The sequence below is a fragment of the Streptomyces sp. TBY4 genome (genome assembly GCF_024213195.1).
In the GTDB taxonomy this organism is placed as follows: Bacteria; Actinomycetota; Actinomycetes; order Streptomycetales; family Streptomycetaceae; genus Streptomyces.
The window spans coordinates 172,187-228,443 of the sequence record NZ_JANAVF010000012.1; the positions used below are offsets into that span (position 1 = coordinate 172,187).

53 protein-coding genes and 1 pseudogene (2 of these 54 cut by a window edge) are annotated in these 56,257 nt (G+C 72.0%); 31 read left to right on the plus strand and 23 right to left on the minus strand.

Features of this window, described 5'->3' with window-relative positions:
• On the plus strand, window positions 1–431 hold the 3' portion of the coding sequence (locus tag NLX94_RS26540; protein ID WP_254385616.1) for a MerR family transcriptional regulator. 322 nt of this gene lie to the left of the window's left edge; 431 of the gene's 753 nt are visible here — the last part of the coding sequence; its start codon lies off the left edge, out of view; the stop codon is at window positions 429–431.
• 85 nt (window positions 432–516) lie between these two features.
• Window positions 517–1,167 (plus strand): annotated as a pseudogene (locus tag NLX94_RS26545) (DedA family protein); the annotation flags it as partial.
• 164 nt (window positions 1,168–1,331) lie between these two features.
• Here NLX94_RS26545 and NLX94_RS26550 read toward each other — a convergent pair.
• Entirely contained in the window at window positions 1,332–2,993 is a 1,662-nt protein-coding gene (locus NLX94_RS26550; protein WP_254385617.1) for a threonine/serine exporter ThrE family protein, read from the minus strand.
• Window positions 2,994–3,203: 210 nt separating this feature from the next.
• The gene (locus tag NLX94_RS26555) at window positions 3,204–3,698 is read right to left on the minus strand and encodes an inorganic diphosphatase (RefSeq protein ID WP_030756147.1); all 495 of its coding nucleotides are present in this window, start codon (window positions 3,696–3,698) and stop codon (window positions 3,204–3,206) included.
• A 152-nt stretch (window positions 3,699–3,850) separates the two neighbouring features.
• Here NLX94_RS26555 and dacB point away from each other — a divergent pair, with 152 nt between their 5' ends.
• The 7 genes from dacB (at window position 3,851) to NLX94_RS26590 (ending at window position 12,508) form a co-directional block, all read left to right on the plus strand.
• Entirely contained in the window at window positions 3,851–5,341 is a 1,491-nt protein-coding gene (gene dacB, locus NLX94_RS26560) for a D-alanyl-D-alanine carboxypeptidase/D-alanyl-D-alanine-endopeptidase (RefSeq protein ID WP_254385618.1), read from the plus strand.
• A gap of 58 nt (window positions 5,342–5,399) precedes the next feature.
• Entirely contained in the window at window positions 5,400–6,551 is a 1,152-nt protein-coding gene (locus NLX94_RS26565) for a zinc-dependent metalloprotease (RefSeq protein ID WP_254385619.1), read from the plus strand.
• Window positions 6,552–6,781: 230 nt separating this feature from the next.
• Entirely contained in the window at window positions 6,782–7,906 is a 1,125-nt protein-coding gene (gene tilS / locus NLX94_RS26570; RefSeq protein WP_254385620.1) for a tRNA lysidine(34) synthetase TilS, read from the plus strand.
• A 66-nt stretch (window positions 7,907–7,972) separates the two neighbouring features.
• On the plus strand, window positions 7,973–8,533 hold the full coding sequence (gene hpt / locus NLX94_RS26575) for a hypoxanthine phosphoribosyltransferase (protein ID WP_254385621.1): 561 nt from the start codon (window positions 7,973–7,975) through the stop codon (window positions 8,531–8,533).
• Between the two features lie 182 nt (window positions 8,534–8,715).
• Complete coding sequence (gene ftsH / locus NLX94_RS26580; protein ID WP_254385622.1) at window positions 8,716–10,749, plus strand: ATP-dependent zinc metalloprotease FtsH; 2,034 nt, start codon at window positions 8,716–8,718, stop codon at window positions 10,747–10,749.
• Window positions 10,750–10,845: 96 nt separating this feature from the next.
• Complete coding sequence (gene folE / locus NLX94_RS26585; RefSeq protein WP_254385623.1) at window positions 10,846–11,454, plus strand: GTP cyclohydrolase I FolE; 609 nt, start codon at window positions 10,846–10,848, stop codon at window positions 11,452–11,454.
• Between the two features lie 223 nt (window positions 11,455–11,677).
• The gene (locus NLX94_RS26590; RefSeq protein ID WP_254385624.1) at window positions 11,678–12,508 is read left to right on the plus strand and encodes a hypothetical protein; all 831 of its coding nucleotides are present in this window, start codon (window positions 11,678–11,680) and stop codon (window positions 12,506–12,508) included.
• Here the strand turns inward: NLX94_RS26590 and NLX94_RS26595 are convergent.
• From NLX94_RS26595 to NLX94_RS26620, 6 genes are all read right to left on the minus strand, one after another.
• Window positions 12,505–12,990 carry a DUF3180 domain-containing protein gene (locus NLX94_RS26595; protein WP_254385625.1) on the minus strand — a complete coding sequence of 162 codons (486 nt, stop codon included), beginning with the start codon at window positions 12,988–12,990 and terminating at the stop codon, window positions 12,505–12,507. The genes NLX94_RS26590 and NLX94_RS26595 overlap by 4 nt on opposite strands.
• Window positions 12,991–13,068: 78 nt before the next feature.
• Window positions 13,069–13,665 carry a 2-amino-4-hydroxy-6-hydroxymethyldihydropteridine diphosphokinase gene (gene folK / locus NLX94_RS26600; RefSeq protein ID WP_254385686.1) on the minus strand — a complete coding sequence of 199 codons (597 nt, stop codon included), beginning with the start codon at window positions 13,663–13,665 and terminating at the stop codon, window positions 13,069–13,071.
• A gap of 8 nt (window positions 13,666–13,673) precedes the next feature.
• Window positions 13,674–14,033: a dihydroneopterin aldolase gene (gene folB, locus NLX94_RS26605; RefSeq protein WP_030010912.1), complete on the minus strand. Its 360-nt coding sequence runs from the start codon at window positions 14,031–14,033 to the stop codon at window positions 13,674–13,676.
• Window positions 14,034–14,186: 153 nt separating this feature from the next.
• Entirely contained in the window at window positions 14,187–14,630 is a 444-nt protein-coding gene (locus tag NLX94_RS26610; RefSeq protein ID WP_308402538.1) for a nuclear transport factor 2 family protein, read from the minus strand.
• Window positions 14,627–15,532 (minus strand): dihydropteroate synthase, encoded by a 906-nt coding sequence (folP, locus tag NLX94_RS26615; protein ID WP_254385626.1) that lies wholly within the window; start codon window positions 15,530–15,532, stop codon window positions 14,627–14,629. The genes NLX94_RS26610 and folP overlap by 4 nt, the downstream gene beginning before the upstream one ends.
• Before the next feature lie 65 nt (window positions 15,533–15,597).
• A complete protein-coding gene (locus NLX94_RS26620) occupies window positions 15,598–17,460 on the minus strand; it encodes a phosphatidylglycerol lysyltransferase domain-containing protein (RefSeq protein ID WP_254385627.1) in 1,863 nt (620 codons plus the stop codon).
• Between the two features lie 151 nt (window positions 17,461–17,611).
• Here NLX94_RS26620 and NLX94_RS26625 point away from each other — a divergent pair, with 151 nt between their 5' ends.
• Window positions 17,612–18,718, plus strand: a complete 1,107-nt coding sequence (locus NLX94_RS26625; protein WP_254385628.1) for an esterase family protein — start codon at window positions 17,612–17,614, stop codon at window positions 18,716–18,718.
• A 10-nt stretch (window positions 18,719–18,728) separates the two neighbouring features.
• Here NLX94_RS26625 and NLX94_RS26630 read toward each other — a convergent pair whose 3' ends face one another.
• A complete protein-coding gene (locus tag NLX94_RS26630) occupies window positions 18,729–19,691 on the minus strand; it encodes an ABC transporter ATP-binding protein (protein WP_254385629.1) in 963 nt (320 codons plus the stop codon).
• A 133-nt stretch (window positions 19,692–19,824) separates the two neighbouring features.
• Here NLX94_RS26630 and NLX94_RS26635 point away from each other — a divergent pair, with 133 nt between their 5' ends.
• The 4 genes from NLX94_RS26635 to NLX94_RS26650 all read left to right on the plus strand — a co-directional run bounded on the left by NLX94_RS26635 (window position 19,825) and on the right by NLX94_RS26650 (window position 23,382).
• Entirely contained in the window at window positions 19,825–20,520 is a 696-nt protein-coding gene (locus NLX94_RS26635; RefSeq protein WP_254385630.1) for an ABC transporter permease, read from the plus strand.
• On the plus strand, window positions 20,520–21,185 hold the full coding sequence (locus tag NLX94_RS26640) for an ABC transporter permease (RefSeq protein ID WP_254385631.1): 666 nt from the start codon (window positions 20,520–20,522) through the stop codon (window positions 21,183–21,185). Before NLX94_RS26635 ends, NLX94_RS26640 begins: the two co-directional genes overlap by 1 nt.
• Window positions 21,186–21,230: 45 nt before the next feature.
• Entirely contained in the window at window positions 21,231–22,223 is a 993-nt protein-coding gene (locus tag NLX94_RS26645) for an ABC transporter substrate-binding protein (RefSeq protein ID WP_254385632.1), read from the plus strand.
• A 97-nt stretch (window positions 22,224–22,320) separates the two neighbouring features.
• Window positions 22,321–23,382 (plus strand): hypothetical protein, encoded by a 1,062-nt coding sequence (locus NLX94_RS26650; RefSeq protein WP_254385633.1) that lies wholly within the window; start codon window positions 22,321–22,323, stop codon window positions 23,380–23,382.
• A gap of 4 nt (window positions 23,383–23,386) precedes the next feature.
• Here NLX94_RS26650 and NLX94_RS26655 read toward each other — a convergent pair whose 3' ends face one another.
• Genes NLX94_RS26655 through NLX94_RS26665 form a run of 3 tightly spaced genes read right to left on the minus strand, consistent with a single transcriptional unit; the run spans window position 23,387 to window position 25,649 of the window.
• A complete protein-coding gene (locus NLX94_RS26655) occupies window positions 23,387–23,602 on the minus strand; it encodes a hypothetical protein (protein WP_254385634.1) in 216 nt (71 codons plus the stop codon).
• A gap of 44 nt (window positions 23,603–23,646) precedes the next feature.
• A complete protein-coding gene (locus NLX94_RS26660) occupies window positions 23,647–24,510 on the minus strand; it encodes an arylamine N-acetyltransferase (RefSeq protein WP_254385635.1) in 864 nt (287 codons plus the stop codon).
• Window positions 24,507–25,649 (minus strand): NADH-quinone oxidoreductase subunit D, encoded by a 1,143-nt coding sequence (locus NLX94_RS26665; RefSeq protein ID WP_254385636.1) that lies wholly within the window; start codon window positions 25,647–25,649, stop codon window positions 24,507–24,509. Before NLX94_RS26665 ends, NLX94_RS26660 begins: the two co-directional genes overlap by 4 nt.
• A 124-nt stretch (window positions 25,650–25,773) precedes the next feature.
• On the opposite strand from NLX94_RS26665, the gene NLX94_RS26670 reads away from it, so the two are divergent.
• Together NLX94_RS26670 and NLX94_RS26675 are read left to right on the plus strand one after the other, a co-directional pair.
• A complete protein-coding gene (locus tag NLX94_RS26670) occupies window positions 25,774–26,271 on the plus strand; it encodes a PH domain-containing protein (RefSeq protein ID WP_254385637.1) in 498 nt (165 codons plus the stop codon).
• Entirely contained in the window at window positions 26,268–27,626 is a 1,359-nt protein-coding gene (locus NLX94_RS26675) for a PH domain-containing protein (RefSeq protein WP_374684027.1), read from the plus strand. Before NLX94_RS26670 ends, NLX94_RS26675 begins: the two co-directional genes overlap by 4 nt.
• Window positions 27,627–27,646: 20 nt before the next feature.
• Here NLX94_RS26675 and NLX94_RS26680 read toward each other — a convergent pair whose 3' ends face one another.
• From NLX94_RS26680 to NLX94_RS26690, 3 genes are all read right to left on the minus strand, one after another.
• Window positions 27,647–28,717, minus strand: coding sequence for an endonuclease/exonuclease/phosphatase family protein (locus tag NLX94_RS26680; RefSeq protein WP_254385638.1), 1,071 nt, complete (start codon window positions 28,715–28,717; stop codon window positions 27,647–27,649).
• Window positions 28,718–28,801: 84 nt separating this feature from the next.
• Window positions 28,802–29,506 carry a response regulator transcription factor gene (locus tag NLX94_RS26685; protein ID WP_254385639.1) on the minus strand — a complete coding sequence of 235 codons (705 nt, stop codon included), beginning with the start codon at window positions 29,504–29,506 and terminating at the stop codon, window positions 28,802–28,804.
• A gap of 2 nt (window positions 29,507–29,508) precedes the next feature.
• A complete protein-coding gene (locus NLX94_RS26690) occupies window positions 29,509–30,708 on the minus strand; it encodes a sensor histidine kinase (protein WP_254385640.1) in 1,200 nt (399 codons plus the stop codon).
• 106 nt (window positions 30,709–30,814) lie between these two features.
• Between NLX94_RS26690 and NLX94_RS26695 the strand changes: the two genes are divergently transcribed.
• Window positions 30,815–31,828 carry an SAM-dependent methyltransferase gene (locus NLX94_RS26695; protein ID WP_254385641.1) on the plus strand — a complete coding sequence of 338 codons (1,014 nt, stop codon included), beginning with the start codon at window positions 30,815–30,817 and terminating at the stop codon, window positions 31,826–31,828.
• A 100-nt stretch (window positions 31,829–31,928) separates the two neighbouring features.
• Here the strand turns inward: NLX94_RS26695 and NLX94_RS26700 are convergent, their stop codons facing one another.
• Together NLX94_RS26700 and NLX94_RS26705 are read right to left on the minus strand one after the other, a co-directional pair.
• Window positions 31,929–33,482: a M28 family metallopeptidase gene (locus NLX94_RS26700; RefSeq protein ID WP_254385642.1), complete on the minus strand. Its 1,554-nt coding sequence runs from the start codon at window positions 33,480–33,482 to the stop codon at window positions 31,929–31,931.
• 304 nt (window positions 33,483–33,786) lie between these two features.
• A complete protein-coding gene (locus tag NLX94_RS26705; protein WP_254385643.1) occupies window positions 33,787–34,911 on the minus strand; it encodes a DUF5937 family protein in 1,125 nt (374 codons plus the stop codon).
• 615 nt (window positions 34,912–35,526) lie between these two features.
• On the opposite strand from NLX94_RS26705, the gene NLX94_RS26710 reads away from it, so the two are divergent.
• A complete protein-coding gene (locus NLX94_RS26710) occupies window positions 35,527–35,736 on the plus strand; it encodes a hypothetical protein (protein ID WP_254385644.1) in 210 nt (69 codons plus the stop codon).
• Between the two features lie 14 nt (window positions 35,737–35,750).
• Here NLX94_RS26710 and NLX94_RS26715 read toward each other — a convergent pair whose 3' ends face one another.
• Entirely contained in the window at window positions 35,751–36,845 is a 1,095-nt protein-coding gene (locus tag NLX94_RS26715; protein WP_254385689.1) for a low specificity L-threonine aldolase, read from the minus strand.
• Window positions 36,846–37,135: 290 nt separating this feature from the next.
• Between NLX94_RS26715 and NLX94_RS26720 the strand changes: the two genes are divergently transcribed.
• From NLX94_RS26720 to NLX94_RS26770, 11 genes are all read left to right on the plus strand, one after another.
• Complete coding sequence (locus tag NLX94_RS26720; RefSeq protein WP_254385645.1) at window positions 37,136–38,146, plus strand: Rossmann-like and DUF2520 domain-containing protein; 1,011 nt, start codon at window positions 37,136–37,138, stop codon at window positions 38,144–38,146.
• On the plus strand, window positions 38,146–39,147 hold the full coding sequence (gene panC / locus NLX94_RS26725; RefSeq protein ID WP_254385690.1) for a pantoate--beta-alanine ligase: 1,002 nt from the start codon (window positions 38,146–38,148) through the stop codon (window positions 39,145–39,147). The genes NLX94_RS26720 and panC overlap by 1 nt, the downstream gene beginning before the upstream one ends.
• On the plus strand, window positions 39,144–40,919 hold the full coding sequence (locus NLX94_RS26730; RefSeq protein ID WP_254385646.1) for an L-aspartate oxidase: 1,776 nt from the start codon (window positions 39,144–39,146) through the stop codon (window positions 40,917–40,919). The genes panC and NLX94_RS26730 overlap by 4 nt, the downstream gene beginning before the upstream one ends.
• A gap of 50 nt (window positions 40,920–40,969) precedes the next feature.
• Window positions 40,970–41,920 carry a carboxylating nicotinate-nucleotide diphosphorylase gene (gene nadC, locus NLX94_RS26735; protein WP_254385691.1) on the plus strand — a complete coding sequence of 317 codons (951 nt, stop codon included), beginning with the start codon at window positions 40,970–40,972 and terminating at the stop codon, window positions 41,918–41,920.
• Between the two features lie 3 nt (window positions 41,921–41,923).
• A complete protein-coding gene (locus tag NLX94_RS26740) occupies window positions 41,924–42,733 on the plus strand; it encodes a type III pantothenate kinase (RefSeq protein ID WP_254385647.1) in 810 nt (269 codons plus the stop codon).
• Window positions 42,734–42,953: 220 nt separating this feature from the next.
• On the plus strand, window positions 42,954–43,139 hold the full coding sequence (locus NLX94_RS26745) for a DUF397 domain-containing protein (protein ID WP_254385648.1): 186 nt from the start codon (window positions 42,954–42,956) through the stop codon (window positions 43,137–43,139).
• 136 nt (window positions 43,140–43,275) lie between these two features.
• The gene (locus NLX94_RS26750) at window positions 43,276–43,839 is read left to right on the plus strand and encodes a hypothetical protein (RefSeq protein ID WP_254385692.1); all 564 of its coding nucleotides are present in this window, start codon (window positions 43,276–43,278) and stop codon (window positions 43,837–43,839) included.
• A 13-nt stretch (window positions 43,840–43,852) separates the two neighbouring features.
• Entirely contained in the window at window positions 43,853–44,038 is a 186-nt protein-coding gene (locus NLX94_RS26755) for a hypothetical protein (protein WP_254385649.1), read from the plus strand.
• A 135-nt stretch (window positions 44,039–44,173) separates the two neighbouring features.
• Complete coding sequence (locus NLX94_RS26760; RefSeq protein ID WP_254385650.1) at window positions 44,174–44,629, plus strand: BlaI/MecI/CopY family transcriptional regulator; 456 nt, start codon at window positions 44,174–44,176, stop codon at window positions 44,627–44,629.
• 9 nt (window positions 44,630–44,638) lie between these two features.
• The gene (locus tag NLX94_RS26765; RefSeq protein ID WP_254385651.1) at window positions 44,639–45,169 is read left to right on the plus strand and encodes an amino-acid N-acetyltransferase; all 531 of its coding nucleotides are present in this window, start codon (window positions 44,639–44,641) and stop codon (window positions 45,167–45,169) included.
• Between the two features lie 164 nt (window positions 45,170–45,333).
• Window positions 45,334–45,672 carry an Lsr2 family protein gene (locus NLX94_RS26770; RefSeq protein WP_254385652.1) on the plus strand — a complete coding sequence of 113 codons (339 nt, stop codon included), beginning with the start codon at window positions 45,334–45,336 and terminating at the stop codon, window positions 45,670–45,672.
• On the opposite strand, the gene NLX94_RS26775 is transcribed toward NLX94_RS26770, so the two are convergent.
• A complete protein-coding gene (locus tag NLX94_RS26775; RefSeq protein ID WP_374684030.1) occupies window positions 45,654–46,196 on the minus strand; it encodes an SCO3374 family protein in 543 nt (180 codons plus the stop codon). The two genes, NLX94_RS26770 and NLX94_RS26775, sit on opposite strands and share 19 nt — an antisense overlap.
• 596 nt (window positions 46,197–46,792) lie before the next feature.
• On the opposite strand from NLX94_RS26775, the gene NLX94_RS26780 reads away from it, so the two are divergent.
• Window positions 46,793–49,318 (plus strand): ATP-dependent Clp protease ATP-binding subunit, encoded by a 2,526-nt coding sequence (locus NLX94_RS26780; RefSeq protein WP_254385654.1) that lies wholly within the window; start codon window positions 46,793–46,795, stop codon window positions 49,316–49,318.
• A 98-nt stretch (window positions 49,319–49,416) separates the two neighbouring features.
• Here the strand turns inward: NLX94_RS26780 and NLX94_RS39090 are convergent, their stop codons facing one another.
• Window positions 49,417–52,392 (minus strand): NACHT domain-containing protein, encoded by a 2,976-nt coding sequence (locus tag NLX94_RS39090; protein ID WP_308402540.1) that lies wholly within the window; start codon window positions 52,390–52,392, stop codon window positions 49,417–49,419.
• Between the two features lie 398 nt (window positions 52,393–52,790).
• Between NLX94_RS39090 and NLX94_RS26795 the strand changes: the two genes are divergently transcribed.
• The gene (locus tag NLX94_RS26795; RefSeq protein WP_254385655.1) at window positions 52,791–53,405 is read left to right on the plus strand and encodes a M23 family metallopeptidase; all 615 of its coding nucleotides are present in this window, start codon (window positions 52,791–52,793) and stop codon (window positions 53,403–53,405) included.
• Between the two features lie 8 nt (window positions 53,406–53,413).
• Here the strand turns inward: NLX94_RS26795 and NLX94_RS26800 are convergent, their stop codons facing one another.
• From NLX94_RS26800 to cseB, 3 genes are all read right to left on the minus strand, one after another.
• A complete protein-coding gene (locus tag NLX94_RS26800) occupies window positions 53,414–54,718 on the minus strand; it encodes a LamG domain-containing protein (protein WP_254385656.1) in 1,305 nt (434 codons plus the stop codon).
• Between the two features lie 104 nt (window positions 54,719–54,822).
• On the minus strand, window positions 54,823–56,136 hold the full coding sequence (gene cseC, locus NLX94_RS26805) for a two-component system sensor histidine kinase CseC (protein WP_254385657.1): 1,314 nt from the start codon (window positions 56,134–56,136) through the stop codon (window positions 54,823–54,825).
• A gap of 73 nt (window positions 56,137–56,209) precedes the next feature.
• Window positions 56,210–56,257 carry the 3' end of a two-component system response regulator CseB gene (gene cseB, locus NLX94_RS26810; protein WP_254385658.1) on the minus strand. 657 nt of this gene lie beyond the right edge of the window, so 48 of the gene's 705 nt are visible here — the last part of the coding sequence; its start codon lies off the right edge, out of view; the stop codon is at window positions 56,210–56,212.

The window sequence follows — 56,257 nt, forward strand, 5'->3', positions numbered from 1 at the left end:
AGAAGATGGGCATCAACCTCACCCCCGAGGAGAAGTTCGAGGTGTTCGGGGAGTTCGACCCGGAGGAGCACGCCGAGGAGGCGGAGCGCCGCTGGGGCGACACCTACCGGGAGTCCGCCCGCCGGACCGCCTCGTACACCAAGGAGGACTGGCTGCGGATCCAGGCCGTGGCCGAGGGCATCAACCGCCGGTTCGCCGCCCTGCTGGACGCCGGGACGTCCGCGGAGTCCGAGGAGGCCATGGACCTGGCCGAGGAGCACCGCGGCTGGATCAACAGCAGCTACTACTTCTGCACGTACGAGATCCACACCGGCCTCGGTGAGATGTACGTCGCGGACGAGCGGTTCACGGCGTACTACGAGGCCGTGCGGCCCGGGCTCGCGGTGTTCGTGCGGGACGCGATCCTGGCCAACGCCCTGCGCAAGGTCTAGCCGCCGTTCCCTGGAACCGGGCGGGGGTGGTGTGCGTTCATAATTGGACGGACACCCCCACCTGATCCTGGAGAGCCCGGAACCCGTGAACACGCTTGCGCTCGGTCCTGAGTGGATCTCCCCGGAATACTTGATCGGCGAATTCGGCCTGGTCGGCACCCTGATCATCGTCTTCGCGGAATCCGGTCTCTTCGCCTTCCTGCCCGGCGACTCCCTGCTGTTCACGATGGGCCTGTTCGTCGCGAGCGGCACCGTGACGCAGCCGCTGTGGCTGGTGTGCACCCTGATCGTGATCGCCGCGATCATCGGTGACCAGGTCGGCTACATGATCGGCAAGGTCTTCGGCCCGAAGATCTTCAACAAGCCGAACTCCAAGCTCTTCAAGCGCGAGAACCTCGACGCGGCGCACGAGTTCATGGAGAAGCACGGCCCGAAGGCCATCGTGCTCGCGCGCTTCGTGCCGATCATCCGCACCTTCGCGCCGATGGTCGCGGGCGCGACCGCGATGAAGTACCGCACCTTCCTGACCTTCAACATCATCGGCGGCGTCCTGTGGGGCGCGGGCGTGACGATCCTGGGCTACCAGCTCGGCCAGTTCGAGATCATCAAGAACAACGTCGAGCCGATCTTCATCGGCATCGTCCTGATCTCGGTCATCCCGGTGATCTTCGAGGTCCTGAAGTCCCGCAAGCAGAAGAAGGCGGCGGCGCAGGCCGGCGGCACGCAGCCCGGCGCCGGCGAGGACCCGCAGGGCACGAGCCAGCGCAGCGGCCGCCACGCGAAGCGGTAGCGGCTGCCCGAAGCCCCGTACGAAGCTCCCTGCGATGCCCCGCGCGACCGGATCCCCGGTCCGCGGGGCATCGGCGCGTCCGGGCCCGCGGCGGCGGCATCGGGGCGGCTCTAGAACCCGCGGGTGCGCTTGGCCGCCCCGCGCTTGGCGGCGCTGGTCGCGCCGGGGATGCGCATGAACAGGCGGGACATCTCCGAGCCGAGGTTGACGCCGATCGCGATGGCCAGCGCGATGGCCGCTGCGTTGGTCAGCGAGGCCAGCCCCTCGTTCAGCCGGTTCTCGGCGATCAGCAGCAGCCCGTAGTACGTGGCCGAGCCGGGCAGCAGCGGGCCGATGGCGGCCGTGACGAAGGGCAGCGCCGAGGAGACGCGGTGCCGGGCGAGGAGCTGTCCGAAGAGGCCGACCAGCCCGGCGGCGATCGCGGTGGACGGCACCGGCGGCACCTTGGCCGCGTAGTGCAGGGCCCCGTAGATCACCCAGGCGACTCCGCCGTTCAGGGTCACGAAGAGCACGGTGGAACGTTCCTGCTGAAGCAGGATCGCGAACGTGAACACCAGCACCATCGAGGCGGCGATCTGGAGCACCGGCCGCTGGGCGATCTGCAGGACGTCCTCGGGCTGCGGATTGGAGCCGAACTGGAGGCCGATGTAGAGCACCACCAGCACGCCCATGATGATGCCGATGAACAGGTACATCACCTCCAGCAGCCGGGCCGAGGCGGTGATGTAGTAGCCGGTCAGACCGTCCTGCACGGCTGCGACCAGGGCCCGCCCCGGCAGCAGGGCGAACAGTCCGCCGGTGATGATGGCCGAGGAGCGCACGTCCAGCTCGGTCAGCTTCAGGGCCACGCCCATCGCGGCCGGCGGCATCGCCGCCACCACGAACTGGTAGAACTCCGGCAGCCCGCGCCCGGCGCAGAACCAGGCCAGCCGGTCGCCGAGCACCGCACCTAGTGCGGCTGCGAAGAACACCAGCACGCCACCGCCGACCAGCGTGGAGGCCGCGCCGGCGAGCAGACCGGCGGCGGCGGTGAGCATCCAGCCGGGGTACGGGTGCCGGTTGCGGCGGATCTCGGCGAGCCGGCGGTACGCGTCCTCCAGCGAGATGTCCACCTCGGGCGCGCTGATGTCGTTGACGAGGCGGAAGACGGCCGCGAGCCGGTTGTAGTCGGTGCCCCGGCGCCGGACGGTGCGGTTCGCCGAGATCGGGTCGTCCACCAGCGAGGGCTGGTAGGTGATGGACAGCATGGTGAAGGTGACGGTCGGCTCACAGCGGTCCATCCCGTAGCTGCGGGCCACCGCGAACATCGCGGCCTCCACGTCCTCGGCGCCCTCGCCGCCCGCGAGCAGCAGCTCCCCGATGCGCAGCGTCAGGTCGAGCACGCGCCCCACCGCCGGGCCGGTCTCGGCGGCCTGCTTCTGGGCGGGCTCGGGGACCGGCCGGACGTCGACCGGCATGCGCAGCACCGTACGCATGCGGTCCTGCCAGGGGGACTCCTTCATCCGGGTGACGGGGAACCCCGGGGCGCCCGTGTACGCGGGCGGGGAGTGCGCGGCGCTGTAGGTGTGCGGGGTGGCGAAGGCCGACGCTGGGCCATCGGGGTCCACGGGCTGCGCGGCGAGCCCGTCGGGGACGGCGAACTCCGAGGTCGGCTGGTCCTCCTCGGCCGCCTCGGGCTCCACCCCGACCCCGGGCGGCACGGCGAACGCGCTGCGCGCTTCGTCCGACTTCGGCTTCCGGTCCTCTGCCCCGGATGCTTCGCCCTCCGCCACACGTCCTCCAGTCCCTGGCCCGGCCGGTATCAGTATGCGGAACGCCTTGATCCGTCGCGAAGGCAGATCCGGCCCCGTCGCAATCCGGCCACGGGGCCGGCCCCCGTGCAGCGGACCCGGGCACGACAACGGGCGGCACCCCCGAAGGGATACCGCCCGCGGTGTCACAGGGGCCGACGGGACATCCCGCCGCGCCTAACCGAGCGGAGCTCAGTGGTGGCCGCCCTGGGCCTCGAGGCGCTTGAACGAGGCCTCGATCTCGGCCTCGGCCTCGGTGCGGCCGACCCAGTTCGCGCCCTCGACCGACTTGCCCGGCTCCAGGTCCTTGTAGACCTCGAAGAAGTGCTGGATCTCCAGGCGGTCGAACTCGGACACGTGGTGGATGTCGCGCAGGTGCTCCACACGCGGGTCGGAGGCCGGCACGCACAGCAGCTTGGCGTCGCCGCCCGCCTCGTCCGTCATGTTGAACATGCCGATCGCGCGGCACTTGATCAGGCAGCCCGGGAAGGTCGGCTCGTCAAGGATGACCAGCGCGTCCAGCGGGTCGCCGTCCTCGCCGAGGGTGTTCTCGACGAAGCCGTAGTCGGCCGGGTAGCTGGTCGAGGTGAAGAGACGACGGTCCAGACGGATCCGGCCGGTCTCGTGGTCCACCTCGTACTTGTTCCGCGAACCCTTGGGGATCTCGATGGTGACGTCGAACTCCACGTCCTGCTCCTCCATGATCAGCTTCAGCTTCAGCAGCTCGGCTGCCTGCTTCGGGACTTCGGCGGCTCACCTGCGCGCGTGGCCGTCCCGGCCCTGCCGGGTGGGGTGCCATGCTCGCGGCAAGACGCAATGGTTAAGTGTCCCTCACGCATATGTGTGATCGCGAAAGGGGCTGGTCCGAGGTGCCATTGGTCAAGACCTGGCAGCTCATCGCGGTGTCGGCCGTCGCCGGCCTCGCCCTGTCGGCCGCGACGGTGGCCGCCGCGGGTCCCTGGGACTCCGGCCAGCGTAAGGCCGAGCGGGACATGGCCGCCTCCTGGGGCCGTACGGGTGGCGCAGATCACGGTGCGGACCCCGCCGGAGCGGCCCCGAAGGCCGCCCCGAGCGCGCCCGGAGTGCTCGCCGGCGTCCGCCCGGGCGGAGCCGGCACCGGCACGGGCTCCGGATCCGGCGACCAGGCGGGGGCCGTGGACTCCGGCGCCCTCGCCGCCGCCCTGCGGCCGCTGCTCGCCGACCCCGCCCTCGGCACCGTCCGCGGAGCCTCCGTGATCGACACCGCCACCGGCAAGGTCCTCTTCGAGGCCGGGGCCCGGGAGGTCATGACCCCCGCCTCCACCGTCAAGATCGCCACCGCGGCGGCCTCCCTCGCGGCCCTCGGTCCCGACCACCGGATCCGCACCACCGTCACCCCCGGCGCCGGGCCCGGCCAGATCATCCTGGTCGGCGGCGGCGACCCCTCGCTCACCGCCAAGAAGAAGGCCCCGGCCGGGGCCGGCGGCAGCCTCGTCGCCCTCGCCGCGGACACCGCCCAGGCCCTCAAGGCCGCCGGCACCGACTCCGTGGCCCTCGGCTACGACGACTCGCTCTACACCGGCCCGGCCCTTCACCCGATCGGCGCCAACGTCAACCTCGCGCCCGTCACGGCCCTGACCGCCGACGAAGGCCGCCCCGACGACTCCTTCTCCGGCCCCGTCAAGCGCAGCGAGGACCCCTCCCGGGACACCGCCCGGGCCTTCGCCGCCCTCCTCAAGGAACGCGGCATCAAGGTCACCGGCGAGCCCGCCAGGGCCAAGGCCGCCACCGGGGCCGTCCCGCTCGCCGCCACCCTCTCGCCGCCGCTCGCCGGGCTCGTCGAGCGGATGCTGACCTACAGCGACAACGACATCGCCGAAGCCCTGGCCCGCCAGACCGCCCTCGCCTCCGGGGCGCCCGCCAGCTTCGACGGCGTCGCCCAGGCCGTCGGCGCCCGGCTCGCCGCCCTCGGCGTCGACACCGCCGGATCCCGCTTCGCCGACGGCAGCGGCCTCAACCGCGCCGACAAGGTCAGCGCAGGCCTGCTCACCGCCCTGCTCGCCAAGGCCGCCGACCCGCAGCGGCCCGAACTGCGGCCCGTCCTCACCGGACTGCCCGTCGCCGGATTCACCGGCACCCTGCGCACCCGCAACTCCGGCACCTCGCCGGCGGCCGGCCTGCTGCGCGCCAAGACGGGCACCCTGAACGGCGTGAACTGCCTCGCCGGCACCGTCGTCGACCCCGCGGGCCGGCTGCTCGCCTTCGCGTTCCTGACCGCGAACACCCCGGACGCGGGCAACGCCGAGAAGGGCCTCGACAAACTCGCCGCGGCCGTGGCGAACGCTTCGTAGCACTACCAGGGGCCTCCTGGGGATCCCGCCCGCGCGCAGGTCCACGTACGGTTGACGCATGACGAGCTTCGGTGGTGCGGAGATGGTCGACTGGAACCTCGCGGTGGCGACCGCGACCAGGCTCGTGCGGCCCGGCCCGGAGGTGAGCCGGGACGAGGCGCGGGCCGTCGTGGCGGAGCTGCGCAGGCACGCCAAGACCTCCGAACGGCACGTGCGCGAGTTCACGCGGATGATGCCCGAGGGCATGACCCCCGCCGACACGCCCGTCCTCGTCGTGGACCGGGCCGGCTGGGTCAAGGCCAACGTGGCGGGCTTCCGCGAGCTCCTGTCCCCCCTCCTCGGCAAGATGCAGGACCGCCGCGCCGGCACCCCCGGCGGCGCCGTGCTCGGCGCGGTCGGCGGCAAGGTCACCGGCGTGGAGCTGGGCATGCTGCTCAGCTTCCTGGCCTCCCGCGTGCTCGGCCAGTACGAGACCTTCGCGCCCGCGGGCCTGGACCTGCCGGGCTCCGCCACGGGCGGCCGGCTGCTGCTCGTCGCCCCGAACATCGTCCACGTCGAGCGGGAGCTGGAGGTGGACCCGCACGACTTCCGGCTCTGGGTCTGCCTGCACGAGGAGACGCACCGTACCCAGTTCACGGCCGTCCCGTGGCTCCGCGAGCACCTCGAGGGCGAAATCCAGACGTTCCTGGGCGCCACCGAGGTGGATCCGATGACCGTGCTGGAGCGGCTGCGCGAGGCCGCCCAGTCCTTCGCCGGCGCCCGCCCCGATGCCGAACGCGGGGACGAGGGCCGCTCCCTCGTCGAACTCGTCCAGACCCCCGAGCAGCGCGAGGTGCTGGCCCGGCTCACCGCCGTCATGTCCCTCCTGGAGGGCCACGCCGACTTCGTCATGGACGGGGTCGGCCCCGAGGTCGTGCCCTCGGTCGCCGAGATCCGCGAGAAGTTCCAGCAGCGCAGGGCCAGCGGAGCCGGCCGGCTCGACGCCGCCCTGCGCAAGCTCCTGGGCCTCGACGCCAAGCTGCGCCAGTACCGCGACGGGGAACGCTTCGTGCGCGCCGTCGTCGGCCAGGTCGGCATGGAGGGCTTCAACCGGGTCTGGACCTCCCCGAACACACTGCCGACCAAGTCCGAGATCGCCCGTCCCGCGGACTGGGTGGCCCGCGTCCACCGCAAGGGGAGCGAGCAGAGCGAGGCGAGCGAAGAGGTGTGACCACAGAGGCGTGAAGATGTCCCTCTGGGGGAAGCAGCGTCACCCGTCCGAGGGACCGTGGGGCGTGGAAGGGCGTGCGATGCTCGGGGAACGGCTCGGTTCTGTCACCATCGACGCACTCTGAGTGACAGCCCCCGTCCGCGGGGGAGCCGGCAGCACCCGGCACACCACCCCTCCCCTCGCCTCCCCAGCGCCTCCGAGGCATCCGAACTCCACGAAGGGCACCGGACATGGGTCCCCATCCTGCGGTCGCGGCGATACGCCTGGCGGTCCGCCGCGTACTCCACGACGTCCTCACCGACCTCACCGAACAGACCAGCCGGCCCGCTCCCACCCCCGCACCCCGGGTCGGCCGCCCCGGCCGCACCGTCGGCTCCTCGGCCGGCGCAGCCCCCCACGACCCCCTCCCCGACACCGCCCCGCTCGTCCTCGTCGCCTGCTCCGGCGGCGCGGACTCCATGGCGCTCGCCTCCGCCCTCGCCTTCGAGGCCCCCAAACTCGGAATCCGGGCCGGCGGCATCACCGTCGACCACGGCCTCCAGGACGGCTCCGCCCTGCGCGCCGCCGAGGTCGTCGCCCGCATGACCGCGCTGCACCTCGACCCCGTCGAGTCCGTCGCCGTGCGCGTCGGCCGCGACGGCGGCCCCGAAGCCGCCGCCCGCGACGCCCGCTACGCGGCCCTGGACGAGGCCGCCGACCGGCTCGGCGCCGTCGCCGTGCTGCTCGGCCACACCCGCGACGACCAAGCCGAAACCGTCCTGCTGGGCCTCGCCCGCGGCTCCGGCATCCGCTCGCTCTCGGGCATGGCCGAGGTCTCCGGAGGCCCCGGGGCCCCCGGCTCGCGGGTCCGCGGCCACCGCTACCGCCGGCCGTTCCTCCAGGTCGACCGGCAGACCGCCCGCAAGGCCTGCATGGTCCAGTCCCTCGCCGTCTGGGACGACCCGCACAACATCGACCCCGCCTACACCCGCTCCCGGCTGCGCCACGAGGGACTGCCCGCCCTGGAGAAGGCGCTCGGCAAGGGGGTCGTGGAGGCGCTCGCCCGCACCGCCCAGCTCTCCCGGGACGACGCCGACGCCCTGGACGCCTGGGCCGCCGAGGCCGAGAGCGGCGTACGCGACGAGGACGGCCGCCTGGAGTGCGCCAAGCTGTACGCCCTGCCCCCCGCGGTGCGCCGCCGCGTCCTGCGCCGGGCCGTCGTCGCCGCCGGTTCCCCCGCAGGCTCCCTCTTCGCCCGCCACATCGAGGAAGTCGACCGGCTCATCACCGGATGGCGCGGTCAGGGAGCCATCAACCTGCCCGGCCGGGTCGAGGCCCAGCGGCAGGGTGGCAGACTGGTCATCCGGCAGGGCTGATTGGTGCTGAGACACGGCTGAGACCTCCGGGGTCACCCCCCGGAGCCCCAGCCGACAACGAAAGTGATGCGGGTGGACGAGAAGGACATGGGCAGCGACCTCCAGTCGGTGCTCATCACCAAGGAAGAGATCGACGCGAAGCTGGCCGAGCTGGCCGCGAAGATCGACACGGAGTACGCGGGCAAGGACCTGCTCATCGTCGGCGTCCTCAAGGGCGCTGTGATGGTGATGGCGGACCTGGCGCGCGCCTTGTCCACCCCGCTCACCATGGACTGGATGGCGGTGTCCTCGTACGGCGCCGGGACCCAGTCCTCGGGCGTGGTCCGGATCCTCAAGGACCTGGACACCGACATCAAGGACAAGCACGTCCTGATCGTCGAGGACATCATCGACTCGGGCCTGACCCTGTCCTGGCTGCTGTCGAACCTCGGCTCCCGCCAGCCGGCCTCCCTGGAGGTCGTCACGCTGCTGCGCAAGCCCGACGCCGCCAAGGTCGCGATCGACGTGAAGTGGGTCGGCTTCGACATCCCGAACGAGTTCGTCGTCGGCTACGGCCTCGACTACGCGGAGAAGTACCGCAACCTGCCGTTCGTCGGCACCCTCGCGCCCCACGTCTACGGCGGCTGATCCAGCGCCCGACAGGGGAACCCTGGAGCGTTTCCCGCCGTTGGAGCATGGAAAGGCGGGTCTGTCAGCCGTCCCATGAGGCCACGGGTGACAATGCAGGGGTACATTCCGAAGAACAGTCTTTACTCACAGCAGCATTTACCTACGGGCAGGAGGGACGGGGTGCCTGGCGCCCCGTATGGATGGACGTGAAGCGATACTTCCGTGGGCCGGTTATGTGGATCGTGCTGGCCGTCCTCGCCGTGGTCGTGTTGATGAACGTCGTCGGCTCCGGCGGCGGCTACAAGTCGGTGGAGACCAGCGAGGTCATCAAGGCGATCAACAGTGGCCAGGTGGACAGCGCCAAGCTCACCACCGGTGACAGCCAGATGATCAAGATCGAGCTGAAGAAGGACCAGAAGCTCGGCGACAACGACGGCACCAAGTTCCAGGCCAACTACATCGGGGACCAGGGCGTACAGCTCGCCCAGAACCTCCAGACCAAGTTCGAAGCCGGTCAGATCCCGGACGGCTACTCCGTCACTCCGGACAAGACCAGCCCGTTCCTGAGCGTGCTGCTCTCGCTGCTGCCGTTCGTCCTCATCGTCGTGGTCTTCCTGTTCCTGATGAACCAGATGCAGGGCGGCGGCTCCCGAGTCATGAACTTCGGGAAGTCCAAGGCCAAGCTCATCACCAAGGACACCCCGAAGACGACGTTCGCCGATGTCGCGGGCTCCGACGAGGCCGTCGAGGAGCTCCACGAGATCAAGGAGTTCCTCCAGGAGCCGGCGAAGTTCCAGGCCGTCGGCGCCAAGATCCCCAAGGGCGTGCTGCTCTACGGCCCGCCCGGCACCGGTAAGACCCTGCTCGCGCGTGCCGTCGCGGGCGAGGCCGGTGTCCCCTTCTACTCGATCTCCGGTTCCGACTTCGTCGAGATGTTCGTCGGTGTCGGTGCCTCGCGTGTCCGAGACCTGTTCGAACAGGCCAAGGCCAACGCCCCGGCGATCGTCTTCGTCGACGAGATCGACGCCGTCGGCCGGCACCGCGGTGCGGGCCTCGGCGGCGGTCACGACGAGCGCGAGCAGACCCTCAACCAGCTGCTCGTCGAGATGGACGGCTTCGACGTGAAGGGCGGGGTCATCCTGATCGCCGCCACGAACCGTCCCGACATCCTCGACCCGGCCCTCCTGCGCCCCGGCCGCTTCGACCGCCAGATCGCGGTCGACCGTCCGGACATGCAGGGCCGTCTGGAGATCCTCAAGGTCCACCAGAAGGGCAAGCCGGTCGCCCCGGACGTGGACCTGGGCGCCGTCGCCCGCCGCACCCCCGGCTTCACGGGTGCCGATCTCGCCAACGTCCTGAACGAGGCCGCGCTGCTCACGGCCCGCTCGGACCAGAAGCTGATCGACAACCACGCGCTGGACGAGGCGATCGACCGCGTCGTGGCGGGTCCGCAGAAGCGGACCCGGATCATGTCGGACAGGGAAAAGAAGATCACCGCGTACCACGAGGGCGGACACGCCCTGGTCGCGGCGGCCTCCCCGAACTCCGACCCGGTCCACAAGATCACGATCCTCTCCCGCGGCCGGGCCCTGGGTTACACCATGGTCCTGCCCGACGAGGACAAGTACTCGACCACGCGCAACGAGATGCTCGACCAGCTCGCGTACATGCTGGGCGGGCGCGCGGCCGAGGAACTGGTCTTCCACGACCCGACCACAGGCGCTGCGAACGACATCGAGAAGGCCACGGCAACGGCCCGCGCGATGGTCACGCAGTACGGCATGACCGAGCGCCTCGGCGCGATCAAGTTCGGCGGGGACAACACCGAGCCGTTCCTCGGGCGCGAGATGTCGCACCCGCGTGACTACTCGGAAGAAGTCGCCGCGCTGGTCGACGAAGAGGTCAAGAAGCTCATCGAGACCGCGCACAACGAGGCCTGGGAGATCCTGGTCGAGAACCGCGACGTCCTCGACAACCTGGTCCTCGCCCTCCTGGAGAAGGAGACGCTCAACAAGGAGCAGATCGCCGAGATCTTCTCGACGATCGTGAAGCGCCCGGCCCGCCCGGCGTGGACCGGCTCCTCGCACCGCACGCCGTCCACCCGTCCGCCGGTGCTCTCTCCCAAGGAGCTCCAGCTGACGAACGCGGCGAACGGCACGTCGGCGGCGTCCTCGACCGCCGTGTCGGTGGAGAAGGCCCCGGAGCCCTCCCTGGAGGAGCGTCCGGAGGCCTAGTACCTCCCGGAATGGATGCCGCGCCCCCCAGGTTCTAGCCTGGGGGGCGCGGCACTTTCACGTGCCGGCGACCGCGCACACAGGAACGAGGAAGAGATGACCGACCCAGTGACCCTGACCGGTGGCGAGGGCACGATCGGCGAGTTCGACGAGAAGCGCGCCGAGGCGGCGGTCCGCGAGCTCCTGATCGCGGTCGGCGAGGACCCGGACCGCGAGGGGCTGCGGGAGACGCCGGCGCGTGTGGCACGGGCGTACCGGGAGATCCTGGGCGGCCTGTGGCAGAAGCCGGAGGACGTCCTGACGACGGTGTTCGACCTCGGCCACGACGAGATGGTCCTGGTGAAGGACATCGAGATCGTTTCCCTGTGTGAACACCACCTCCTGCCCTTCCACGGTGTCGCCCACGTGGGCTACATCCCGGCGGAGAACGGCAAGATCACCGGCCTGTCGAAGCTGGCGCGCCTCGTGGACGTCTTCGCCCGCCGCCCGCAGGTGCAGGAACGTCTCACGACGCAGATAGCCGACTCCCTCATGGAGATCCTCGACGCTCGCGGCGCCATCGTGGTGATCGAAGCGGAGCACATGTGCATGTCGGTCCGCGGCATCCGCAAGCCGGGCGCCAAGACCACCACGTCCGCGGTCCGCGGCCAGCTCCGCGCCACGGCCACCCGGGCCGAGGCGATGAGCCTCATCCTGGCGCGCTAGCCGGATTGTCAGTGCTGCACGCTACGGTCCCCCTCCACGACTTCGCGGAGGGGGACCGATGCTTTGGGGTCTACCGAGCAGGCAGACGGTCAATGCGGTGGGTGGACGACTTCGCGCCTGCGATGTCCGACCGGGAACCCGGCTCTGGACGCTCCGGGACGGACGCACCGAGCAGACCGAGGTCGTCGACGTGGTCGTGGCCCGCACGCGCACCCTCGTCGACGTGAGCACGGACCACGCGACCTTCGCCGTCACTCCGGACCAGCTTCTCCGGACGCCCGATGGCTGGACGCACGCACGTGATGCCGTCGGGACCGTGGTGGCTTGGGCCCACGCGCGCAAGCTGCGCCGAGAGCGCCTTTCGATCCGGCCCGGGTACCAGCTCGGCTATCTGATCGGGGCGACGTGCTCCGACGGCACGGTGGGCAAGAACTACGTGTCCCTGGTGGTCAACGACGAGGGGTTCGCCGAGAGGTACGCGCGGTCCCTGACCGGTGCAACGGGTCTTCCCGCACGGCTGGAAGCCGTGACAAGGCCTTCCGGGTACCTCGGGCGTGATCTACCCGGCTTCCGGGTCCGTGTGGTCTCCTCGTACCTCGCCGACCTCCTGCGCCAGTACACGGGCGGCGACGCCCACCACATGCGCCAGCGGTTCCCGCGGGTGGTGCTCCGAGACGAGGAGACCTTCCGCGGATTCCTCGACGGCTACGCGGACGGCGACGGGTACAGGATCACTCGGTGGCCTGCGAGAGTCCTCGTCAGCTCGAACGTTCCGTTCCTAGCCGACATCGCGGAGATCATCGGGGCGCGGTTCACGCCGCGCACCGATGGCTTGTCATCGCACCTCGTGGTCGCGGACAGCTGGCCGGCACGCGGCACGTTCCGGACGGAAGAGCACGACATTGAGCTCGATGAGTCGGGCTGGGTGGACGTCAGCGCGGTCACGCCCCGGGAGCCGAGCACCAAGCCCTCCACGCTGTACGGGTTCCGGGTGGCTCCGCACCCGGACTTCCTGGTGAACGGGCATCTTGTCCGGATGCCTTGGGAGGTCTAGGCGGCGGCGGTGGCCTTGCCCGGGTCCTCGTCGTCCGGGAGTTTGAGGACGTGTTCCAGGAAGAGGGCTGCTGCGACGACGGCTGCGCCCGCCAGGACCGAGAAGGCGGCGTACCAGGTCTGGTCGCGGCGGGCGGGGACGTCCAGGGCGGTGGTGAGGAGGAAGACTCCTACGCCGCCGTAGGCGCCCGCGACCAGGGCCGCCACCAGGGCGCTGGCCTGGCCGAAGACCACCGCGCGGGCCGCCATCAGCGGCTCCACGCCCTTGGCGCCGGGTACGCGCTCGCGCTGGGCCTTCAGGCGGGAGCGCAGCGACAGGGTCGTCGCCAGCAGGACCACCGCGATGGCGCCGAGCACGATGGGGGCGGCGAGCGGGACGCCGGGGAGGCTGCCGTAGGCGTTCCACAGCCGGGCTCCGGCCCAGGACAGCACCGCGGCGATCGCGAAAATGCCCGCCAGGACCGCCGGCCTCAGTTGCTTCACGTGCGCGCCTCTCCCGCTCTCCGTGCGTGCGTACCCGGTGATCCTAAGTGTTCGGAGTCCCCGCCCCGCGGGCGCGGCTCACTCGGGGAGGCGCAGTTCCAGGTCGGTGCGCTGGGTGAGCCCGGTGAGGCCGACGGCCGACAGGAGCGCGGCGACGGGCCCGTGGCCCGGGATCTGCGCTTCGGGGTCGATGTCGTGCCAGGGGGCCAGCACGAAGGCGCGCTGGTGGGCGCGCGGGTGCGGGAGGGTGAGGACGGGGTCGGCGGAGACCACGTCGGCGTAGGCGATGATGTCGACGTCGATCGTGCGGGGGCCCCAGCGCTCCTCGCGGACGCGGTCGAAGGCCTCCTCGATGGCGTGGCCGCGTTCCAGCAGGGAGCTGGGGGGCAGGGTGGTCTTCACCGAGATGACGGCGTTGAGGTACGAGGGCTGCGAGCCCGGGTCCACGCCCCAGGGCTCCGTCTCGTAGACGGGGGAGACGGCCTTGACCCGCAGGCCCGGGGTGTCGCCGAGGGCGTCGATGGCGCCCTGGAGGGTCTCCAGCCGGTTGCCCAGGTTCGCGCCGAGCGCGACGACGGCCCACTTGGGGTTGGACAGGGTGACGTCCGCCGCGTCGACGGCTTCGACCACGGAGGCGGGTACCGGCTGGACGGTGGGGTCGCTCTGGGCGTTCATTCCGTTGTTCACGCGCGGCTCCGTGTGATCGTGATGGTCACGTCGTCGAAGGGGACGGTGATCGGGGCGTCCGGTTTGTGGACGACGACCTCCACCTGGGCGACCGCCTCGTGCTTGAGGCACTGCTGGGCGATCCGCTCGGCGAGGGTCTCGATCAGGTCCACGGGCTCGCCCTGGACCACATCGACGACCTCCTCCGCGACTACCCCGTAGTGCACGGTCTTAGCCAGGTCGTCGCCGGCCGCCGCGGGACGGGTGTCGAGGTGGAGCACCAGGTCGACGATGAAGGTCTGGCCTTCCTCGCGTTCCCGGGGGAAGACGCCGTGGTGCCCGCGAGCCTTGAGGCCGCGCAGTGCGACACGATCCACGCGAATCACTCCTGCTTTTCGTAGGTGCTTCCGGTCCGGGACTCCCCGGATCCATGGCCTACGCCGAGTGCGGTCGGCGTCGTCCATCTTCGAATTTACCTGCGAATTTACTCGCGAATTACTCAGGACCCCGACAGCACCCCGGCCGAAGGCCTACGAAGGCTCCTCCTCGTCGTCCTCGTCGGAGTCCGTGAGCACGGGAGATCCGTGGTGCGACCACAGCCGCCAGCCCTCCGGTGTGCGTCGGAACACATTGGTGGCGACGACGAGCTGGCCGACGAGCGGGCCCAGCTCTCCGCCGTCCTCGGCGGGTCCGCCGCTGAGGATGTTCTCGGTGCAGGTGACCAGGGCGGTGTCGCCCATCACGGTGACCTTGGTGTCGGTGAGGAAGAACTGGATGTACTCGGTGTGCGACATGATCAGCGCGTAGGAGCGCAGCACTTCGCCGCGCCCCGACAGCACCGGCCAGCCCGGGTGCACGCAGGAGATCTCGTCCTCGAGCCAGAGCGCCGACAGCGTGTCGAAGTCCCCCTGCTCCATGGCCTCGTAGAAGGCCGTATTGATCTCTTCGACTGATTCGGTGTCGGTACGGCTCACCGTGCCCCTTCCCCGTGGCTACGAGTGGTGTGCAGTGCCCCTTCCACGGCGCGGGCCACCCGAACCGCGTCGGCGCTCGCCCGTACCTCGTGGACCCGTACGGCCCAGGCGCCCCGGGAAGCCGCGATGGCGGTGACGGCGGCGGTGGCGGCGTCGCGCTCGCGGGCGGGCGGCGGGGAGGCGTCGTCGGCGCCGGCCAGCACCCGGCCGAGGAAACGCTTCCTCGAGGCGGCCACCAGCAGCGGGAAGCCCAGCGCGCGCAGCTCGGCGAGGTGGGCGACCAGGGCGAGGTCGTGCTCGGCGTTCTTGGCGAAGCCCAGACCCGGGTCGACGAGGAGCCGCTCGGGGGCGATGCCGCCGGTGACGACGGCGTCGATGCGGGTGCGGAGTTCGGCCGTGACCTCGGCGAGGACGTCACCGTAGACGGCGAGGCTGTTCATGCCGTCGCTGAAGCCGCGCCAGTGCATGACGACGAAGGGCACCTCGGCGGCGGCGACGGCCGGGATCATGCCGGGGTCGGCGAGGCCGCCGCTGACGTCGTTGACCAGGGTGGCGCCGGCCGCGACGGCCTGCGCGGCCACGGAGGCGCGCATGGTGTCGACGGAGACGACGACCCCTTCGGAGGCGAGGCCGCGGACGACGGGGACGACCCGGCGCAGCTCCTCCTCCTCGTCGACGCGGGAGGCGCCGGGGCGGGTGGACTCACCGCCGACGTCCACGAGGTCGGCTCCCTGGGCGACGAGGTCGAGGCCCCGCTTGACGGCCGCGGTGGTGTCGAACCAGCGGCCGCCGTCGGAGAAGGAGTCGGGGGTGACGTTGACGACGCCCATGACCGCGCAGCGGTCCCAGTCGGGGAGGCCTGTCACCAGGCCCCTGGGGGCGGGGCCGCTGTTCATGTTCATGTCTCCCAGGGTAGGGCCCGTGTCCTCGGCCCCGCCCTGGCCGGCGGGTGCGGGGCCGGATCCGGCTAGGCGGCCCGTACCTCGCGTTCCGTCGCCTGGGTCGGGACGACCGCCGGGGCCTGCACGTGGCGGTGGGCGCAGGTGCGGACCGGCTTGGGGCGCCGGCGGCCGGCGAACAGGCGGGGCAGGGCCAGCGTGACGAAGCCTTCGGCCTGCATCGCGGCGAAGCCGATGCGGGGCAGGTCGCGGGTGGTGCGGAAGACCACGAAGCGGGGCTCCCAGCGGGGGCGGAACTTCGCGTTGAACTTGTACAGGGACTCGATCTGGAACCAGCGCGAGAGGAACACCAGCAGGCTGCGCCACATCCGCAGGACCGGGCCGGCGCCGATCTTCTCGCCGCGGGCCAGGGCCGAGCGGAACATCGCGAAGTTCAGGGAGACCTTCTCGATGCCGAGCGCCGGGGCGGCCTCCAGGGAGGCGACGATCAGGAGCTCGTTCATGCCGGGGTCGGCGGCGCGGTCGCGGCGCATCAGCTCCAGCGACATGCCGTCCTTGCCCCAGGGCACGAAGTGCAGGACGGCCTTGAGGTCGCCGAAGGGGGAGGTGTCGCCCTCCTCGACGCGGTGCGCGGTGGCGATGTAGCAGTCGCCGTCGCCGGGGTCGCCGACGCGGCCCAGGGCCATGGAGAAGCCGCGTTCGGTGTCGGTGCCGCGCCAGGCGTCGGCGGCGCCGCGCACCTGCTCCAGCTCGGCCTCGGTCAGCTCGCTGACCCGGCGGACCTTGGTGGTGTAGCCGTTGCGCTCGATGCGCTTGACCATCTGCCGGACGTTGCGCATCGCGCGGCCGGAGAGGGAGAAGTCTTTGACGTCGACGATCGCCTCGTCGCCGAGCTCCAGGGCGTCGAGGCCGGTCTCGCGGGTCCAGACCTCGCCGCCGGTCTCGCTGCAGCCCATGACGGCGGGGGTCCAGGAGTGGGTCTTGGCCTCCTCCATGAACCGTTCGATGGCGCCGGGCCAGGCCTCGACGTCGCCGACGGGGTCGCCGGAGGCGAGCATCACGCCGGAGACGACGCGGTAGGTGACGGCGGCCTTGCCGCTGGGGGAGAAGACGACGGCCTTGTCGCGGCGGAGCGCGAAGTGGCCCAGCGAGTCGCGGCCGCCGTGCCTGGCGAGCAGCTCGCGCAGCTTCACCTCGTCGTCGGCGGTGAGCCGGGCGGCCGGGTGCTCGGGGCGGAAGGCCAGGTAGATGGTGGTGACGGCGGTCAGCATGCCGAGGGCGCCGAGCGAGTAGCCGACGGTCCAGGACACCCGGCCGGCGTAGTCGACGGGACCCTCGAAGCCGAAGAGCCCGTAGACGACGTGGCTGATCTGCTCATAAACACCCGGATTGCCTACGACGCGGCCGGGGTGAGAGTTGACGATGACCAGACCGAGGCCGATGGAGCCCGCGCTCATCAGCACGAAGTTGGCGAGCGCCTTCCAGCGGCTGCGGGGGTCGGGCAGCGCCTTGAATTCACTCTGGTGGCGCAGCAGGAGCGCCAGGAGCAGGGCCGCGATGACCACGCCGAGGATCGAGTGGCGGTACGTGAACTGCGCGACGGCGCCGGCCGGCAGCAGCACCACGGCGGCCCGCCAGGCGCGGCGCTTGCGGCGCTTGAGCCCGTGGGCGAGCAGCAGGAGCAGCACGCCGGCGCTGATGGCCAGGGCGGCGGCGAAGGGGCCGACGGAGCCGGGCAGCACCTCGGTGACCGCGTGGATGCGGCTGTGCCGGAAGCGCGGGAAGACTCCCGCGGCGATGTCCAGCAGGCCGACGACCGTGACGGCGGTGCCCACGACGCCGGGGACGGACTCCGGTCGTGGGCCTCGGAGGATTCGGCTGACAGGCTTCGGAACCTGTCCCGACTTATCGCCATCTATCCTGCTAGACATCGCTTCCCGTTGCTCCGCGAGAGATCATGTGGCCGAAGGCCGCTGGGCCTCCGCTGAGTGGTGCGTCCCCTAGGACGACATCGAGGGGGAGCGGGTTCACTCTTCCGTCGAGAAAAAACTAGTCCTGCCATAGAAAGTCGACTGACTGCTCATGGGTCTCACCAGTAATACGGTTCTGGCGCTGGCCATCCTTGCCGGTGTGCTGCTGTTCGCGGCGACGGTGTGGTTCTGGCCGAAGCTCTCGGGCCGCTCCTGGCGTTCGGTCGTGGGCCGGATCGGCCTCCTGCTGGCGACGCAGCTGGCGATGTTCGCCGCGATCGGGCTCGCCGCGAACAAGTCGTTCCTCTTCTACGGGTCCTGGGCCGACCTCTTCGGCCAGGAGACCTCGGTCGGCAAGGTCGTCGACCACTCGATGAGCAGCGACTCCATCAAGGTGGTCGACAAGCAGCACCTCGACGTGCCCGGCGGTGCCAAGCCGGCGGTCGCCGGACAGATCCTGAAGGTGTCCATAACGGGCCAGAAGTCGAACATAACGAGCCCCGGGTACGTGTGGCTGCCGCCGGAGTACTTCCAGCCGCAGCACAAGGACCAGAACTTCCCCGCCTCCATCGTCCTCACCGGGTACCCGGGCATGGCGGAGAACCTGATCAAAGGGCTCGACTACCCGATGAAGGCCTTCAGCCTGTCCAAGGCGGGCAAGATGAAGCCGATGATCCTGGTCATGATGCGCCCGGTCCCGGGTGCGCGCGACACCGAGTGCGTGGACATACCCGGTGGCCCGCAGACCGAGACCTTCTACGGCCAGGACCTCCCGCAGGCCATCCAGAGCACCTTCCGGGTCGGCAAGAAGCCGGGGAACATGGGCTACATCGGCAACTCCACGGGCGGGTACTGCGCCCTGAAGATGACCGCGCACTACCCGCAGACCTTCGGCGCGGCCGCGGGGCTGTCCGCGTACTACGAGGCCGCGGACGACCCGACGACCGGTGACCTCTTCCGCGGGGACGCGAAGCTGAAGGCCCGCGCGAACCTGCTGGAGGCCATCAAGGCCAAGCAGCCGGTCGGTACGTCGTTCCTGGTCACCAGCAGCGAGAAGGGCGAGCCGAACCTCGCCGACACGAAGAAGTTCATCAAGCTGGTCAAGGGCCCGGACCGGGTCTCCTCGATCATCCTCGACAGCGGCGGTCACAACTTCAACACCTGGCGCCGGGAGATCCCGCCGATGCTGGTGTGGATGAGCGGCCGGATCCAGGCGTAAGCCCCGCCGCTCAGGCGTCCTGGAGACCGGCCCGGCGCAGCGCCCGGTGCACCCCTTCCGGGGTGAGTACGCCGATCAGCTCGCCGGTGCCGGGATCCGTGACCCCGATCCGGCCCGAGTCCTCCTGGAGCAGCAGCGCGAGCGCCTCGCGCAGACTGGCCCCCAGCGCCACCGCGGCGGTGGGGGCCTTTCCGTCGGCGGAGGCCAGGTCGGCCTGGGCGACGGCGGTCACCGCGAGCCGCTTCAGCCCGCGGTCGGAGCCGACGAAGCCGGCCACGTAGTCGGTCGCCGGGGCGCCGAGGACCTCCGCCGGGCGGGCGAACTGCTCGATGGTGCCCGCTCCGTAGACGGCGATGCGGTCCCCGAGCCGGACCGCCTCCTCCAGGTCGTGCGTGACCAGCAGGATCGTCTTGCGGACGGTCTGCTGGAGCGCCAGGAACTCGTTCTGCAGCCGTTCGCGCACCACCGGGTCCACCGCGCCGAACGGCTCGTCCATCAGCAGCACCGGCGGGTCCGCGGCGAGCGCCCGGGCCACGCCGACGCGCTGGCGCTGCCCGCCGGAGAGCTGCTCCGGGTAGCGGCCGCCGTAGACGGACGGGTCGAGCCCGACCAGTTCGAGGAGCTCCGCGGCCCGTGCGCGGGCCTTGGCCTTCGGGGTGCCGATGAGCTGCGGCACGGTGGCCGTGTTCTCCAGCACCGTCTTGTGCGGGAACAGCCCGACCTGCTGGATGACGTACCCGATGCGCCGCCGCAGTTCGACCGGGTCGGCGGCGGCGATGTCCTCACCGTTCAGCAGGATCCGGCCGGAGGTGGGCTCGGTGAGCCGGTTGACCATCTTCATGGTGGTCGTCTTGCCGCAGCCGGACGGGCCCACCAGGGTGACCAGTTCGCCCTCGGCGACCTCGAAGGACAGGTCCGCGACGGCGGTCGTCCCGTCGGGGTAGCGCTTGGTCACTTGCTCGAATCGGATCACCCGGCCATCTTTCCCTACCCGCGGGGTCCGTTTGTGAAGGGCGTGTTGCCCGCGTGCGAAGGATTCCGGCCATTGTCCGTGCCGGGGGTTATGGTCGCTCCTACGTACGGTCGGTGACGGGGGGTGAGGAGCGATGGCCGGGCAGAGCTGCCTGGTGGCGAACGACTGGATCTGCTGGGAGTACGTGACGTCCCGCTCCCAGGAACTCACCGACGCCACCCTCGAACACGTGTGGATCACGGGCGTGTCGGTGCTGATCGGCATCGCCGTGTCCGTCCCGCTCGCCCTGCTGGCCCGCCGCGGCCGGCACTGGGCGGCCCCCGTCCTGGGCCTCACCACCCTGCTCTACACGGTCCCCTCGCTCGCCATGTTCTCCCTGCTGCTGCCGGTGTTCGGACTTTCGGCGGCGCTGGTGGTGACCGGCCTGGTGCTGTATTCGCTGACCATCCTCGTGCGCAACGTGCTGGCCGGGATCGAAGCCGTGCCCGAGGAGGTGCGGGAAGCCGCGCGCGGGATGGGGTACGGCCCGGGCCGGCTGCTGTGGCAGGTCGAGCTGCCGCTCGCGCTGCCCGCCCTGCTGGCCGGCGTACGGATCGCGACCGTCTCGACGGTCGCTCTGACCACCGTGGGCTCCATCGTCGGCAAGGGCGGCCTGGGCAACCTGATCGCACCCGCCGTGAACAGCTCCTTCAAGGCCCAGGTGCTCACCGCCTCCGTGCTGTGCGTGCTCCTCGCGCTCGTCGCGGACCTGGCGCTGCTCGGCCTCCAGCGGGTGCTCACCCCCTGGAGCCGGATCGCCCGCGCCGCCGAGTCCGGCGGGAGCGCCTGATGGGCGTACTGGGACAGGCCTGGGACTGGCTGGCCGACGGGGCCAACTGGTCGGGGGAGAGCGGGATCTGGCACCGGCTCGGCGAGCACGCCTACGTCAGCGGGGTCGCGCTGGCCCTGGCCTGTGCGGTGGCCCTCCCGGTCGGCCTGTGGCTGGGCCACCTCGGCAAGGGCGGCGGCCTCGCCGTCAACGTCTCCAACATCGGCCGGGCCGTCCCGGTCTTCGCCGTGCTGGCGCTGTTCATGGTCTCCCCGCTGCGCAACGCCGGGTACGTCCCCACCATCGCGGCGCTCGTCCTCTTCGCGATCCCGCCGCTCCTGACCAACGCCTACGTGGGCATGCGCGAGGTCGACCGCTCGGTGGTGGAGGCCGCCCGGGGCATGGGCATGTCCGGCCGCCAGCTCTTCTGGCGGGTGGAACTGCCGCTCGCGCGCGGTCTGGTGATGACGGGACTGCGCTCGGGGGCCGTGCAGGTCATCGCCACGGCCACCATCGCCGCCATGGTCGGGCAGGGCGGCCTCGGCCGGATCATCACCGCCGGCTTCAACACGTACAACACCCCGCAGGTCGTCGCGGGCGCCCTGCTGGTCGCCGCGCTGGCCCTGCTCGTGGAGGGCGTGCTCGTGGCGGCCGACCGGCTGCTGCCGGGCGCGGCAGCCCGCTGAGCCGGCCCCGACACGTCTTTCGCCCACCCCTCTAAGGAGATTCAGATGAGCAAGTCCACGCGCGCCCTCGGCGCGGCCCTGGGCGCCGTCGCCCTGACCGCATCGCTCGCCGCGTGCGGCGGCGACAGCCTGGAGAAGACCAAGGACGGGGGCTCCTCGGCCGCCGCCCCCGGGGCCTCCGAGGGCGGCAAGGGCGGCAAGCTGGTGATCGGCGCCGCCGGCTTCACCGAGTCCAACGTGCTGGCCGAGCTGTACGCGCAGATCCTCGCGGACGCCGGCTACAGCACCTCGATCACCACGGTCAGCAACCGCGAGCTGTACGAACCCTCGCTGGAGAAGGGCGAGATCGACGTCGTCCCCGAGTACGCGGCGACCCTCGCGGAGTTCCTCAACGCCAAGGTCAACGGCTCCAAGGCGCCGGCGGAGAAGCCGGTCGCGTCGAGCGACGTGACGGCGACCGTGGCGGCCCTGGAGAAGCTGGCGGGCCCGCTGGGGCTGAAGGCGCTGCCCGCGGGCTCGGCGGTGGACCAGAACGCCTTCGCGGTGAGCAAGGAATTCGCCGCGAAGAACAATCTCAAGACCCTTTCCGATCTGGGCAAGTCCGGTCTGAAGGTGAAGATCGCGGCCGGTGACGAATGCGCCGTGCGGCCCTTCTGCGCACCCGGATTGAAGAGCGCATACGGAATCGACGTTTCCGGTATTGACCCCAAGGGCGTCGGAACCCCGCAGGCCAAGCAGGCGGTCAAGGACGGCGCGGACCAGCTCGTCCTGACCACCACCACGGACGCCACCCTCGACAGCTTCGGCCTGGTCCTGCTGGAGGACGACAAGAAGCTCCAGAACGCCGACAACGTGCTCCCGGTGGTCAACGCCAAGGACGCCGGCGCCCCCGAGATCGCGGCCGCCCTCGACAAGGTCACCAAGGCGCTCACCACGGCCGACCTCGTCGAGCTGAACCGCAAGGTCGACGCCGAACGCGCCAAGCCCGCGGATGTCGCGAAGGCCTATCTTGCGTCCAAGGGCCTGCTGAAGAAGTAGGAGTTGCGCCTTTCGTGCGCCAAGTGCGGTAACCGCTCGGGAACAGATTGCCGGGCGGTTACCCCACACCGCGTCCACTCCCTGTAAATTTCAGGCCATGCCCCGTGGACGCCACCGCAATCCCGAACCCCTTCACCGGCTGCTCACGCCGACGGCGATCGCCGGTGTGTCCGTCGTCTCCGCCGGAGCGGCCTGGCTGCTCGCGGAACCGATGCCGCTGCGCCTGCTCGTGGCCCTCACCGCGGCCGCCGGGCTGGCCGGCGCCGTCGTCATGCGCTCCTGGGACCTGGCGGCCGGCCGCCGGGTCAGCGAGCTCGGACGCGAGCGGGTCAAGGACGAGTGGCGCACCGACGAGCGGATAGCCGAGCTCGAATCCGACCTCGAAGAGGCCCGGGTGCTGCGGGGCAAGCTCGATGCCAAACTGCGCGCCAAGCGGGTCGAACTCGCCGGCCTGCGCGGCGAACACGCCTCGCTGCTGCGCCGGTACGCCACCGCCGAGACGGAGCGGGCGAGCGCCCTGGAGGGCCGCCGGCTGCTGGCCATCGAGGCCGCGGCCCCGGCAGCCTCCGCCGAGGGTCCGAAGGAACTTCCCGCCGTCTCCGAGGAGCGCACCAGCGCCGGAGCGGCCACCTCGGTGGGCTTCGCCCGCGCCCACGCCGCGCTGTCGGCCCTGGCCGACAAGGCCGCCCGGGCCGAGAAGGCGGCCGAGGCCGCCGCTCCCGCTCCCGTCGCCGCTCCCGCCGCCCCGGCGAAGCCGGCCGCGCTGGAGGCTGCGCACGCCCGCCCCGCGCTCGCCGGCCCGGCGCCCGCGGGCCCGGCGTCCGCCGTCCCCGCGCGTCGCCTCGCGGCCGCCGTGGCCCCGTACGCCGCGCAGCGCCGGCCCGCCTCGCGCGTCGAGGGCGGCTTCGACTTCTTCGGTACGAAGACCGCGGCGCAGGCCCGCGCGGTCATCGAGTCCGTCCAGAACGAGGACCTCGCCGATGTCGTCGGCGCGGAGGCCCTCGCCGTCCACAAGGCCGAGTCCGCCCAGGGCGGCCCGGAGGCGGAGTTCAAGGCGGCCACCGCCGAACACCGCGCCGTGGGTCAGGTCATCGACCTGACCGCCCACGACGAGACCGAGCCCATCGACGTGGTCCAGCTCCGCACCGCCATCTCCTAGCGGGCTAGAACAGCGGGAGCTGTCCCGGCAGCGGCGAGAGGGCGAAGCCGTCCAGGGTGGGGGCCGCGGCGCCGAGGGTGACGCGGGCGCGGGAGCCGGGGCAGGAGACGAGCTCCCCGCGGCCGCGCCCGGCGGGCGGGTCGTGGCGGGCGATCCGGCCGGCGGTGACGGCGCAGTCGCGGCCGCAGGAGGGGCAGGCCCGGCGGGGTGAGAGGGACATCCCCCAAGTCTGCCCTGCCGCAGGGACATCGGCCCGTTGCGGGGTCAGGACTCCCGGGCCGCCAGCCAGGCCTCGTGGGCCCGGCTCACCCGGGTCCACAGGGCCGTGCGGTCGGTCGGGGTCAGGTCGTCGAGCGCGCGGCCGAAGACGCCCTCCAGCGCGGCGTAGAACTCCTCCGGGCCGTCGAGCACCCGCTCCGTGTTCCCGCGCACCGGGTCGATCCGGCTCAGCACCCGTCCCCGCAGGGTGTCGATGCCGTCCGCGTCGCGGCGCAGGGCCGCGAAGGTCCGTACGAAACCGGAGTCCGCAGAGGTCGACAGCCGGACGTGCTCGGCCTCGAAGGCGGCCGCCCCGGCCGCCCCGGCGGGCTCCGCGCGGAAGTTCACGAGGGGGGCGGAGCTGCCGGGGTGGCGGTAGAGCCAGCGCGCTGCGGGCAGTCGCTCCAGCGAGTAGGCGAAGGCCCCCTGGCGGTACGCGCCTTCGCGCAGCGGCAGCGGCTCGTGCGGGCCGTCCCCGAGCCCGGCGTCCACGTAGAACCGGGTCCCGGTGCCCGGCACGCCGACGGTGAGCGCCAGGTGGTCGCCGCTGACGCCCCGGAGGGCCTCCTCGGACTGGGATTCCTTGTACACGCCGCCCACGTGGCGGGTGACCTCGTAGCCGAGGTGGTCGAGGAGGGCTGCGAGGCCGCCGTTGAGGTGGAAGCAGTAGCCGCCGCGTCCGGCGGCGAAGCGGCGCGCCGACAGCCCGGGGTCGATGCCGGGGGAGCGGCCGAGCTGGATGTCGACGTTCTCGTACGGGACGCGCTCCAGATGCGCCCGCTGCAGGGCGAACAGCCCCTCGACGGAGGGTGCGCCGGGCTCCTCGATGCCCAGTCGCCGCAGGTAGGCGGCGTATATGCCCCGGGTCACTTGTCGATGTCGCCGACGACGAAGAAGAGCGAGCCGAGGATCGAGACCATGTCGGCGACCAGCTGGCCGGGGAGCAGGACCGCGAGCGCCTGGATGTTGTTGTAGGACGCCGAGCGCAGCTTGAGCCGGTACGGGGTCTTCTCGCCCTTGGAGACCAGGTAGTAGCCGTTGATGCCGAGGGGGTTCTCGGTCCACGCGTACGTCTCGCCCTCGGGCGCCTTCAGCACCTTCGGCAGCCGCTGGTTGATCGGTCCGGGCGCCAGCTCCGCCATCCGGTCCAGGCAGGCGACCGCGAGGTCCAGCGCGTTGTGGGTCTGCTCCAGCAGGACCTCGAAGCGGGCCAGGCAGTCGCCCTCGGTGCGGGTGACGACCTTCAGGACGTCCTGGAGCTCGCCGTAGGCGAGGTACGGCTCGTCGCGGCGCAGGTCGAAGTCGACGCCGGAGGCGCGGGCGATCGGGCCGGAGACCCCGTACGCGTGGACGGCCTCGGCGGACAGGACGCCGACGCCGCGGGTGCGGGCGCGGAAGATCTCGTTGCCGCGCACGAGGTCGTCGTAGACGTGCATGCGGGTGTTGACGTCGGCGATGGCGGCGCGGGCCCGGCCCAGCCAGCCGGCCGGGAGGTCCTCCTTGAGGCCGCCGACGCGGTTGAACATGTAGTGCATGCGGCCGCCGGAGATCTCCTCCATGACGGCCTGGAGCTCCTCGCGCTCGCGGAACGCGTGGAAGATCGGGGTGATGCCGCCCAGCTCCAGGGGGTACGAGCCGAGGAACATCAGGTGGTTCAGGACCCGGTTCAGCTCGGCGAGCAGGGTCCGCATCCACACGGCCCGCTCGGGCACCTCCATGCCGAGCATCCGCTCGACGGCCATGACAACGCCCAGCTCGTTGGAGAAGGCGGACAGCCAGTCGTGGCGGTTCGCGAGCATCACGATCTGGCGGTAGTCGCGGGCCTCGAAGAGCTTCTCGGCGCCGCGGTGCATGTAGCCGACCACCGGCTCGGCGCTCACGATGCGCTCGCCGTCCAGGACGAGGCGCAGGCGCAGCACGCCGTGCGTGGAAGGGTGCTGGGGTCCGATGTTGAGCACCATGTCGGTGCTCTCCGCCGCGCCGCCGATGCCGACCGTGGTCTCCGTCATGGCGGCATTGTCTCAGCCGGCGGGGGCGGGGCGCGGCGCGGTCCGGATTCCGGATCGGGGCGCGGCGGGCGGCGGGCGCGCCGGGCCCGGTCCGGGAGGCGGGTCACCCGCCTAGGGTGGGGGAATGGACACGGGGACTGAGGGTGGGACGGGACGGGCCGGGCCCGCGTGGGTGGGGCTGCCGGGCGGGCTGCTGACGGTGCGCAGGCTGCTGCTGGTGCTGTGGATGTCCCTCTTCGCGGTGGTGACGGCCCTCGTGCTGGGGCTGACCGCCGGGCCGGGGTGGGCGGCGCTCGGCGGGTTCTGGCTGCTGGTGCTGGCCTGGGGCTGGGGGATGCTCGCACGGAACTGGCGGTCCTGGCGGTACGCGGAACGGGCGGACGACCTGCTGATCAGCCGGGGCGTGCTGTGGCGGGAGGAGACCGTGGTCCCGTACGGGCGGATGCAGCTGGTGGAGGTGACCTCGGGCCCGCTGGAACGCCGCTTCGGGCTGGCCTCCGTACAGCTCCACACGGCCGCGGCGGCGACCGACGCCAGGATCCCCGGCCTCGCCCCCGAGGAGGCGGAACGGCTGCGCGACCGCCTGACGGAGCTCGGCGAGGCAAGGTCGGCGGGCCTGTGAACCCGACGGCGGGGCCGGACCCCGCGTCCGCCGAGGCTGCCGGGTCCGCCGGGGCAGCCGGGGACGGGGTCGAGCGGCGGCTGCACATCCTCACGCCGCTCCGCCGGGCCTGGGTGCCGATCGCGGCGACCATCGGGATCGTCGCGCAGCAGGGCGAGAACGTCGCCGAGTGGGTGACGGCCGTGTCCGTCGCCCTGCGGGTCCTCGCGCTGGCCGCGCTGGTCCTTGTCTTCGGCGTGTACGGGTTCCTCAGCTGGTGGTTCACGCACTACGCGGTCACCGACACCGAGCTGCGCATCCGCAGCGGGCTGCTCTTCCGCCGCACCGCGCACATCCGCCTGGACCGGATCCAGGCGGTCGACGTCACGCGCCCGCTGCTGGCCCGCATCGCGGGCGTGGCCAAGCTGCGGCTCGACGTCATCGGCACCGAGGCCAAGGACGAGCTGGCCTTCCTCTCCGAGAAGGAAGCCGTCTCGCTCCGTGCCGAACTGCTGGCCCGCGCGGCCGGTTTCGCCCCGGCCGAGGCCCCGCTCCTGGGCGAGGCCCCCGACCGGGAGCTGCTGCGGGTGGCGCCGCGCGATCTGGTGGTGTCCCTGCTGCTCACCCTGACCAGCTGGGCGGCCCTCGCCGGCGGGCTCGCCGGCCCCCTGGTGGTGTGGTGGCTCGGCGCCAGCCCGTGGTTCGCCCTCGTGAGCCTGCTCCCGATCCTGGGCGCGGTGTGGGCGGCCACCGCGGGCCGGTTCCTCACCGAGTACGACTGGCGGGTCGCCGAGTCCCCGGACGGGCTCCGGATCGACCACGGCATGCTCGACCGCGCCCACGAGACGGTGCCGCCGGGGCGCGTGCAGACGGTACGGATCGTCGAGCCGCTGCTGTGGCGCCGGCGCGGCTGGGTCCGGGTGGAGCTGGCGGTGGCGGGCTCGAAGAACAACGTCCTGGTCCCGGTGGCCACCCGGGCCGCCGCGCACGCCGTCGTCGGGCGGGTGCTGCCCGGCGTCGACCTGGGGGGCCTCGTCTTCGAGCCCTCGCCCCGGAGCGGATCGCCCTGGGTGGTGCCGGTGTGGTGGAAGGGGTACGGCCTGGCCGTCTCCGCGGACGTGTTCGCGGCCCGCCACGGCCGCCTGTGCCGGCGTACGGAGATCGTCCCGCACGCCAAGGTGCAGAGCGTGCGCCTGTCCCAGGGCCCCTGGGAGCGCGCCCGCGGCGTGGCCGACGTCCGCGTGGACACCGGCGCGAACGGTACGGTCACGGCCCGCCTGCGCGGGGCGGCGGAGGCCGCCGAGCTGCTCCACGCCCAGGCGGCCCGCTCCCGCACCTCCCGCGCCGGGGCCCGCCCGGACCGCTGGATGACCTGAGGCCCGGGCGGGCTCCGCCGTCAGGTGCCGGCGGGCGGCGTGACGGGGAGGTCCACCTCCAGGGTGGCGGTGCCGATCAGGATGCGGTGGTCGGAGCACGGCTGGTGCGTCGTACCGCCGTCGAGCGAACAGGTCGTCGGGATCGGCTTCGTGCCGGCGGTGAAGCCGGGACCCGGACCGGCGGCGGGGCCGGTGAGCCGGTCGGTCGGCGCGAGGATCAGGTCGATCTTCGGATTGCCCTCGTTGGCGGCGCACGGAGCCGGTCTGGTGTCGGGGTCGTTGATCTCCGGGTTGTCGACCGCGGTCCACTCGCCGTAGTCCGGGCAGCGCTCGTCGGTGCTGTCGAGCTCCGTGTGCGTCGTCATCAGGGAGCCCATCCGGGACATGTCGGGCTCGGCGTTGAAGTCGCCCGCCACCAGGTACGTCTCACCGGCGGCCGCGAATCCCCTGAGGATGTCCCGGACGGCGCCGAGCTGCTGGGTGTTGATCTTCGCCGAGTTCACATCGGGCAGGCGCCTGTTCGAGGTGGTGATGTGCGTCGTGCAGAACTTCATCCTCGTCCGGCCGGCGAGCGGTGCGCAGAGCAGGCTGCGGTCCTCGTGGTAGGCGCCGCCGTCCACCTCGGCCCGGGTGTAGTCGGCGGGCAGGAGGTGGTTCTCCCCGCCGCGCAGTTCCGCCCTGCTGAACAGTGCGTTGCCGAAGGCCTCGCCCTGGCAGATGCCGGTGCCCGCCGGATGGGTCTGCGACCAGAGGGCGTAGCCGGTCGCTCCGGTCCAGGCGTTCGGGGTGTCCTTCAGCCTGTCGCGGATCTCCTCGTACTGGGAGTGGCAGAGCTCGTTGAACGAGACGAAGTCCGGGCTCTGCTCCGGGTCCTTGATCGAGTCGAGGGCCGCGGTGACCATTCCGGTGTCGACCCGGCCCTTGTTGAGCTTGTGTCCGGACACGTTCCAGTGCCACACCGTGTACGTCCGGGTGACCGTGGTCCCGGCCGCCCCCGGCGGCGCCGCTCCCCCCGAGGTGAGGACGGCGGCCAGTGCCAGAGCCGCGGCCACGGCCGCTGCCGCGCGCCTGACGGATCCCGTGCTTCGCATGCTGCTGTTCCCTCCCCCCGGGCGGCGGCCCGCTGTCGGCTGCCCCCGGGAGAGGGTCGCATGATCATCGCGGGGGCCGGAAAGCTACGCCGCCCCGCCGCCCGCGCGGACCAGGCCGGTCTCGTACGCCAGGACCACGACCTGCACCCGGTCGCGCAGGCCCAGCTTGGTCAGGATGCGGCCCACGTGGGTCTTGACCGTGGCCTCCGACAGGACGAGCCGGCCGGCGATCTCGCCGTTCGACAGGCCCTGGGCGACCAGCAGCATGACCTCGCGCTCGCGCTCCGTGAGCCGCTCGACGTCCTTGTTCTGCGGTTCCGCCGAGGTGGACGGCAGCATCGGCGCGAACCGGTCCAGCAGCCGGCGCGTCGTGGAGGGGGCGACGACCGCATCGCCGCTGTGCACCGAGCGGATCGCGGCCAGCAGTTCGCCCGGCGGGACGTCCTTGAGCATGAACCCGCTGGCGCCCGCCTTCAGCCCCGAGAAGGCGTACTCGTCGAGGTCGAAGGTGGTCAGGATGATGACCTTGGGGTGCTCCTCGGGCTCGCAGATGCGGCGCGTCGCCTCCACCCCGTCGAGGCGGGGCATGCGGACGTCCATCAGCACCACGTCCACCTTGGTGGCCCGCAGCACCTCCAGCGCCTCCAGGCCGTCGCCGGCCTCGGCCACGACCTCCATGTCGGGCTGTGCGGCGAGCACCATCCGGAAACCGGTCCGCAGCAGTACTTGGTCGTCGACCAGCATCACGCGGATGGAGGGGCCGTGGGAGGAGCCGGTGGGGAAGGACATGGTCACCTTTTCTTCAGGGGGAGCAGGGCGCTGATCCGGAAGCCGCCACCGGGCCGGGGGCCCGCGTCGAGGGTGCCTCCGACCATACCGATGCGTTCGCGCATGCCGATCAGCCCGTGTCCGGCGCCGTCCGCGCCGCCGTCCGTGTACAGCTCGCGGGCCGCGCCCCGGCCGTCGTCCTCGACGAGCAGGCCGAGCCCGTCGTCGAAGTAGACGAGCCGCACGCTGGCCTTCGCGTCGGGGCCGCCGTGCTTGCGGGTGTTCGTCAGTGCCTCCTGGACGATCCGGTACGCCGTCAGCTCCAGGCCGCTGGGCAGCTTGCGCGGGGCGCCCTCGACCTCGAAGTCCACCGTGAGCCCGGCCGCCCGTACCTGCTCGACCAGCACCTCGATCTGCTCCACGTCGGGCTGCGGCACGTAGTCCTCGGACTCCTGCGGCTCGCCGGTGCGCAGGACGCCCAGCAGCCGGCGCATCTCCGCGAGGGCCAGGCGCCCGGTGCCGGAGATGGTCTGCAGCGCCTCCTTGGCCTGCTCGGGGGCCGCGTCCATCACGTAGGCGGCGCCGTCGGCCTGGACCACCATCACCGAGACGTTGTGCGCGACGACGTCGTGCAGCTCGCGGGCGATCCGGGCGCGCTCGGCGGCGACGGCCACCTGGGCCTGGGCCGCGCGCTCCTTCTCCAGCCGCTGGTTGCGCTCCACGAGCTGGGCGTAATAGGCCCGGCGGGTGCGCAGGGAGTCGCCCATCACCCAGGCGAGGGCGAACGGGACCATCATGAACACGACGAAGAGCAGGTTGTCGGTGGCGGAGTTCGACTTGTCCACGCCGTTGCGCAGGAAGTACAGCGACGACGCGAGCAGCCCCCAGCCGAGGGCCGTGCGCGAGACCCAGCGCGGCACGTCGGAGGCCGCGACCGTGAAGAGCACGAGGAGCATCGCGACGTCGTAGAAGTTCGCCTCCGCGCCGATGACCAGCTGGTAGATCCCCGTGGCGACGGTGAGCCAGAACACCGGGACGGTCCACTTGCGGCGCAGCGCCACGGCGGCGCTCAGTGCCACCACGCAGGGGGTGGCGAGGAGCGCGGCGGTGGTGCCCTGGTGCATCGAGGCGACGACAGCCATCGAGAACCCGAAGAAGAGGACAGCCCAGAAGCTGTCGACGCCCGTCGGGTGTCTGCGGAGGAAATCGTAGAGACGCTGCACGTAACCCAGAGTAGGGAAAGCCGATAGGTGCTGGAGTCAACCAGAGGGGCGATCCGTCCGGGACGCGAGTACTACCGGAGGTGGACGCGACCATAACCTTTCTGCGATGAGCACTCAGGGTGAAGGCACGGCACAGGCGGGTCCGGTGCGCTGGCGGACGGCGATGGAGCGGGCGCTGTACGGCCCCGACGGCTTCTACGTACGCCCCGGCGGACCCGGCCCCGCCGGGCATTTCCGCACCTCCGTGCACGCCTCGCCGCTCTACGCGGGGGCGGTGGCCCGGCTCCTGCTGTGGGTGGACGGGGAGCTCGGCCGCCCGGAGGAGCTGGACCTGGTCGACGTAGGGGCCGGACGCGGGGAACTGCTGACCGGGGTGCTGGAGGCGCTGCCGCCGGAGACGGCCGCGCGGGTGCGGCCGTACGGGGTGGAACGCGCGGGCCGGCCCGCCGGGCTCGACGGGCGGATCCGGTGGGTGGGCGAGGCTCCCCGGGGGACCCGGGGGCTGCTCTTCGCCAACGAATGGCTCGACAACGTACCGCTGGACCTCGCCGAGGACGGGCGCTACGTGGAGGTCGCGCGGGACGGTACGGAGAGTCCGGGCGGCCCCCTGGACGGTCCGGACCTGGCCTGGCTGGAGCGCTGGTGGCCGCAGGCGGGCACGCGGGCCGGCGCCGGCCGGGCGGAGATCGGGCGGCCGCGCGACGAGGCCTGGGCGGCGGCCGTCGGGACCGTGGAGAGCGGGCTCGCGGTGGCGGTGGACTACGCCCACACCCTTGCAGCCCGCCCGCCCTTCGGAACGCTGACCGGATTCCGCGCGGGGCGGGAGACCGCGCCGGTGCCGGACGGCAGCTGCGACGTCACCGCGCACGTCGCGCTCGACGCGTGCGCGGGGCCGGGGGCGGTGCTGCTGACCCAGCGGGACGCCCTGGCCGCCCTCGGCGTCTCGGGGGCCCGGCCCCCGCTCTCCCTGGCCTCCACCGACCCGGCGGCGTACGTCCGGGCCCTGTCCACGGCGGGCGAAGCCGCGGAACTCACCGCCCGCGGCGGCCTGGGCGACTTCGGCTGGCTGATCCAGCCGGTCGGGGTCACCCCCTGGGGCTCCGCCCCAGACCCCGTTTGAGGACCGGGGGTCCGGGGGCTGGCCCCCGGGGAACGGGCGAAGGGCGGGTAGGGGACTTCGCGCCGCGCAGCGGCTGCCCCCCACCCGCCCTCCTGGCGGACTACTCCGAGTCTTCGGGGCCGTGGCCCTCGTGGAGGCCACCCCCGCTACCGGTCCCGCTGCTCGGCTCCGACACGACCGGCCGACCCAGCGGCGCCAGATCGAACGCGTAGTGCCCGACCGCGTCAGCGATGACGTCGACGTTGATGTCGAGCGCCTTCTGGTCGATGTTCGCGATGGTGTCGCCCTTGCCGTGGTAGTTCACGTCGTACGCGACCCCGGCCTGCCCACCGAACTTCGCCGCCTGCTCCGGCGTCTTGATGCCCTCGGCACCCGTGAACGTACCGCCCGAGGGGATGCCGACCGCGATGAACGGGCCGTAGTCCGAGCGGCCCGAGAAGTCGGTGCCCTCGCGCGGGATGCTCTTGGAGTCGAGGAAGTCGTTGATCCCCTTCTCCAGCTGCGCGGAGCCCTCCGGGCCGGGGCCCGCGCCGACCTTGTCCGAGTCGTCGCCGTCGTAGACGAAGTACGCGGCGTTCGGCGAGGCGATCATGTCGAAGTTCAGGTAGAGCTTGATCTGCTTCTTCTGCTCCTCCGTCAGCCCGTCGACGTACGCCTCGGAGCCGAGCAGGCCGAACTCCTCGGCCGACCACCAGGCGAACTTGACCTTGTTCTTGATCTTCCACTGGCTGGGCGCGAGCTTCTGCGCGACCTGCAGGATGCCGGCCGAGCCGGAGCCGTTGTCGTTGATGCCCGGGCCCGCCGCGACGGAGTCGAGGTGCGCGCCGAGGAAGACGGTGTTGTTCTCGTCGCCGCCCCGCGTCTCCGCGATGACGTTGTACGTCTTGCGGTCCTCGCGGAGCTCGCGGATGTCGAGGGTGACCTCGACCGGTCCCGCGGCGGCCTCGGCGGCGAGCCGCTCGCCCTCGGCCTGCGTGGTGCCGCCGGTCGGGATCTTGCCGGCGTCCGCCGCACCTATGGTGCCGTTCAGGGCGCCCGCGGTGTTGTTGTAGATCACCGCGCCGACCGCGCCGGCCGTCGCGGCGTTCTGCTGCTTGACCGCGAAGGCGCAGCCGCCGCGCTTGATCAGCGCGACCTTGCCGGTGAAGGCGCCCGCGGCGAAGTCGGCGGGCTCGCAGCCGTTGGTGCCGTCGGCGTCGACCGGGGCGACGGCGATCTGCGCCGTCACGCCGTTCGCCGGGCCGCTGGCGGTGTACGTCATCAGCTTGATCGGGACGTCGCGGCCGGCCGGGCCGTTGACCTTCAGGGTCTCGGCGATCGTCTCGACGTACACGAAGTCGAACTCGTTCTTGGTGACCTTGTATCCGGCCGCGCGCATGACGAGCTCGACGTACTGGGCCGACTGCTGGTGGCCCTTCGAACCCGCCACCCGGTTGCCCTTGTTGTAGTCGGCAATGGCCTGGAAGACCTTCAGGTGGTTGTTGGCACCCTTGCCGGTGGAGTCCTTGACCAGCTTTCGGGCCAGCGCGTCGGCCCGGGCGGCGTCACTCTGCGGGCTGCCGGTGGCACCGGCCGGTCCGGCCAGGAGCAGCGGGGAGACGAGAGCCGCGGCCGCCAGGGCGGCGGTGGCTGCGGCTATACGGCGTGAGGGCATGAAAGTCCTTCCACAGCAGATGCGCGAGCGCATGCGTACGTCTTGAGGCGTATGGGCTATGGCGTGCAGGAGTGCGGACGTGCAGGGGTGTGGGGACACGGATGCCGACGCAGGTCAGGTGCGTTCGCGCCGTGTGGGGGAGCGGTGGACGCACGTTAGACACCAAGTGGCGGCCATGGCCAGACTTTTCACTGATTCCGGTTTGTGAAATCCGTATATCGGAGTATCTGAGCCGTCGAAAACAGGCCAGTGCCCGCTGTGCGCACCTGGTGGGGCAGTGGTGGGGGCAGTGGCGGGGCAGCCCCTAGCGCAGGATGCCCTCGATGAAGTCGGAGCCGATCCGCGCGACCGTCGCCAGGTCCAGCTGGTGCTGGACATAACGCCCTTGGCGGCGGGTCTGGATCAGCCCGGCCTTCTTCAGCACCGCCAGATGGCGGGACACCTCCGGAGCGGTGATCCCGTGCGCGGCCGCCAACTCGCCGGTCGTGTACGGGGCGCGCGCCAGATTGCGGCACAGCATCATCCGCATCGGATGGGCCAGCGCCTCCATGCGCCGCTGCAGCAGCTCCACCGACCCCGGGGAGGAGGCCAGTTCGGGAGAGCCGAGCGGGTAGTGGATCACCGGACGCCAGCCGGGGGCGTGCAGCACCAGCAGGTGGGGCCAGCCGAAGTTCGTGGGCACGAACAGCAGGCCGTCGCCTATTCGGGGATCGGTCGCCGTCGTGGACCCGTGGACCATCTTGTCCACCGAGACCGTGGTCAGCCCCTCGTCGACGCTCAGCGCGGAGGAGACCTCCTTCAGCACGGCCGGCAGCCCCTTGCGGCGCAGCACCTCCGTCTTGTGCCGGGCGTCCGCGGTCTGCCGGGGCTCGACGCGGCGCCAGGTCTCGGCGAAGAACGCCTCGTCGCAGTCCTCCATCAGGCGGCGCAGCCAGACCCGGACACCGGCGGTGTCGTCGAGCACCCGCACGGCGAAGGCCAGCTGCTGCGGGCCGCGCGCGGAGGCCGTCTCCAGGGCCTTGGCCCGGGCCAGCGGATCCGCGAGCGGTGACGGCCCGCCGCTCTCGCCGTACAGGCCCAGCCGGCAGTGCTCCAGGGCGGCCGTCGCGAACCGCTCGTCGTCCAGCCGGTCGAGTACGTCGAGCTCGGCGGCGAGCGTCGCACCGGGCAGGCCGGAGCCGCCGGGAATCCCGGCGAAGGCCATGAAGATGTCGGCGAAGGAACTGCGCCACATGAAGTCGCCCTCCAGCAGCCGGTCCGCGAGGTCCGGATCCAGGGCGGCGGCGGTGGTGGAGGTCCAGGAGGCGAGCCCGGGGTGGTGGCCGGGTTGGGAGAGCGCGTGCAACGCCATGCAGAGTTCCGCGAGGGGGGATGGCGCGAAGCCGATCCGCTCCGCGGGGAGCCCGGTGATGTCGATGGTGACGCTCATCGGATCATTCTGCCGCGCTGTGTCCCGGGCACCTGCCAGGCCACGCGCCGGTGCCCCCGTGCGGCGCAGTCGCCGGGGGCGCCGGCCCCGGACCCCTGCGCCTCAAACGCCGGCGGGGCTGGGTGTTGGCTGGGGTCCGTTTGCGGGTGGGGCTGGCTGCGGTGGGGCGGTGCCGGGGTCGGGGTGGGGTGTTGGCCGGGACTGCATGATTTAGGCGCCCTGTCCGCAACGTTCGACAGTTGTGGCTTCCTTGTGCGCCACAAATCACGCTTTACGTCCCGGCCAACACCCCACCCCGCCCCCGTCCCCGCCCCGGCCGCCTGCGACCCCCGCATCCGGCCCCGGCTGGGGGCGGGGTTTGTCTTTTCAGCCGTCCGGCGTTTGAGGACCGGGGTCTGGGGCGGAGCCCCAGGGTCTTTCAGCCCGTCCGGCGTTTGAGGACTGGGGTCCGGGCAAAGCCCGGGGAACGGTGGAAGGGCGGGTAGGGGAAATCTGCCCCGCGCAGGGGCCTGGCTGTGGCCGGGTCCAGGCGGCGAAGCCGGCGCCTCGGGGGGCGATTGACGACGTCGGTCAATCGGCGTGCGGAGACGCCGAGGGCGGGTTCAGGGTGGAGGCATGACCGCGATCGAGCAGTACCTCGTCGATACCTATCGGGCTTCACAGCAGGGCGCCCCGATGCCCCCGCCCCCGGGCCGCGACGACGTCGCCGTCCTGCGGGAGGCCCGTACGTACGAGCAGTTCCGGGCCGTCCTCGACGGAGACCCGGGCCGCCGGCCGTGGCGCTCCGCCCTCCGCAGGCGGCTGGCCCGTCGGCTCCCCGTCTGAGCCCGGAGCGGGGGCTACAGGCGGGCCACGAAGCCGGCCACCGCCGCGGTGACTTCGGCGTCCGTCCAGGACAGGCCCGGGCGGGTGACCTCGACCTCCGTCACCGACAGCCCCGGCGGGCCGTCGGGGGACCAGCGGCGGAACAGGACCGTGCCCGTCTCCTCCGCCAGCCGGACCCCCGCCTCCGTGAGGCGGTCCGCGTCGTAGGGGAGCCACACCTGGAACTGATGGGTGTGCGGGACCTCCGGGTGGACCCGGAACCAGGGCACCTCCGGGGCCGCGGCGAACGCCGAGGAGATCGCGGATGCCACCGTCCGCGCCTTGGCCACGTAGGAGGGCAGCTCCGGAAGCTCCCGCTCCAGCCCGGCCAGGGCGGACAGGGCGGCCGGGAACTGGCGGAAGATCTGGCCCCCGTACCGGTGCCGCCAGACCTTCGACTCCGCGACGAGCGACGCCGGTCCGGCGAGGGCGGCCCCGCTGAGGCCGCCGAGGGACTTGTAGAAGGAGACGTACACGGAGTCCGCGAGCGCCGCGATCTCCGGGAGCGGCCGGCCGAAGTGGACCGTCGACTCCCACAGCCGGGCCCCGTCGAAGTGGACCACCGCGTCCCGTTCCCGGGCGGTGTCCACCAGGGCCGACAGCTCCTCCCAGGTGGGGAGGAGGAAGCCCGCCTCGCGGAGGGGGAGTTCCAGCATCAGCGTCCCGAACGGCTCCGCCAGCTCGGCGAGCTCGGACGCCGTCGGCTGGCGCGGCTCGCCCGTCGGGTGGACCGTACGCAGCCCCGAGACGACGGACAGCGCGCCGCCCTCCCACAGCTCCGGATGGCTCATCGGGTGCAGGGCGACCACCGGGTTCCCGGTCCGGCCGGCCCAGCAGCGCAGCGCGATCTGCTGGGCCATGGTCCCGGTCGGGAAGAAGGCGGCGTCCTCGGTGCCGAGCAGCTCCGCGACCCGCCGCTCCAGCCGCTCGACGCTGGCGTTGCCGTAGATGTCACCCGGCTCGTCGGGGTCCGTGACCAGTCCGGTCAGTTCTGCCGTGAGCTCGCCGACCGTCGCCTCCCGCAGGCTGCGCGAGAGCTTCCGCCGGGCCGCCCGGCCCGCGACCACCATCCGGGCGGCCAGTCCGTCGCCGTCCTGCTCCGCCGAGTCGCGATCTCGTTCCGCGTCGCCCGTTTCCGTCACCCGGCCGGCCGTCTGCGCCCCGGCCTGGACCGGCTCCGTGCCCGCCGCCCGGTCCGCCGCCGCGTCCGGCTCCGCGATCCGGTGCCTGTCCGGGCCCGGGCCCGGCTCCGGCTCCGCGGCCGGGCCGTCCGCCGCCGCCCGCCCCGTGGCCACCGTCCGCTCCGTGTCCTGGTTCATCCCCCGATCATCGCCGACCGGCCCGCACACCAGGGGCTAGCATGGCGACGTATCGTCCGGTACCCCCCGCGGACCGGAACGGAACGGAAGGCCTCCCCCGCGTGAACACAGCCCCCCAGGCGGAGCGCCCCGCCCGGCTCTCCGTCGGTGTCGTCGGAGCCGGCCGGGTCGGTCCCGCGCTGGCCTGCGCCCTGCAGCAGACCGGGCACCGTCCCGTCGCCGTGTCGGGCGTCTCCGACGCCTCCCGGCGCCGGGCCGAGCGGATGCTGCCCGGTGTGCCCGTCGTCTCTCCCGCGCAGGTGCTGGAGGCCTCCGACCTCGTGCTGCTGACCGTCCCCGACGACGCGCTGCCGTCCCTGGTGGAGGGGCTCGCCGAGACCGGCGCGGTCCGTCCCGGGCAGCTCCTCGTGCACACCTCCGGGCGGTACGGGGTCTCCGTGCTGGACCCCGCGCGCCGCGCGGGCGCGCTCCCGCTGGCCCTGCACCCGGCGATGACGTTCACCGGCACCGAGGTGGACGTGCAGCGCCTCGCGGGCTGCTCCTTCGGCGTGACCGCCCCCGACGAGCTGCGGCTCGCCGCCGAGGCGCTGGTCATCGAGATGGGCGGGGAGCCCGAGTGGATCGCCGAGGTGAACCGCCCGCTGTACCACGCGGCCCTGGCCCTCGGCGCGAACCACCTGGTCACCCTGGTCGCACAGTCGATGGAGCTGCTGGCCAAGGCGGGCGTCGAACACCCGAACCGGATGCTCGGCCCGCTCCTCGGCGCGGCCCTGGACAACGCCCTGCGCTCCGGCGACGCCGCCCTGACCGGCCCGGTGGCCCGCGGTGACGCCGGTACCGTCGCCGCGCACGTCTCGGAGCTGCGCAAGCACGCCCCGGGCACGGTCGCCGGATACCTCGCGATGGCCCGTACGACCGCCGACCGCGCCCTCGCGCACGGTCTGCTCAAGCCCGAACTGGCCGAGGACCTCCTCGGCGTACTGGCCGACGGCGGCACGACCGGCATCGAGCCCGGCCCCGGCCCCGAAGGACGCGAAGGCGGCGACCTGTGATCCTCCTCGACACCGCCGACGCACTGCACCGGCTGGCCCGTACCGGCGGCCCCGCCGCCCGCCGCGCCGTCGTCATGACCATGGGCGCCCTCCACGAGGGCCACGCCACCCTGGTCCGCACCGCCCGCGAGCAGGTGGGCCCCGCCGGCCAGGTCGTGGTCACGGTCTTCGTCAACCCCCTCCAGTTCGGGGCGAACGAGGACCTCGACCGCTACCCCCGCACCCTCGACGACGACCTGGAGATCGCCGAAGCCGCCGGCGCCGACGCCGTGTTCGCCCCGGCCGTCGACGAGGTCTACCCGGGCGGCGACCCCCAGGTCCGGATCACCGCCGGCCCGATGGGCGGCCGCCTCGAGGGCGCCACCCGCCCCGGCCACTTCGACGGGATGCTGACCGTCGTCGCCAAGCTGCTCCACCTCACCCGCCCCGACCTGGCCTTCTTCGGCCAGAAGGACGCGCAGCAACTGGCCCTGATCCGGCGGATGGTGACCGACCTGAACTTCCCCGTGGAGGTGGTCGGCGTACCGACCGTCCGCGAGGCGGACGGGCTCGCGCTGTCCTCCCGCAACCGCTACCTCTCCGCCAAGGAGCGCGGCACCGCCCTCGCGCTGTCCCGCGCCCTGTTCGCCGGCCGCGACCGGCTCGCCGCGCAGTCCGCGCTGCGCGCCCGCGCCGAGGCCCAGGCCCCGCCGGCCGGCGACGAGCGGGCCACCGGCCTGGCCCGGCTCGGCGAGATCCGCGCCTCCGCCGACGCGCACGCCGTCGCCGCGGCGGGCGCCGGGCTGCCGGAGGCCGTACGGGCCGCCGCGCGGCACGTCCTGGAGGAGGCGGGCCGTCACGATCCGCCGCTCGTCCTGGACTACCTGGCGCTGGTGGACCCCCAGGACTTCACCAAGGCCGGCCACGGCTTCACCGGTCAGGCCGTGCTGGCCGTCGCCGCGAAGGTGGGCGCGACCCGGCTGATCGACAACATCCCATTGGAGTTCGGAGCACAACCGTGAGCACCCCAGGCAGAGGCCCCGCAGCAGCGGGCACCAGCACCGGCATACGGCTCCACGCCCCGGCGCCCGGCTGGTCCGTGGACGCCGATGTCGTGGTCGTCGGGTCCGGAGTCGCCGGACTGACCGCCGCACTGCGCTGCGCCGCCGCGGGCCGCCGTACCGTCGTGGTCACCAAGGCCCGGCTCGACGACGGCTCCACCCGCTGGGCCCAGGGCGGCATCGCCGCCGCCCTCGGCGACGGGGACACCCCGGAGCAGCACCAGGGCGACACCCTCGTCGCGGGCGCGGGCCTGTGCGACGAGGCCGCCGTCCGGCTCCTGGTCACCGAGGGCCCCGACGCCGTGCGCCGGCTGATCGCCGCCGGCGCCGTCTTCGACACCTCCGCCGAGACCGGCGAGATCGAGCTGACCCGCGAGGGCGGCCACCACCGCCGCCGCATCGCGCACGCGGGCGGGGACGCGACCGGCGCCGAGATCTCCCGGGCCCTCGTCGAGGCCGTCCAGGCGGCCGGCATCGAGACCGTGGAGAACGCCCTCGTCCTGGATCTGCTCCAGGACGCCGAGGGCCGTACCGCGGGCGTCACCCTGCACGTCATGGGCGAGGGCCAGCACGACGGGGTCGGCGCCGTCCACGCGCCCGCCGTGATCCTCGCGACCGGCGGCATGGGCCAGGTCTTCTCGGCGACCACCAACCCGTCGGTCTCCACGGGCGACGGCGTGGCCCTCGCGCTGCGCGCCGGAGCCGAGGTCTCCGACCTCGAGTTCGTGCAGTTCCACCCCACCGTGCTCTTCCTGGGCGCCGACGCCGAGGGCCAGCAGCCCCTGGTGTCGGAGGCCGTCCGCGGCGAAGGTGCGTACCTCGTCGACGCCGACGGGGTCCGCTTCATGCAGGGGCAGCACGAGCTGGCCGAGCTCGCCCCCCGCGACATCGTCGCGAAGGGCATCATGCGCCGCATGCAGGAGCAGGGCACCCAGCACATGTACCTGGACGCCCGGCACTTCGGCGCCGAGATGTGGGAGCAGCGCTTCCCCACCATCCTCGCCGCCTGCCGCTCGCACGGCATCGACCCGGTCACCGAGCCGATCCCGGTCGCCCCGGCCGCGCACTACGCCTCCGGCGGCGTACGGACCGACCTGCACGGCCGCACCACCGTCCCCGGCCTGTACGCGTGCGGCGAGGTCGCCTGCACGGGCGTGCACGGCGCGAACCGCCTCGCCTCCAACTCCCTGCTGGAGGGCCTGGTCTTCGCGGAGCGCATCGCCGACGACATCATCGCGAACCCGCCCACGGGCAACGGCCCGGGCATCCCCGTCCCGGCCACCGGCCCCCTCCAGCCCGCCGAGGCGCGCTACGAGATCCAGCGCATCATGACCGACGGCGCGGGCGTGCTCCGCTCCGCCGAGTCCCTGCGCCGGGCCGCCGCCGCGCTCGAAGGCCTGTACGCGACGGCGCTGACGGAGCTGGAGGCCCGGGGCAAGACGGCCGTGCCCGGCACCGAGACCTGGGAGGCCACCAACCTCCTGTGCGTGGCCCGGGTCCTGGTCGCCGCCGCCCAGCGGCGCGCGGAGACCCGCGGCTGCCACTGGCGCGAGGACCACCCCGACCGGGACGACGCGGACTGGCGGCGCCACCTGGTCGTCCGCCTGTCGGAGACCGAGCGGCGGGCCCTGGTCGTCGTCCCCACGGACTCGGCGGACTTCCCGTCCGTACGGACCCCCTTGAGCACAGACACCCCCGACACCACCCGCAGCACCGACAGCCTGGAGCGGTAACCGTGAGCACGCACGAGCACGACCACACCCACCCGCACGAAGAGCTCCCGATCCTCGACCAGAGCGAGGGCGGCGGCTGCGGCGACGACTGCGCCTGCGGCGAGGGCGAGGAGACGGGCCTGGACCCGGCGCTCGCCCAGCTCCTGGTGGACGCGGGCCTGGACCCCATCGAGGTCGAGGACATCGCGCACATGGCGATCTCCGAGGACCTCGACGGCGGGGTCGACGTCACCACCGTCGCCACCGTCCCCGAGGACGCCGTCGCCACGGCCGACTTCACCGCCCGCGAGGCCGGCACGGTCGCCGGCCTGCGGGTCGCCGAGGCCGTGCTCTCCGTCGTCTGCACCGACACCTTCGAGGTGGAGCGGCACGTCGAGGACGGCGAGCGGGTCGAGGCCGGCCAGGTGCTGCTGTCCGTACGGGCCCGCACCCGGGACCTGCTCACCGGCGAGCGCAGCGCGCTGAACCTGCTCTGCCTGATGTCGGGCATCGCCACGGCCACCCGCGCCTGGGCCGACGAGCTGGAGGGCACCAAGGCCAAGGTCCGCGACACCCGCAAGACCACCCCCGGCCTGCGCTGCCTGGAGAAGTACGCGGTCCGCTGCGGCGGCGGCGTCAACCACCGCATGTCGCTGTCCGACGCGGCGCTGGTGAAGGACAACCACGTCATCGCGGCGGGCGGTGTCCGGGAGGCGTTCAAGGCCGTACGCGAGCAGTTCCCCGACCTGCCCATCGAGGTCGAGGTGGACACCCTCCAGCAGGTCCGCGAGGCCCTGGACGCGGGCGCGGACCTGATCCTGCTCGACAACTTCGAGCCGATCGAAACCGCGGAAGCCGTGGCGCTGGTCCGCGGCCGCGCCGTCCTGGAGTCCTCGGGCCGCCTCACCATGCACAACGCCCGCGCCTACGCCGAGACGGGCGTCGACTACCTCGCCGTCGGCGGGCTCACCCACTCCTCCCCGATCCTGGACATCGGCCTCGATCTGCGCGAGGCGGTGTAGCCGATGCTCCTCACCATCGACGTGGGCAACTCCCATACGGTCCTTGGCCTGTTCGACGGTGACGAGATCGTCGAGCACTGGCGCGTCTCCACCGACCCGCGCCGCACGGCCGACGAGATGGCCGTGCTCATGCAGGGCCTGATGGGCATGCACCCGATGCTCGGGAGCGAACTGGGCGACGGCATCCACGGCATCGCGATCTGCTCGACGGTGCCGGCGGTGCTGCACGAGCTCCGCGAGGTGACCCGCCGCTACTACGGCGACGTTCCGGCGGTGATCGTGGAACCCGGCACCAAGACGGGCGTACCGATCCTGATGGACAACCCGAAGGAGGTCGGCGCCGACCGCATCGTCAACGCGGTCGCCGCCGCCGAGCTCTACGGCGGCCCCGCGATCGTCGTCGACTTCGGTACGGCGACCACCTTCGACGCGGTCTCCGCCAAGGGTGAGTACGTCGGCGGGGTCATCTCCCCGGGCATCGAGATCTCCATGGAGGCCCTCGGCGTACGGGGCGCCCAGCTCCGCAAGATCGAGCTGGCCCGGCCGCGCAACGTCATCGGCAAGTCCACGGTCGAGGCGATGCAGTCGGGCGTGGTCTACGGGTTCGCGGGCCAGGTCGACGGGATCGTGAACCGCATGGCCAAGGAGCTGGCCGGCCCGAACGGCGTTCCGGACGACGTCCGCGTCATCGCCACGGGCGGCCTGGCCCCGATCGTCCTCGGCGAGGCCGCGGCCATCGACGACCACGAGCCCTGGCTCACCCTGATCGGCCTCCGCCTGGTCTACGAGCGCAACGCCCCCGCCTTCGGCTGACCGGACCGACCCCCGTGGCCCTGCGGCCCCTGCCCTCCCGCCCGGGAGGCCGGGGGCCGCTTCCGTCCGGCGGGCCCCCGCCCTTACCGCGTCCGTACGCCCGACATGGCAATTTCCCCGGAAATGGCCGAGCCACGGCCACCGCGGGGATAACGTGCCCCACGAGAAGTTCCGGGAGCCCGTCCCCGGCGCCACAGCGCCTGTGACCGGAGGAGACGCCATGACCGCTCGGCCCGCCTGGCAGAAGTCCTCGTTCTGCGGCGAGGGGGACAACTGCGTGTACGTCAGCGCGGCCCCCGGCACCCTGGTCCGCGTGGCGGACCGCGCCGACCCGGCCCACCTGGTCCTCGCCACCACCCAGGCCGCCTGGACCGATTTCCTGCGGGTGGTCAAGCAGGAGGACTGAGCCCTCCCGGGTCCTCCGGGGCCTTTCCGGGCCTTTCCGGCGAGGACACGCGCCCTGTACGTGTCCACTCAAGGGATTTTGTCCGATTAGCGCGTATCTTCGGCCCATGCCCACGCCCTACGGATCCCGCGGCGGCATGGCGTTCGGCGCCGATGAGCTTCACGTGCTCAGGCGTTCGCTCGCTCACGCCCTTCAGTCCTCGACGGCCCCCCTGACGGCCGTCGAGGTCCAGGACTGCCTGCGCCTCGCGGCGTCGGTGGACGACGCGGTCCAGGAGGCGGGGAGACTCAGAGCGTTCCTTCTCGCCGACCTGGCGCGCTACAGAGCCGCGCTCCCCGGCAGCCTCTCCGGCTACCTGGAGCTGCTGCAGGACGCCCTGGCCGCCGGCTACGAACCGGTGCCGGACGACCTCGCCGCCCTGCGGGCGCTGCGCGCCAACCCGGTCGCCGCCGCGCTCCTGGAGCGGGCCCAGACCGTCGCGGAGCGCTCCGTACGCCGCAGGCTCTCCACGGCACCCGCCCCGCGCACCCGGCTGCTGACCCTCGCGGGCGGCACCGACAAGGAGAACGACCCCGCGCGCCCGAAGCCCGAACCGCGCCCGGACGACCGCCCGGGACGTCCCATCCCGACCCCGGGCGAGGTCTTCCCGCCGCGCCGCAAGCCCAGCCCGCCCCCGGAGGCCGGGCGCGCGGCCGGGTAGCTAGGGTGGGGGCATGGACTACGTTTCCGCGCTCGTGCCCCCCTTCGCGATGGCCGCGTTCTTCATCGCGCTCATCGTGGTGATCGTGAAGAGCCAGGGCGGTGCCAACAAGGCCAAGGAGGACGCGGCCGTCGACGCCGTGCTCGCCCGCGCCGAGGCCACCCAGCAGGCCCAGGCCCAGGCCCAGCCCCAGAAGTAGGCCCCCCCCGAGGGGGACGGGCGTACGGCTTCCCTGCCGTACGCCCTTCACTGCGTTGCGGGGCCCCCGGATTTTGTCGCGCCTTGCCGCCCGGATAGCCGCGCAATTCACCACAACCCGCACTATCGTGCTGCTGTGCCTCGCCCCTTGGGAGAACTCGAAGACGCAGTCATGACGCGGGTGTGGCAGTGGAACCGCCCGGTCACCGTTCGCGAAGTCCTGGAAGACCTCCAGCAGGAACGGTCCATCGCGTACACCACGGTCATGACCGTTATGGACAATCTTCATCAGAAGGGCTGGGTCCGCCGCGAAGCGGAAGGCCGGGCCTATCGATATACGGCGGTCTCCACGCGGGCCGCTTACTCGGCCGCACTGATGAACGAAGCCTGGTCGACGAGCGACAACCCCGCCGCCGCCCTCGTGGCCTTCTTCGGCATGATGTCGGCGGAACAGCGCGAGGCACTCCGGGACGCCGTACGCATCGTGCAGCCCGCTGAACCCGAAGCCTCTGCGGAGTCCCCGGACGCCCCGCCCCCGCCACCCGCCACCGAAGGCGACTCCGCGGCCCCGGGCACCGGGCCGGGGCGATAACGTCCGGGCATGGGTGAGTTTTCCGCTGCACATGCAAAAACAGTGACGATCCGCCGAGCGCGCACCGGTGATGTTCCCGCGCTGCGCCGCCTGCTCGACCAGTACGTACAGCAGCGGATCCTGCTGGACAAAGCGCCGGTCGTCCTTTATGAGGACATCCAGGAGTTCTGGGTCGCGGAACGCGAGGCCGATGGCCAGGTGGTCGGCTGCGGTGCGCTCCACGTGATGTGGGAAGACCTGGCCGAAGTCCGCACTCTTGCCGTCGACCGCGACTTGAAGGGCGTGGGAGTCGGCCATCTGGTGCTCGACAAGTTGCTGGAGACCGCCCGCAGGCTCGGTGTCAGCCGGGTTTTCTGCCTGACCTTCGAAGTGGACTTCTTCGCCAAGCACGGGTTCACCGAGATCGGCGAGACCCCGGTCGAGACCGATGTGTACATGGAGCTCCTGCGTTCCTATGACGAGGGTGTCGCCGAGTTCCTCGGTCTCGAACGAGTGAAGCCGAACACCTTGGGCAACAGCCGGATGCTTCTGCACCTCTGATCGATCAGGCCGATTTCACGGGAGCCCCCGGCTCCGTGCCCTATGTCCGAATCGCGCATGTTTCCCGACCCGTTGCGGACCCGAACCCGTGACGGGGGGTTTGTGTTTTCCAGGCAAAAGCGGTTTCCTTTCCGCGTACTGCTTTTCGATGAAAGGAAATCCCGGTGGCACAGAAGGTTCAGGTCCTTCTTGTCGACGACCTCGACGGCGGCGAGGCGGACGAGACGGTGACGTTCGCTCTGGATGGCAAGACCTACGAGATCGACCTCACCACCGCCAACGCTGAAAAGCTCCGCGGCCTCCTCGACCCGTTCACCAAGGGCGGTCGCCGCACCGGCGGCCGTGCCGCGGCGGGCCGTACGAAGGGCGGCCGCACCGCCGCGACGTCCGGCAACCCGGACACGGCCGAGATCCGCGCGTGGGCCAAGGCCCAGGGCATGAGCGTCAACGACCGCGGCCGCGTTCCGCAGGAGATCCGCGAGGCCTACGAGAACCGGGGCTGATCTCCGGCAGGCCCCGCGGCGGCAACGCTATGCGCGGAGGCCGTACGCCGCCGCAGCCGCGCCCGGTGGCATTCCGTCGCCGCCGCCGCGACCAGGCGTACGAGACCGGGCCCGGTGGCGTCCGCGCCACGACCGGGCCCGGAGCCCTGCCCCGCGGCGGGCAGGGCGGGCAGCAGTGCCTCACACCCCTGCTCGGGGGGCCGCAGCCACACGGCGGCCCCCCGAGGGTTTTCCCCGGGCTCCACCAGGTGTCCCGGCGGCGTCGGAGCGGTGATCCGGCCACCCGCACCCAGGGCGGCGAGATCCAGGGCCACCCCGCCCCACTCCAGCCAGTCGAGCAGCCCCTCCAGCTCGTCGGCGCTCCCCGGGGCCACCAGGAACCGCATCCTGCGCCCCATGAGGGCCACGGGACCCGTGGCGTCGCCGCAGGGTCCGCGCAGCACCGCGGCGCCGGCATCGGCCGGCAGCTCCAGTACGTCGAACCGCACCCCGGTCACGAGCTGCGCGGGCGGACCGCCGGCCACGGGCCAGCCGAGGACGCGCTCGTACCAGTGCGCCGGCGCCTCGGCCGCGCCGGGAGCGCGGGGGAGCGGGACGGTGGCGGGAGGCGCGGTGAGGGCCATGCCCGGAGCAACTGCGGAAACGCTTCGGGGTTACGGGGGAGGGGACGCGGGAGGACGCGTGATGTGACGCAGGGCACATGCTCCATTGCGGAACGTAAACGTCCGAGCGGCCGGAGTCTCACATTCAGGACGGAAGCTTGTTCGCCCGTAGCGGAGGGAAGAGTCGTCCACCAGCGTGAACTGTCCGCTCTTACGGGTAAGACATTCCTAGTGGATCGGGGCGACACGCTGTTTTGCAGGGTCCGAGACCGCCTTCCGTTCGCCATCGGCGTACACGTGTGACGGGTATCTGCCTGGCCTGCGGGAACATCGTCTCGCACCATCGGGTTGGAGCAGTTGTCGGCACTTACAGCCGGGTTTTCCCACGGACGTGAGGGTGAGCCGCGGACGGATGTCGGCAGTTGGAATGAGCTGTCCCGCCCCGCGGGACTAGCATGCGGAAGGACAGGGCGGGGACCGACCCCGAACTGCCCGACCGCTCTGAGGAGCGATAAACGATGTTCGAGAGGTTCACCGACCGCGCGCGGCGGGTTGTCGTCCTGGCTCAGGAAGAAGCCCGGATGCTCAACCACAACTACATCGGCACTGAGCACATCCTCCTGGGCTTGATCCACGAGGGTGAGGGTGTCGCCGCTAAGGCCTTGGAGAGCCTCGGGATTTCGCTCGAGGCTGTTCGCCAGCAGGTTGAGGAGATCATCGGACAGGGGCAGCAGGCCCCTTCCGGCCACATCCCCTTCACTCCGCGGGCGAAGAAGGTCCTGGAGCTTTCGCTCCGAGAGGCCCTCCAGCTCGGCCACAACTACATCGGCACCGAGCACATCCTGCTCGGCCTCATTCGCGAGGGCGAGGGCGTCGCCGCCCAGGTCCTGGTGAAGCTGGGCGCCGATCTCAACCGAGTCAGGCAGCAGGTCATCCAGCTGCTCTCCGGCTACTCCGGCGGAGGCAAGGAGTCGGCCACGGCCGGCGGCCCGGCCGAGGGCACGCCCTCGACCTCGCTCGTCCTGGACCAGTTCGGCCGCAACCTCACCCAGGCGGCCCGCGAATCCAAGCTCGACCCGGTCATCGGGCGCGAGAAGGAGATCGAGCGGGTCATGCAGGTGCTGTCCCGCCGGACCAAGAACAACCCGGTCCTCATCGGCGAGCCCGGCGTCGGCAAGACCGCCGTCGTCGAGGGCCTGGCCCAGGCGATCGTCAAGGGCGAGGTCCCCGAGACCCTCAAGGACAAGCACCTCTACACGCTTGACCTGGGTGCCCTGGTCGCCGGTTCCCGCTACCGCGGTGACTTCGAAGAGCGCCTCAAGAAGGTGCTCAAGGAGATCCGCACCCGCGGCGACATCATCCTGTTCATCGACGAGCTCCACACCCTCGTGGGTGCGGGTGCCGCCGAGGGCGCGATCGACGCCGCCAGCATCCTGAAGCCCATGCTGGCCCGTGGTGAGCTCCAGACCATCGGTGCCACGACGCTGGACGAGTACCGCAAGCACCTTGAGAAGGACGCCGCTCTCGAGCGCCGCTTCCAGCCGATCCAGGTGGCGGAGCCTTCCCTCCAGCACACCATCGAGATCCTCAAGGGCCTGCGCGACCGCTACGAGGCCCACCACCGCGTCTCCATCACGGACGAGGCCCTCGTGCAGGCGGCCACCCTGGCCGACCGGTACATCTCGGACCGCTTCCTCCCGGACAAGGCGATCGACCTGATCGACGAGGCCGGCTCCCGGATGCGCATCCGCCGGATGACCGCGCCGCCGGACCTCCGCGAGTTCGACGAGAAGATCGCGAACGTGCGTCGCGACAAGGAGTCGGCCATCGACTCCCAGGACTTCGAGAAGGCGGCTTCCCTCCGTGATTCGGAGAAGCAGCTGCTGGCGGCGAAGGCCAAGCGCGAGAAGGAATGGAAGGCCGGCGACATGGACGTCGTCGCCGAGGTCGACGGCGAGCTCATCGCCGAAGTCCTCGCGACCGCGACCGGCATTCCCGTCTTCAAGCTCACCGAGGAGGAGTCCTCGCGACTGCTCCGCATGGAAGACGAGCTCCACAAGCGCGTCATCGGCCAGAAGGACGCCATCAAGGCGCTCTCCCAGGCGATCCGCCGTACCCGTGCGGGTCTGAAGGACCCGAAGCGCCCGGGTGGCTCGTTCATCTTCGCCGGCCCGTCCGGTGTCGGTAAGACCGAGCTCTCCAAGACGCTCGCCGAATTCCTCTTCGGCGACGAGGACGCACTGATCTCCCTCGACATGTCGGAGTTCAGCGAGAAGCACACGGTTTCCCGCCTCTTCGGTTCGCCCCCCGGCTACGTGGGCTACGAAGAGGGCGGCCAGCTGACCGAGAAGGTCCGCCGGAAGCCGTTCTCCGTCGTCCTCTTCGACGAGGTCGAGAAGGCGCACCCGGATATCTTCAATTCCCTTCTCCAGATCCTGGAGGACGGTCGTCTGACCGACTCCCAGGGCCGGGTCGTGGACTTCAAGAACACGGTCATCATCATGACGACCAACCTGGGTACGCGGGACATCTCCAAGGGCTTCAACCTGGGCTTCGCGGCCCAGGGCGACGTCAAGACCGGATACGACCGGATGAAGGCGAAGGTCAACGAAGAGCTCAAGCAGCACTTCCGGCCCGAGTTCCTCAACCGCGTCGACGACACGGTCGTCTTCCACCAGCTGTCGGAAGAGGACATCGTCCAGATCGTCGACCTGATGATCGCCAAGGTCGACGACCGCCTGAAGGACCGCGACATGGGCATCGAGCTCAGCGCGGACGCGAAGGCACTGCTGGCCAAGAAGGGCTACGACCCGATCATGGGTGCCCGCCCGCTCCGCCGCACGATCCAGCGCGAGATCGAGGACGTGCTCTCGGAGAAGATCCTCTTCGGCGAGCTGCGCCCCGGTCACATCGTGGTCGTCGGCAAGGAGGGTGAGGGCGAAGAGGCCAAGTTCACCTTCCGCGGTGAGGAGAAGACTCCGATCTCGGACCTTCCCCCCATCGAGGCGACGGGCTCCGGCCCGGACCTCACCAAGGGTGCGTAAGCGCTAGCCGCTCACAGCGGTACGAAGGGGCGGCCCCGGGACCGAGAGGTTCCGGGGCCGCCCCTTTTCCGTGCGCCGTGCTGTGCCGCCGCTCAGATTTAGTAGACCGCCTGCACCGTGCCCAGCTGTGCCTCCGGGAAGCGGTGGGCCACCCGGGCCCGGAGGGTCGGGTCCCACGTCTCGTGGTCGTAGATGAGGAGGCTCCTGAGCGAGGGCAGCTCCGCGTACGAGGCGAGGCCGTCCATCGCCTCGTGGGGCATGGCGAGCTCCTGCAGGTCCTTCAGCGCCGAGAGCTCCGTCCACGCGCTCCGCGCGCCGGGGCTCCAGTCGTAGCCGAGGCAGAGCCGCCACAGGCTCGTGAGCCGTCCGAGGCCCACCAGGTCCGGGTCCGCCTCGGTCACCTCGATATCCTCCGGGCGGGCTTCCGGGGCGAAGTCGGTGAAGGACCACCCGTAGTGCCTCGACTCCAGTCTTAGCCTGCTCAGCCGGGGCCAAGTCGCCAGGACCGGGCCGAGGGGGACGTCGCTGCCGAGGTCGAGGGTGACCTCCTCCAGGGGCAGCCCGTGCAGTGCGGTCAGGTCCCGCAGCGCGGGCCAGTGATAGATGCCGAGCCTCCGCAGCGAGGTGTGGCCGCGCAGGAACTCCGCGTCCGTCCCGCCCTCGAAGTTCCCCAGGTCCAGACCCGCCACCGGCTGCCGGGCCAGGAAGCGGGCCAGGGCGTCCCGGGACACGAGGTGGGGGACGTAGAGGCCGGGCGGGCCGGTGAAGCTCTTCAGCGCCGCGAGCGAGGCGTCCGAGGTGATGGCGAGGTAGTCGGGCGGCGGGACCATGCGCGCGAGCACCTCGGTCGCGTACTGCTCGGTGTCGAACCGGTCCCAGGCTTCGTTCAGCGCCCTGCGGATCTGCTCGTCGGAGTGGCCGCAGTAGCCGGCGAGGTAGCCGACGGCCGCCTCGGAACCGGTCTCCGCCGCCGCGATCACGGCGAGGCGGCCTTCGCGCCGGGTGGCCACCGCGGCGCGCGGCAGCAGGTCCAGGACCAGCGGGCCGATCCGGCCGAGCGTGCGCGCCGCGGTCTCGTCCCGGGGCGGCATGAGCCTGCGGGCGGCCGTCCGGACGTGCTTCCGTACCTCCGGATCCAGCTCGGTCGCGTACTCCAGGGCCGCGAGGGCCAGCAGCACCGAGCGGTCGGAGTCGCGGACCAGGAGGTCGCCGATGATCGCCGCGCGGTCGTTCGGGCGGCCCTGGGCGACCGCCATGCGGATGACGTCCTCCCACTGGTCGTCGTCCGCGTGCCGGGTCAGCTCGCCGAGGCCGCCCTCGTCCAGGGCGGCCCGGGCCCCCAGGAAGTCCTGGAAGGTGCGGTGGACGAACTCCAGGGTGTCCTCCGTGGGCGCCCGCAGGAGCCCGGTCCGCTCCAGGAAGTGCCGTAGGACGGCCGGGGCCTCACCGAGCACCTGGGCGGCCGGTACGGCGGGCAGCGCGGCAGCGATGAGATCCTCGGCCCGCTTCCGGGAGATCTGCGTGCGGCCGTTGCGGATGAGCCAGTACGCGAGCCGTTGCAGGAGCTGGAGCTGCGGTTCCTCGGCGATCTCCGGCAGGCGCAGCTCCCGCTCGCGGTCGCGCCGGTGCAGGAGCATCGACAGGGCGGCCGTGTAGAGCTCCTTGCGCCCTGAGGGGAGGAAGCCGCGGCGTTCGCGGTGCAGGGCGCAGATCAGCCCGCACAGCAGCGGGTTGGTCGCGAGCCGGGCCAGCTCCGGTTTGGCGGCCAGGGACTCCAGCAGCTGGTCGCGCAGCTCCTCGCCGGCTTCGGCCGCCGTGTGCCAGCGGGCGACGAAGGAGGCCACGGTGGTGCGGTTCATGGGGGCGAGCGTCAGCTCGGAGAACTGCTCGGAGACGAGCCAGTCCTGCCGGACCGCCGAGGGGCGGGAGGTGACCAGCCAGCGGTTGCCGGGGTAGGCGGTGAGCAGATCGGTGAGCCAGTCGCGGGCCCGCTCCCGCTCGCCCTCCGGGATCTCGTCGATGCCGTCCACCAGCACCAGGCCCCGTCCCGCGCCCAGGACCCGGCTCTCCCACCCCTCGGGGGCGCGGCCCTTCAGTGCGGTGGCGAGGAGGAAGTCCTCGGGGGCGGGCAGCCGCTCCCCGTAGCGGGTCAGGTTCCGCAGGGGCAGCACGAAGGGAACGAGGCCGCCCTCGGGCTCGTCCCGGGCGGTGGAGACGGCCAGCCACTGGATCAGGGTGGTCTTGCCGGATCCGGCCTCGCCGCGCAGCAGAACCCGGGGATCGAAGCCCGGCAGGGCGTCGGCGCCGAGTACGGTGGCCGGGCCCGCCTGGGCCGGGACCACGGCACTGTCCTTGCCGCCGGCGCGTCGGTGGCGGGGGGTCGCCTCCAGGCTCACGTACGCCGCGTCCAGCGGCCAGCGGCTGGAGTCCGGCGGCAGGTCGATCCCGAAGATCGTCAGGGTGCTGTGCCGTTTGACCAGGTACTCCCGGTACCGGGCCTCGAACTCCGTGTCCCGGCCGTCCTGGCGGGGGATCCGGGCGAGAAGGACGTCGATCTTGGAGATGGCCTCGGCCTGCCGGCGGGCGTTCTCGACCAGGGCCGCCGGGATGTAGGTGGAGCGGGTCGTGAAGAACTGCAGGACGTGCAGGCAGGTGGTGAGCAGGAGCCGGTCGTGGAAGAGCTCCGCGTCCCGGCCCAGGCCCGTGGGCGGAGCTGCTTTGCGCAGGGCGGAGGCGAAGGCGTGCGGTCCCATCTCGACGGCCTGGGCGTCCTCCAGGGCCAGGTCCCCGAGGGAGTGCAGGGTGACGGCCAGTGCGGCTGCGACGCCCGTCTCCTCGCCCGGCGGCAGCGGCCGCTCGCCGGGGGCCCGTAAGGCCTCCTCGACCAGCTTGTCGGCGAGCCGGCTCAGGTCCTCCCGGGACAGCACGCGCTGCTCGCGCAGGGAGACGTACGAGGTGATCCGCACGGGCCGGTCGACCAGTCCGGCGCCCGCCCCCTCCCCGCGGAAGAGCTTCTTCACGAGGGGGGTCACGACCCCCGAGGCCAGCCGGATCCCCACCACGGATGCGTCCACGAGCCGGAGCGTAGCTCCGGTGTGACGCCGGTCGCAGGGCTTTGGTCCCGGCCGGGACCGGCGGAGGTCCCGCCCCGGTGACAAGCCGCACAGGGCAAATCGGACCTACTAGGAGCATTCGTAGAGATCGACGTCCGATTTGCCCCACCGCCGGGCCAGTGGGGAGGCGGTCAACAGGGCTGCCGACCCCCCGAGCATCTACGAGGCGGGGTAGTAGCGGGGAGGTTTGGGGAAGCCGGGGTGCCCGGGTTACCAAAGATGAGCAAGCAAGCCCGGCACCCCGCTCAGCGTGCCGGGTCCTTTCTTGCCCGCAGCACTCGCAGCACTCGCAGCACTCGCAGTGCAGCACCCGCAGTACCCGCAGCACCGTCCCCGTCCCCGGCCCGGAGGTCTCCTTCATGTCCGCGAAGCGCGTCACCACCCGTCGTACCCGTATCGCCATCGGCGCCACCGCCCTCGGCGCGGCCCTGGCACTCGGGGCCGGGACGACCGCCGCGTTCGCCGACGAGGTGCCCCAGACCGAGCTGACGGGCACCGTCCAGCTGGTCGCCGAGCAGGCCGCCGCCCAGGCCGCCCTCGCGGCGAAGCCGGCCGCCCTGTGGGAGAAGCCGGTGTCGAAGTACGTGCTCTCCGCGACCTTCGGCAAGGGCGGCAGCATGTGGTCGCACAAGCACTCCGGCCAGGACTTCGCCGTCCCGGTCGGCACCCCGGTGGACGCCGTCTCCGCGGGCACCGTGGTCAAGGCCGGCCCCAACGGCGGCGGCGACGGCCCGGCCTACGGCAACGCCATCGTGATCAAGCACGCGAACAACACGTACTCGCAGTACGCGCACCTCTCGAAGATCCAGGTCAAGATCGGCGAGAAGGTCACCAAGGGCGAGCAGATCGCCCTCTCCGGCAACACCGGCAACTCCAGCGGCCCGCACCTGCACTTCGAGATCCGGACCACGCCGAACTACGGCTCGGCCGTGAACCCGGTGGCCTTCCTGCGCGGCGTCGGCGTCACGGTCTGATCAGCCGGTCAGCCGGTCACCCATGAGTGGGTCAGGGTGCCGCGCGCCGCAGCGTCCAGGTCGCCCTGGCGGTAGGCGGCGGCCTGCTCGTCCGAGAACGCCGACGCGTAGATCCGCATGAAGTTCATCTCGCCCTTGAAGGCGCCGGCCCACGCGTTCTGGTGGCGGGCCCGGCCGAGCTGCAAGGGGCCCGAGTTCGGCCAGATCCCCGCGACCGGGGCCTCGGCGGCCTTCTTGCCCTCCACGTAGAGGGAGATCTTCTTCTTCTCGGCGTCGTGGACGGCCGTCAGGATCGACCAGGTCTTGACCGTGTTCAGCCCCTCTGCGGCGACGGTCACCACCGTGGGCGTGGCGCCCTTCTCGGGGGTCCGCACGCGGAACACCCAGGCCTGCTTGCCGTTCACCTCGTCGGAGCCCAGCTCGAAGGAGAACGACTCCGAGGTGCCCTGGCTCATGACGACGTGCGGGCCCTTCGCGTCGGAGTTGTTCTTGACGCGGACCGAGAGGGAGAAGCTCTTGGTCGTGTCCACGGCCGAGGCGGTGGACTGGCCGTACGAGTTGGGGTTGCCCTTGAGGGTGAACTCGTAGTGCGAGCCGTCCTTGGGGACCGTGGCTTCCGGCCCCATCCGGATGCCGACCTTGCCGGCGCCGTCCTTGAGGAGGGCGGGGTCGCTCGCGACGGTGGGGGAGTAGGCCTTCGACGGGGACTTGCCGGGGTCGGGGGACCCGGACACCGAGGCCGAAGCCGAAGGGGAGGGGCCCTTGGCGTCGTCCTTGCCGCCCCCGCCCCCGCCCACCAGGTCGGTCTTCAGCAGGACGAACGCTCCGCCGCCGGCGAGCAGCGCGAGCACGGTGACCGCCCCGCCCACCTTCCACAGCCGCTTGCGGCGCCGCTCGGCGGCCGACCGGTCGGCCATCGCCTCCCAGTCGGGCTGCTCGCCGAAGGATGCGGCCTGCGGGCCGGCCGGGGCGCCGGGCCCGGCCGGGCCGCCCTGGTCGGAGTCCTCGGGGAACGGCATGGGCGGGCCGAAGGTGCCGGACACCGGCGGGCCGGGCGGGTAGCCGTAGCCGCCGCCCTGCGGGTAGCCGTAACCGCCCTCGCCCGACGCGGGGCGGTCGGACGGGCCGTCCTGGCCGGGCGGGAACCCGTAGCCGTGGCCGCCGCCGGACGCGGGCCGGTCGTACGGTTCGGGCCGGGCGGGCGGGAACCCGTAGCCGCCCGGCGCCGGGACTCCCGGCGGGAACCCGTAGCCGCCGCCCTCCGGAGCGGGCTCGGGCTGGGGGCTGTGCGGGCGATCCGTACCGTCAGTCATGGTTCGGATGCTAAGACATCGGCGTCCGCAATCGAACAGCCGATGGTCGCGATACGACACCGATCCCGCCGGGCCGCCCCGGCACCGGCAGCGGCCCCGCCCGCTCAGCCCTCCCGGCGGACGACCGGGAAGCTCCCCGTCGCCGTCGGCGCGTGCTCCGGCAGCCACAGCACCGCCACCGCCCCCGCCGCCGCGCCGCCCTGGACGAAGCCGCCGGGGGCCGCCACGTTGCGGAACGTCAGCCGGGCGCCCAGCACCCGCGCCTGCCCCTCCGCGATGGTCAGCCCCAGCCCGTGCCCCACCCCGGCCCGGTCCGTGGACCCGGTCCGGAACCGGCTCGGCCCCTCCCGGAGCAGGGCCTCGGGGAAGCCCGGCCCGTGGTCCCGGACCCGTACGACCCGGCCTTCGACATCGACCTGGACCGGCGCCCGCCCGTACCGCGCGGCATTGGCGAGGAGGTTGCCGAGGATCCGCTCCAGGCGGCGCGGATCGGTGCTGACGATCTCGTCCGCGACGATCCGTACGCGCGCCTCCGGCATCAGCGAGTTGACCCGGCGCTGCACGAACTCGCCGAGCGCCACCTCCTGGAGCTCCGCCCGCTCGGACGCGCTGTCCAGCCGGGCCACCTCCAGCACATCCTCGACCAGCGCCCGCAGCGCCTGCGCGCGGTCCCGCACCAGCTCGGTCGGTCGGCCGGGCGGCAGCAGTTCCGCCGCCGTGAGCAGGCCCGTCACCGGGGTGCGCAGCTCGTGCGCGATGTCGGCGGTCACCCGCCGCTCCGCCTCCAGCCGCTGCTGGAGCGCGTCCGCCATCGCGTCGACCGCCCGCGCGAGGTCGTCGGTCTCGTCGCGTACGACGCCCCCGACCGCGTCCCGCACCCGTACCTCGGGATCCCCGTGCGCCACCCGCTGCGCGGCGGCCGCGGCCTTGCGCAGCCGGCGCGAGATCTGGCCGCCGATCAGCACGCCGAGCGCCGACCCGCCGACCACCACGGCCAGGGAGCCGACGATCAGCGCCCGGTCCAGGTCGCGCAGCATGTTGGCGCTCTCCCGGAAGGGGGTGTGCAGCGAGAGCACCTGCCCGTTGCCGAGCGGCAGGGCGGCCCATACCTCGGGGAGCCCGCGCGGGTTGTCCTGGATGTAGGTGCCGCGCCTCCCGGACTGGGCCTTCTCGCGCAGCTCCCGGGGCAGCTCCGGGTCGTTGAGCTTGGCGCCCATCTGGGGCTTGCGGCCTCCCTCGGCGGTGCGGGAGATGAACTGCACGCGGTCCAGCTGCACCTCGCGGGCGCTCTCCAGCATCGAGACGCGGGCAGCGCTGTGCACCACCAGGCTCAGGGCGACGGCGGTCAGCGCGCCCACGGCCGCGATGGCGAGCGTGATCTTCCAGCGGATCCCGGTCCGCAGGGTGAACCGCTTCATGCAGTCGTCGTCCCCGCGTTCATTGCCGCGTTCATTCCCGCGTTCGTCCCCCGTGCTCGTTCCTCTCAAGGCATCAGGCCTTGAGCTTGTATCCGAATCCGCGGACGGTTTCGATCCGGTC

Coding starts and splice junctions, on each gene's coding strand:
- dacB (WP_254385618.1), top strand. CDS start 3,851: ATGTGTGATCGCGAAAGGGGCTGGTCCGAGGTGCCATTGGTCAAGACC.
- NLX94_RS26565 (WP_254385619.1), top strand. CDS start 5,400: ATGACGAGCTTCGGTGGTGCGGAGATGGTCGACTGGAACCTCGCGGTG.
- tilS (WP_254385620.1), top strand. CDS start 6,782: ATGGGTCCCCATCCTGCGGTCGCGGCGATACGCCTGGCGGTCCGCCGC.
- hpt (WP_254385621.1), top strand. CDS start 7,973: ATGCGGGTGGACGAGAAGGACATGGGCAGCGACCTCCAGTCGGTGCTC.
- ftsH (WP_254385622.1), top strand. CDS start 8,716: ATGGACGTGAAGCGATACTTCCGTGGGCCGGTTATGTGGATCGTGCTG.
- folE (WP_254385623.1), top strand. CDS start 10,846: ATGACCGACCCAGTGACCCTGACCGGTGGCGAGGGCACGATCGGCGAG.
- folK (WP_254385686.1), bottom strand. CDS start 13,665: ATGAACGCCCAGAGCGACCCCACCGTCCAGCCGGTACCCGCCTCCGTG.
- folP (WP_254385626.1), bottom strand. CDS start 15,532: ATGAACATGAACAGCGGCCCCGCCCCCAGGGGCCTGGTGACAGGCCTC.
- NLX94_RS26620 (WP_254385627.1), bottom strand. CDS start 17,460: ATGTCTAGCAGGATAGATGGCGATAAGTCGGGACAGGTTCCGAAGCCT.
- NLX94_RS26625 (WP_254385628.1), top strand. CDS start 17,612: ATGGGTCTCACCAGTAATACGGTTCTGGCGCTGGCCATCCTTGCCGGT.
- NLX94_RS26635 (WP_254385630.1), top strand. CDS start 19,825: ATGGCCGGGCAGAGCTGCCTGGTGGCGAACGACTGGATCTGCTGGGAG.
- NLX94_RS26640 (WP_254385631.1), top strand. CDS start 20,520: ATGGGCGTACTGGGACAGGCCTGGGACTGGCTGGCCGACGGGGCCAAC.
- NLX94_RS26645 (WP_254385632.1), top strand. CDS start 21,231: ATGAGCAAGTCCACGCGCGCCCTCGGCGCGGCCCTGGGCGCCGTCGCC.
- NLX94_RS26650 (WP_254385633.1), top strand. CDS start 22,321: ATGCCCCGTGGACGCCACCGCAATCCCGAACCCCTTCACCGGCTGCTC.
- NLX94_RS26655 (WP_254385634.1), bottom strand. CDS start 23,602: ATGTCCCTCTCACCCCGCCGGGCCTGCCCCTCCTGCGGCCGCGACTGC.
- NLX94_RS26665 (WP_254385636.1), bottom strand. CDS start 25,649: ATGACGGAGACCACGGTCGGCATCGGCGGCGCGGCGGAGAGCACCGAC.
- NLX94_RS26670 (WP_254385637.1), top strand. CDS start 25,774: ATGGACACGGGGACTGAGGGTGGGACGGGACGGGCCGGGCCCGCGTGG.
- NLX94_RS26680 (WP_254385638.1), bottom strand. CDS start 28,717: ATGCGAAGCACGGGATCCGTCAGGCGCGCGGCAGCGGCCGTGGCCGCG.
- NLX94_RS26685 (WP_254385639.1), bottom strand. CDS start 29,506: ATGTCCTTCCCCACCGGCTCCTCCCACGGCCCCTCCATCCGCGTGATG.
- NLX94_RS26695 (WP_254385641.1), top strand. CDS start 30,815: ATGAGCACTCAGGGTGAAGGCACGGCACAGGCGGGTCCGGTGCGCTGG.
- NLX94_RS26700 (WP_254385642.1), bottom strand. CDS start 33,482: ATGCCCTCACGCCGTATAGCCGCAGCCACCGCCGCCCTGGCGGCCGCG.
- NLX94_RS26705 (WP_254385643.1), bottom strand. CDS start 34,911: ATGAGCGTCACCATCGACATCACCGGGCTCCCCGCGGAGCGGATCGGC.
- NLX94_RS26710 (WP_254385644.1), top strand. CDS start 35,527: ATGACCGCGATCGAGCAGTACCTCGTCGATACCTATCGGGCTTCACAG.
- NLX94_RS26715 (WP_254385689.1), bottom strand. CDS start 36,845: ATGGTGGTCGCGGGCCGGGCGGCCCGGCGGAAGCTCTCGCGCAGCCTG.
- NLX94_RS26720 (WP_254385645.1), top strand. CDS start 37,136: ATGGCGACGTATCGTCCGGTACCCCCCGCGGACCGGAACGGAACGGAA.
- NLX94_RS26740 (WP_254385647.1), top strand. CDS start 41,924: ATGCTCCTCACCATCGACGTGGGCAACTCCCATACGGTCCTTGGCCTG.
- NLX94_RS26745 (WP_254385648.1), top strand. CDS start 42,954: ATGACCGCTCGGCCCGCCTGGCAGAAGTCCTCGTTCTGCGGCGAGGGG.
- NLX94_RS26750 (WP_254385692.1), top strand. CDS start 43,276: ATGGCGTTCGGCGCCGATGAGCTTCACGTGCTCAGGCGTTCGCTCGCT.
- NLX94_RS26755 (WP_254385649.1), top strand. CDS start 43,853: ATGGACTACGTTTCCGCGCTCGTGCCCCCCTTCGCGATGGCCGCGTTC.
- NLX94_RS26765 (WP_254385651.1), top strand. CDS start 44,639: ATGGGTGAGTTTTCCGCTGCACATGCAAAAACAGTGACGATCCGCCGA.
- NLX94_RS26780 (WP_254385654.1), top strand. CDS start 46,793: ATGTTCGAGAGGTTCACCGACCGCGCGCGGCGGGTTGTCGTCCTGGCT.
- NLX94_RS26795 (WP_254385655.1), top strand. CDS start 52,791: ATGTCCGCGAAGCGCGTCACCACCCGTCGTACCCGTATCGCCATCGGC.
- NLX94_RS26800 (WP_254385656.1), bottom strand. CDS start 54,718: ATGACTGACGGTACGGATCGCCCGCACAGCCCCCAGCCCGAGCCCGCT.
- cseC (WP_254385657.1), bottom strand. CDS start 56,136: ATGAAGCGGTTCACCCTGCGGACCGGGATCCGCTGGAAGATCACGCTC.